We start from the raw sequence: 57,671 nt of genomic DNA on the forward strand, positions 1-57,671 counted from the left end.
TCTGCCTCTTTCACCCGGCCAAGATGCCGCGCGCGAACGCCATGGCTTCTCCTGACGTGCTCGACTTCGAGTCGCTGCTAGCCCCGATTCCAGGCGACAAGCCGACGGGCGAGGACATTCGCAGCGATTGGTCTCCCACCTCGCTCTATTACGCCATCAAGGATGCGCGTTCGACCGCGCGCGGGGTCGAGCGCATGCTGGAGAAGGATCCCGAGCAAGCCGCGCGCGACTATCCCGGTGGCGCGAACTGGACCGAGGTATTGCGACTCGGACCGCAGATCCTCGCGCAGACGTCGAAGGATCTCGAAGTCGCCGCCTGGCTTACCGAGGCGCTGGTACGCAAGCACGGCTACGCCGGATTGCGCGACGGCCTGCGCCTGGCGCGCGAGTTGGTCGAGCGCTATTGGGATGGGCTCTATCCTCTGCCCGACGAGGAAGAGGGCCTGCGCACGCGCGTGGCGCCGTTCACGGGTCTCAATGGCGATGACGCCGAAGGAACGTTGATCGCGCCGATCAAGAACATTCCGATCACCGAGGCCGGATCGTATGCGGCCTTCTCGACGTGGCAGTACGAGCAGGCCGGATCGCTCGACGCCATCGACGATCCCGATCGTCGCGCGGCGCGCATCGAGCAGGGGGCGGTCACGTTGCAGATGTTCGACCGTGCCGTGGCCGAGACGTCCCCCGAGTTCTTCCGCAACCTGTGGGAGGACATCGATGCCGCCGAGCTCGAGTTCGGCAAGTTAAGCGAGCGTTTCGACGAACTGTGCGGATCGAGCATCTCGCCGCCGAGCTCGAACATTCGCAACGCCATCGCCGCGGCCGGCGAGGTGGTCCGCAACATTACGAAAAGTTTATTTTCGACGGGGGACGCCGGCGGCGAAGAGGTTGGCGCAGCGGAAGCGATGGGCGACGAGGCCCCAGGCGGCAACGCGGCCAACCGCAAGATCATGGCCCGCGACGATGCGTTTCGTACGCTGCTGCAGGTGGCGGACTTCTTTCGCCGCACGGAGCCGCATGCCCCGATCTCGTACCTGTTGGAGCAGGCGGTCCGCTGGGGCAAAATGCCCCTGCCCGAGTTGTTAACCGAGTTGATCCCGGACGAGTCTGCCCGCGATCACTTGTTCCGTCTGGTCGGTATTCGTCCCCCCGAGAACCCGTAGCCGCCGGACCGGCTTCGCGCGGCAGATGAGGAGTCGGCGACGAGAGGGAACTTGCGGGTTGTAGCGGTCGTCGAAGTTGGGTAGCGCGCCGGCGTTGCCGGCGGGCATGTCGTCGTCGGTGGTTCGACGGCGATCCCCCCACCGAGGCGCCCGGGGGGGCTGTTCAGGAGGGTTTTCGTAGGCGGTTTCGTGAAAACATGTTAGGCGGGCGCCGGTCTCTTCGTTAGAATCTCAGTCGCGCCATTGGCGGGAGTCGCTGTACAACCGGGGAGAGTTCAAGTCATGAGTTCCAGCAGTATCCACGACAAGCTCGAGCGGGTCCGCAAGCCGCGTGTGCATATTACCTACCAGGTCGAAACGGAAGGAGCCGTTGTCGAGAAGGAATTGCCATTCGTGGTCGGCGTGATGGGAGATTTCTCGGGCAATCCGACCGAGAAGCTGCCGCCGCTGAAGGATCGCAAGTTCACGATGATCGATCGTGACAATTTCAACGAGGTGATGGCCAAGATGACCCCCGGCGTGAGCATGCGTGTCGAGAACACGCTGGCCGGCGACGGCACGGAGATGGCCGTGGAATTGAAGTTCCGTTCGATGGACGATTTCTCGCCCGCGGCGGTGGTGAGCCAGGTCGAGCCGCTCAAGCGGCTGCTCGAGACGCGCAACAAGCTGCGCGATCTGCTGACGAAGGTCGATCGCTCGACCGATTTGGAAAACGTGTTGGAAGACGTGTTGAAGAACACCACCAAGCTGAAAGAGCTTTCGCAGGAGCTGGGGCTCGGCGAAGGGGGCAGCGCACCTGCGGAAGAGGGAGGTAAGGAATGAGCGCCGGCGAACAAGCAGCATCCAGCGGCAAGGCCGAGGCCACGTCGACGAAAGCCGGCGGGTTGCTCGAGGCCGCCATTGCCGCGACCAAGCAGACCGAACGCAATCGCGCCGAGGAGCTGATCAAGACGCTGACCGAGGAAGCGCTGCGCGGAACGGTCACCTGGAACAAGAACGTCACCCGGACGGTGAACGAAGGCATCCAGGCGATCGACGTCGTCATTTCCAAGCAGTTGGCGGCGATCATGCACTCGCCCGAGTTCACCAAGCTCGAGGGGACGTGGCGCGGGCTGCACTACCTGGTGATGAACACCGAGACGAGCGCCCAGCTCAAGTTGAAGGTCTTCAACTGCTCGAAGCGCGATCTGTTCAAGGATCTCGATCGCGCGGTCGAATTCGATCAGAGCCAGACGTTCAAGAAGCTGTACGAGAACGAATTCGGCCAGCCGGGGGGCGAGCCTTACGGCGCGCTGATCGGCGACTACGAGTTCACGAACCATCCGGAAGATGTCGACACGCTGGCCAAGATGTCGAACGTGGCGGCGGCGGCGTTCTGCCCCTTCATCGCGGCCGCGACGCCAAACCTGTTCGGCATGGACAGCTTCACCGAGCTCGCGAATCCGCGCGACTTGGAAAAGATCTTCATGGATCTGGAATACACGAAGTGGAATTCCTACCGCGATTCGGAGGATTCGCGCTTCGTCTGCCTGACGATGCCCAGGGCGCTTGCCCGGCTGCCGTATGGCGCCGCCACGAAGCCGGTCGAAGAGTTCAACTACGAAGAGGGGGAGCTCGACACCAGGGGTAAGCCCAAGGAGCTCAAGCACGACGAATACTGCTGGATGAACGCCTCGTACGTGATGGGCACGAAGCTGACCGACGCCTTTGCGCAAACCGGTTGGTGTACGGCCATTCGCGGTGCGGAGAACGGCGGTAAGGTCGAGGGGCTGCCCGCGCACGTCTTTACGACGGACGAAGGGGACAAGGACCTCAAGTGCCCGACCGAGATCGCGATCACCGATCGTCGCGAAGCGGAGCTCAGCAAGCTCGGGTTCCTGCCGTTGTGCCACTACAAGAACACGGACTACGCGGTGTTCTTCGGCGCTCAGACGACGCAGAAGCCGAAGAAGTACGATCGCCCGAACGCGACGGCGAACGCGGCCATTTCGGCCCGTCTGCCCTACATGATGGCCACGTCGCGGATCGCGCATTACCTGAAGGTGATCGCGCGCGACAAGATCGGCTCGTTCATGGAGGCCAAGGACTGCCAGGATTGGCTGGAGCGCTGGATCATGAACTACGTCAGCGCCGATCCGAACCCGCCGGCCTCGGTGCGGGCGCGCTATCCGCTGCGCGAGGCCAAGATCGAGGTGAAGGAGATTCCGGGCAAGCCGGGCAGCTACCACGCCGTGGCCCATCTGCGCCCCTGGCTGCAGATGGAGGAGTTGACCGCCTCGCTCCGCATGGTGGCCAATATTCCGCAACTGCAGAAGTAAACGCCGGCAGCGGCAGGGCGTGTCGAGCACGCGCCCTGCCGCGCAGCGTGAGGCCATCGGATGAGCGCCGGTTCGAGCGAAACGCGACGCGACGTGACGTCGTACCGCGAGCCCGCCTCCCCGGCTCGTCCGGCGGCGGGCGCTCCGGCTGCGCCCCCGCGGATCGATCTCTTCGACCTGATCGCCGATCCGCAGCAACAAGAGCAGGCCATCAGCCGGCTCGAAGACTTTGTCGGCGAACGTTCGACCGCCGCGGCGCTGTCGGGCTGGTTTCGCCTGATCGGCATTCCCAGTCACGTCACCACGGTCGACCAGTTGAAGCAGTTGCTCAGCCGCGACGTCGCGCGGATCGACGGCCTGCTCAACGCGCAGGTGAACGCCATCTTGCACACGCCCCGTTTTCAGGCGCTCGAGTCGTCTTGGCGGATGCTGCACTACCTGGTCGAGCAGGCGTCGAATGCCGAGAACGTCAAGATCAAGCTGCTCAATGCCAGTTGGGACGATCTCGCCCGCGACGCGGAACGAGCCGTCGATTTCGACCAGAGCCAGATCTTTCGCAAGGTCTACGGCGATGAGTTCGACTCGCCCGGCGGCGAACCGTACGGCCTGCTGATTGGCGATTACACGGTGCGCCACGTGCCCAGTGCCGACCACCCGGTCGATGATCTGAACGTGCTGAGCACGCTGTCGGGCGTGGCGGCAGCCAGCTTCGCCCCCTTCATCGCGGGGGCCGATCCCGCCTTGTTCGGGCTCGACAGCTTCACGCAGCTCGAATGGCCGATCAATCTGCCGCGCACGTTCGAGCAGCTCGAATACATCAAGTGGCGCCGCTTCCGCGATCAGGAGGACTCTCGTTTCGTGGGGCTCGCGCTGCCGCGGGTGCTGGCTCGGTTGCCTTACGAGGACACGACCAGTCGCGTCGATCAGTTCACGTTTCGCGAGGACACGTCCCGTCCCGACCGTAGCCAGTATCTGTGGGGCAACGCGGCGTATGCCTTTGCCTCGGTCGTGGTGCGTGCCTTTGGCGAAAGTGGCTGGCTGGCCGAGATTCGCGGGGTCGAGCGCGGCGTGGAAGGGGGGGGCCTGGTCACGGGGCTGCCGGTGCAGAGCTTCGATACCGACAAACGTGGCGTGGCGATCAAGTCATCGACCGAGGTGATCGTCACCGATCAGCAGGAGAACGAGTTGGGCGATCTCGGCTTTCTGCCGCTATGCGATTGCTCCGACACGGAGTTCGCCGCGTTCTACGGCTGTCCTTCGACGCAAAAGCCGAAGAAATACGACGAGCAGGCGGCAACCAACAATGCCCGCATCTCGTCAATGTTGCAGTACATGCTCTGCGTGTCGCGCTTCGCGCATTATGTGAAGGTGATCGTCCGCGATAAGATTGGCACCCTGGCCGAAGCGGCCGACGTGCAGAACTTTGTCCATAGCTGGCTGCACAAGTACGTCACGCCCGACTCCGAGGCCACCGCCGAGGTGAAAGCGCAGTACCCGCTGCGCGAGGCCAAGGTCGAAGTGCGCGAACGGCCCGGAAAGCCCGGCGCGTACCAGTCGATCGTCCACCTGCGTCCGCATTTCCAACTCGAAGATTTGACCTCCTCGGTGCGACTCGTGACCGATCTGAGCCAGCCGAAACAGACCTGATGTCGTTGCTCGTCCCTGGCGGTGCGAAAGACTCGCTTCATCCAACTGCGGATCCTGGAAACCCCATGAACGCCAAAGAACTCTACCAGCTCGGCGATCTCACCGCGGCCGTCACGGCGGCGCTCGACGAGGTCAAGAAACATCCGACCGATACGGCGCGGCGCGGGTTCCTCTGCGAACTGCTCGCCTTCACCGGAGACATGGAGCGCGTCGACAAGCAACTCGATGCTCTCGGGCATCAAGATCCTCAGGCCCTGATGGGCGTGGCCCTGTTTCGCCAGCTCGTGCGGGGCGAACTGGCGCGGCAGCAGTTCTATCAGGCAGGGGCCGTCCCCGAATTCCTCGATCTGCCCGGCGATGGATTGAAGCTGCACCTGGAGGCGTCGATCCTGCTTCGCGAGGGGAAAGCGGACGAGGCCGTGGCGCTGCTGGCCAAAGCGGAAGAGGAACGCCCCCATCCTTCCGGTACGTGCAACGGCGAACCGTTCGACGATCTTCGCGACTGCGACGACCTGACCGCCAGCTTCTTCGAGGTGCTCACCAGCACGGGCAAATATTATTGGGTGCCGATCGAGGCGGTGCAGTATCTCGAGTTCCGTCCGCCACAGCGTCCGCGCGACCTGCTCTGGCGGCGGGCGCATATGATCGTGCGCGGCGGGCCCGACGGCGAGGTCTACTTGCCGACAATCTACGCCGGCGCCGCGGCCGAGGCCGACGATCCATTGCGCCTGGGGCGCGCCACCGATTGGCGTGGCGGAGACGGCGCTCCGGTGTCCGGCCGGGGTCTGCGCACGTTTCTCGTCGGGGATCGAGATCGCACGATTCTGGAACTGGAAACGCTCACCATCGGCGACCAATCCTGAGAGCAGCGCGTGCGATGGCCAAGATTCGCGAAGACCAGCCTCTGATGCCCTCGGTGCTCGATCGTCTGATCGATCACGATCCTGGCAACCAGCGCGACGCGCCGAACTCGCGGGCGCAGGTCTTGCGCGAGTTGAAGCAATCGGTGCGACGCGATCTGGAAAGCTTGCTGAATACCCGGCGTCGCTGTCTCGAGTGGCCGCCGGTCTTCACCGAACTGGAAACGTCGTTGGTGAACTACGGCATTCCCGATTTCACCGGCACGACCCTCAGCCGCAAGCGGCAGCGCGAGGAGTTTCGCCGCACGGTCGAAAAAGTCATCCGCGTGTTCGAGCCCCGTTTCAAGGTGGTGCAGGTCGAGATGCTGGACAACTCCGAGCCGACCGATCATACGCTTCGCTTTCGCATCAATGCGCTGTTGCACGCCGAGCCGGCGCCGGAGCCAGTGGTGTTCGATTCGTCCCTCGAGCCGATCAGCGGCACCTACGAAGTGAAGGGGGGCGGCCGATGAGCGACGAACTGTTGCCGTACTATCAGAAAGAGCTGGCGTTCATCCGCCGGCTGGGGGCGGAGTTCGCCGAGGCGAATCCCAAGATCGCCGGCCGCCTGCGCATGACGGCCGAGGGGAGCGAGGATCCGCACGTCTCGCGCTTGATCGAGGCCTTCGCCTATCTCAACGCCCGCACGCGACACAAGCTCGAAGACGACTTCCCCGAGATCACCGATGCGATGCTGGGAGTGCTCTATCCGCACTACCAGGTGCCGGTGCCGTCGATGGCGATCGTGCAATGCGTGCTCGATCGCGCCCAGGGGGAACTGACGACAGGCTACCGTATTCCGCGACACACGACGGTCGAGAGCGAGGCGATCGACGGCGAGCCCTGCCGGTTTCAGACGGCGTATCCCGTCGAGCTGTGGCCCATCGAACTCGCGTCGGCCGGACTGCACGGGCGACCCTTCCAGGCGCCGGCCACGCCACTGTCGACCCGGGCGCTGGGCGTGGTGCAGTTGTCGTTGCAGTGCCTCAACAACTCGATCGGATTCCGCGATCTGGAGTTGAATCGCTTGCGGTTCTACCTGCACGGTCAATCGCAGCACGTGCTCGCCTTGTACGAGTTGTTGATGAACAACGTGCTCGAGGTGGCCGTGGCGGGTAGCGCCACCGAGCGCCGTCCCATCGTGCTCGATCGGCAGTGCCTTCAGCCCGTCGGCTTTGCCCGCGACGAAGGCATGTTGCCCTATCCCGCGCGTTCGTTCCTGGGGTATCGCCTGCTGACGGAATATTTCGCCTTTCCGGAGAAGTTTCTCTTCTTCGATCTGACCGGGCTCGATGCCCGCGTCCGCGGAGCGCTGGCCGACCGGATGGAGATCTTCGTCTATCTCAATCGCACGTCGGCCGATCTCGAGCATCATTTGTCGGAAGACACCTTCCGCCTGGGTTGCACGCCGATCGTGAACCTGTTCAAGCAGCGTGCGGAGCCGATCCAGCTCTCGCACACCGAGTTCGAGTATCACGTCGTGCCCGATGCCCGGCGGCCGCTGGCGCACGAGATCTATACGATCGATCGTGTCTCGGCCACGTCGCACGACGGCGAGCAGATTGCCTTTCAGCCCTTCTATTCGTTCAAGCACGCTAGCGCCGCGCGTGGCGAGCGTACGTTCTGGTTTGCGACGCGCCGCCCGGCGAATCGAGCGGAAGGGCAGGTCGATCCCGGCACGGAAATGTTTCTCACGCTGGTCGACCTGGGATTCGATCCCGCGGTGCCGGGGGATTGGACGCTCGACGTCGAGACCACCTGCACGAACCGCGATCTGCCGAGCCGCTTGCCCTTCGGTGGCGATCAGCCGCGGCTGTCGATCGGCGGCGGGGCGCCCCTCTCGCGAATCGCCTGCCTGACGCCTCCCACGCGGGCGCTGCGTCCGAGCCTTAAGCATGGCGCCATGTGGCGCTTGATTTCCCACTTGTCGCTCAATCACCTGTCGCTCGAAGGCGAGGGGGCGGGCGTCGACGCGCTCCGCGAGATACTGAAGCTGTACAATTTTCACGATTCGGCCGAGACGCAGGCCCGCATCGACGGCATCCTGTCGCTCAGCAGCCGTCGCGTGGTGGGGCGCGCGGGGGGCGCCGTGGCGGGTGGTTTCTGCCGTGGGGTGGAGGTGACGCTGCGCTTCGACGAGGCGGCCTATAGCGACCACGGGTTGTATCTGTTTGCCAGCGTGCTCGAGGTCTTTCTGGGGCTCTACTGCTCGATCAATTCATTCACTCGGCTGGTCGCCACGACCAAGCAACGCGAAGGGGTATTGCGACGATGGCCCGCACGAGCAGGCGAAAAGGTCCTGCTGTAGTCGATCGCCTGCAGAAGGAAGCCTATCGCTTCGACTTCTTTCAGGCTGTGCGCCTGCTCGAGCGCTGGTATCAGCGGCGCGCGCCGCAGGAGCCGGGCGCGCGGCGGCATGCCGTGGGGTACGATCGTCCGCCGCTGCGCGAGATCGTGCGCTTTCGCGCGATGGCGTCGCTCAGCTTTCCGGCCGGTTCGATCCGCGGCGTCGAGCGGACGGAAACGGGGGGGCCCCCCGACGAACAGCTCGATCCGCCGTTGTCGATGACCGTGGCCTGTTTCGGGCTTACCGGCCCCAGTGGCGTGTTGCCCACGCATTACTCGCGCCTGTTGCTGGGACGCATTCGCGAGCGCGACTACGCGCTGCGCGACTTTCTCGATCTGTTCAATCACCGCGCGATCTCGCATTTCTATCGCGCCTGGGAGAAATATCGCTTTCCGGTGGCGTACGAGCGCCACCGCCTGGCGGCGAACAGCGATCGGGAAGATCTCTTCACGCAGGCCCTCTACTCGATCCTCGGCCTGGGCACTGGTCATCTGCGCGGGCGCCTGTCGATCGACGACGAGGCCGTGTTGTATTACGGCGGTCACTTTGCGCACGACGGACGCTGCGCGCAATCGCTCGAGCGCCTGTTGTGCGATTACTTCGAGTTGCCGGTCGAGGTGCGCCAGTTCCAGGGACAGTGGCTTTACTTGGGCCCGCAAGATCGTTCGGAGCTTCCCTCGTATGAGCATCCGCGGGGGCTCAATTGCCGCCTGGGGGTCGACCTCGTCATCGGCGAGCGCGTCTGGGACGTGCAGGGCAAGTTTCGCTTGCGAATCGGCCCCCTCTCGTATAAACAGTTTCAGCGGTTTACTCCGACGGGCGACCAGTTGCGCGCGGTGACGGAGATGACGCGGTTGTATGTGGGGCCGGAGTTCGCGTTCGACGTGCAGCCGGTCTTGCAGGCGGCCGAAGTGCCGTGGTGCCAGCTCACGACCGATCCGGCGCAAGCGCCACGTCTCGGTTGGAATACCTGGATTCATTCACGCGAGTTCGATCACGACGCGGACGATGCGGTCTTCACCTTGCCCGGCGCTTGAGCCCGGCGACGACCTTTCCACATCCGGCGCAACGGCCGGCCACCTGCCCGAGGAAAACTGATGGTTGCAGTCAATCTGAAATCGCTCGTCGGCCGGCTCAACGATACCTGCCGTCGCTCGCTCGAAGCCGCGGCCGGGTTGTGCCTCTCGCGCACGAACTACAACGTCGAGATCGAGCACTGGCTGCTCAAGCTGATCGAAATGCCCGGCACGGACCTCGCCGCGCTGTTGCGTTACTTCGAGATTGACGCCTCGCGCCTGACGAGCGATCTGACGAAGGCCATCGACCGTTTGAAGACGGGCAATTCGCGCCCGCCGGCCCTTGCGCCCCACGTGGTCGATCTGGCGCGCGATGCGTGGCTCATCGCGTCGGTCGATTGCAGTGCCCCGCGCATCCGCTCGGGGCATCTCTTGTGTGCCTTGCTCAGCGACGACTCGTTGTCGCTGCTGGCGGCCGAGGCGTCGGCCGAGTTCAAGAAGATCTCGCCCGAGACGTTGCGCCGCGATCTGCGCGACGTCACCAGCTCGACCTCCGAGGCGGAGGGAGAGGCCGCCTACGAGCCGGCGGCCGCGGCGCCGGGCGAACCGGGGCGGCCGGTCGGTCCGGGAGGACCGTCGAAGACTCCCGCGCTCGATCAATTCACGATCGACCTGACGGCCCGGGCGCGGGCCGGCAAGATCGATCCCGTGCTGGGACGCGATAGCGAAGTCCGGCAACTGGTCGATATTCTCACGCGACGGCGGCAGAACAATCCGATCCTCACCGGCGAGGCGGGGGTGGGCAAGACGGCCGTCGTCGAAGGCTTTGCCCTGCGGATTGCAGCGGGCGATGTCCCGCCGCCGCTGCAGAACGTGGCGCTGCGTACGCTCGACTTGGGGCTGTTGCAGGCCGGGGCCGGCATGAAGGGGGAATTCGAGAACCGGCTCAAGTCGGTCATCGACGAGGTGAAGGCCTCGCCGCAGCCGATCATCATCTTCATCGACGAAGCTCACACGATGATCGGCGCCGGTGGTCAGGCGGGGCAGGGGGATGCCGCGAACCTGCTCAAGCCGGCGCTGGCCCGCGGCGAGCTGCGCACCATCGCGGCCACGACCTGGGCCGAATACAAGAAATATTTTGAAAAAGATGCCGCACTCGCGCGGCGCTTCCAGGTCGTGAAGGTCGAAGAACCTGCCGAGGATTCGGCCGTGCAGATGTTGCACGGCCTGACCGCCACGCTCGAGGGGCATCACAACGTCCGCATTCTCGACGAGGCGGTGCAAGACGCCGTGCGCTTGTCGCACCGCTACATCTCGGGACGCCAGCTTCCCGACAAGGCCGTGAGTCTGCTCGATACGACCTGTGCGCGAGTCGCGATCGGCCATTCGGCGATACCGCCTGCCGTCGAGGATTGCCGCCGCCGCATCGAGCAGTTGCACGTGGCGATCGAGATTCTCGAGCGCGAGCAGGTGACGGGGGGCAAGCACGACGAGCGTCTGGCGGAGTTGAAGCAGGCGCGCGAAGCAGCCGAAACGGAACTTGCGACGCTCGAGGAGCGCTGGCGCGAAGAGTCCGAGTTGGTCAAGTCGATCCGGCAGATTCGCGAGCGGCTCGAGGCGAGCGTGCCCCGCACGGTCAAGCCGAAGTCTGGTGCGCGTGCCAAGCCCGCCACAGCGTCCCCCGCTGGGGAGGCTGCTCCGGCGGCCGGCCAGACCGAACCCGCCGCCTCGACGGAGGCCGCCCCGCCGCTGACCGAAGAGGAACGCCTCGAACTGCAAGGCGAGCTGGAAACGCTCTCGACGAAGCTGCGCGAGCTGCAGGGGGAGACGCCGCTCATGCAGGTCTGCGTCGACGGACAGGCCATTGCCGAGACCGTCTCGGCCTGGACGGGCATTCCGGTCGGCCGCATGATGACCGACGAGATCAACACGGTGCTCGCGCTGCAGCAGCGGATGGAGGATCGCATCATCGGCCAGTCGCATGCCCTGGATGCGATCGCCCAGCGGATTCGCACGGCCCGGGCGAACCTGACCGATCCGCGCCGTCCGATCGGCGTCTTCATGCTGGTCGGACCCAGCGGCGTGGGCAAGACGGAAACCGCCATGACCTTGGCCGAATTGCTCTACGGTGGCGATCAGAACATGACCGTGATCAACATGTCGGAGTTTAAAGAGGAGCATAAGGTGTCGCTCCTCATGGGCTCGCCGCCGGGCTACGTCGGTTACGGCGAAGGGGGCGTGTTGACCGAGGCCGTCCGGCGTCGGCCCTACAGTGTCGTGTTGCTCGACGAGATGGAGAAGGCGCACCCCGGCGTGCAGGACATCTTCTACCAGGTGTTCGACAAAGGCATGTTGCGCGACGGTGAAGGACGCGACATCGACTTCAAGAACACGGTCATTCTAATGACCTCGAATGCCGGCACCGACACGATCATGAAGCTTTGCGCCGATCCCGAAACACGCCCCGATCCGGAAGGGCTCGCCGAGGCTTTGCGTCCCGACCTGCTCAAGTGGTTCAAGCCGGCCTTCTTGGGGCGCGTCACCGTGGTGCCCTACTTCGCCCTGACCGACGACGTGATGCGCAGCATCGTCGAGCTGCAGTTGGAGCGGATCGGGCGGCGCATTCAGGAGCACTATCGGGCGAAGTTCAGCTACGCCCCCGAGCTGGTGGCCAGCGTGGCCTCGCGGTGCCACGAGGTCGACAGCGGTGCCCGCAACGTCGACCACATTCTGACGCGCACCATGTTGCCGGAGTTGTCGGCCGAGTTTCTTTCTCGCCTGGGCGAAGGGGAGCCGATTAGCGAGGTGTTCATTGGCGTCACTGCAGACGGCGCGTTCGATTATCGCATTGCCTAAAGCCAGGGTTTTCGCTGTAAGTTGTATCTGATAAATGGCTTGTGGATCGTGTCTGCACCCCTGCTCACAAGGGGCCTGGCGGTTGGTCGGGGGGCGTCTTGGGAACCCCTCGAGGGACGAAAAAGTTTTTCGAAAAGGGACGCAACTTTTTCCAGGCCCTCACGACAACTCTTGGTGTGCGGGGCCCAGTGCGAGCGAGTGAGTCCTACGGGGGCAACGGCCCAGGCGAGCCAACGCCTCGGTCACCCCGCGGCCCAGAAAAACAACGTTCCGAATCAAGTGTGGTAAATCGACCCCAACGCAAGGAGTGACTGACATGGCGAGTGACATTTTCTTGAAGATCTCGACGATCCCCGGCGAAAGCACCGACGACAAGCACAAGGATTGGATCGAGTTGGAATCGTTCTCGGTCGGCGTGAGCCAGCCGATGACGGCGGTCTCCAGCAGCGGCGGTGCCCGCACGGCCGAACGCTGCAACCACTCGGACTTCACCTTTGTGAAGAGCGTGGACAAGGCTACCCCGAAGCTCTTCGCCGCCTGCTGCAAGGGTGAGCATATCCCCGAGGCCACGGTCTCGATCCACCGCAATACCGGCGAGAAGCAGAAGTACCTCGAGTTCAAGATGTACGACGTCGTGGTGAGCCATGTCAGCCCGGCCGCCAGCTCGAAGGGCGAATCGCTGCCGGTCGAATCGGGCGCCTTCAACTACGGCAAGATCGAATGGATCTACACGGCCACCGATCACAAGACGGGCAAGCCGCAAGGCGACGTCAAGGCCGGGTGGGACCTCGTCGGCAACAAGGCCTCGTAGGCCAATTCAGGCGGGGCAACCTGCCTGGCAGGTGTTACGGCAACCAGGGACCGGCGTGGCCAGCGCCGGTCCCTGTCGTTGTTGCCATTGTCCAGGAGCGAGCCGGTTGGATTGCAGTTTCGTTCGGTGTGCGGTTGAATCTCGGCCATGCGTGTCATCCTCGAGCTCATTACAGGGCCCTATGCGGGGCGCAAGACCTGGCTGCAAACGGGCCAGACCCTGCAAGTCGGCAATACCGAAGACGCTGATTTCGCCGTGGCCGATGATCCCGAGATGTCGGCGCTGCACTTTGCCGTACGCGTTGATCGCAACGGTTGCCAGCTTTCGGATTTGCGCAGCGAACGCGGCACGTACGTCAACGGCCAGTCGGTGCAGTCGGCTGCGCTCAGCGACGGCGACGAGATCACCGCGGGGCATTCCGTCCTCCGCGTGAGGATCGATGGCGTGCGTCCCGGTGAAGAAGTCGTCGCGTCGCAGCCGACGATCCGGCACGCGGGCGCCAAAGTCGAGGTAGCGCCGGTCCGGCCTGCCACGCCGGTGCGTGTGACGAGTCCGCCTTCCAGGCCAGCGCCGGCGGCAGCCGACCATCAACGTATCCCCTACACGGCACAGAGTTGCGGATCGGGCCTGTCGCTGTTGGCGGGAGTCGATCCGGCCGAGGATCCCGTCCGCGTGGTGCGCCGCTTGGGACGTGCCGCGGCGTTGTACGCGGTGCTCGATGTGCGCAAAGTCGATGTGACGTTGCCATCGGACGTCGCGGCGCCGCTGTACCTGCTCGAGTGGCTGCCCGAGCTGTCGCAGCCGATGATTTCGCCCGTCGTGCTGCGACCGGGCGAAACGCAGGAGCTGCCGGCCGTCGTCGCCGGCGCCTGGGGCAAGGATGGTTTGGTTTGTTTTCTGACGGGCATGGACCCCGCGGAAGCCGTGCTGCGTCTGCGACGCGCGGCGCGATTCAATCCCACGACGGGAATCGAACAGAAAGACGAAACGGCGCTCTCGTTCTGGTGGCCCGACGTGATGCGTCTGGTGCTGACGCACACGCCGGCGGCCAACGTGCAGTATTTGATCGAAGGTTTTGAAGCCGTGCTGCTGGAAGGACCCGGTGGACAGGGCTGGCAACTGTTTGCCACCCCAGATTTCGCCGGACGCGTCGACGCCCTGGGCTTCGAGCTCGTGGAACCGCCGGCGCCGCAGAATGAACCCAAGGCGGACGAATAGAGAACGTTCGAGCTATTTCGCAAGGGAACACTCGATGCCCCCTGCTTCGCGCGTTGGCGACATGCACGTCTGCCCGATGGTGACGGGCCTGGTGCCGCACATCGGTGGCCCGGTCTTGCCACCTGGCTGCCCGACGGTGCTCATTGGCGGCATGCCGGCGGCGCGCGTGACCGACATGTGCGTCTGCGTGGGGCCGCCGGACATGATCGCCAAGGGATCCCCCACGGTCTTGATCGGCGGACTCATGGCCGCCCGCATCGGGGACATGACCGTGCATGGCGGAGTGCTGGTGATGGGATTTCCCACGGTCATCATTGGCGAGGTCGGCAGCGGCATGAGCCAGGCAAAGAAGGCCGGGGTGCCATTTAAGGAGCTTTGCTAGCCGGCGGTAACCGCAGTATGACCAGCGATGGGAGTGGTGCATGCTCGTACGACGCGATATTTCGATGGACGAGCTCCGTGTGAAATGCACGCAGGCCGAGTCGGGCATGCTCGCCGTGCTCGATGCTTGTGATGAGCCACGCGTGCCCAGCATGTTGCGGCCATTGACGCCGAGCGTAAGCTGCCTCTATCAGGGCGATGCCGAGATCAATTTCGGTCACGAGGCTCCCTATTTAGCTTACGCGACTCCGGCCTTGTTTGATTGGGTATACGAGAATCTGTGGCTAGCCCCCTGGGGAATCTTACTGGCTTCGTCCTCGACATTCAGCGAAGTCCGACAGCATCTGCGACGGTATGTCTTGGTCAAGAACGCGCAAGGAAGTGAGATGTTCTTTCGGTTTTACGACCCACGTGTCCTGCCGATGTTCTTGCCTACCTGTCCGGCCAGTGAGGCAGCAAAGTTCTTCGGTCCGATCGACCAGTTCTACGTGACGCGTCGAGACGGAACGTTGGAATCGTTGGCGTGGGATTCGGCATCCAGATGAGCAGATGCTCAGAAGGCAGGGGGTGTGCCACGATGGAACTCAGCGAACAGCAATCCGCCGCGCTGAAAGTTGAAGCACAAAAAGCCTTTGAAACGCGCGCGGCGTCCGATGTGCGCCAGCATATACCGCCACGAGAGACGGCGCATCTCAGCGAGACGGAGTTGTTGGCACGCGTCAGTCGCGCGGCCCGCCGTGCCAGACAGCACGGGCTGGAAACGCAACGACAGGCCATTGGCTACATCTACACTTCGTTCCTCCTGGGAGAAAACTTCGAATCGCATCCCGACTGTGCGTGGGCAAAGGAGGTATTGGCCAGCACCAACTTGTCTCCTACCGACAAGTCGAATCTGCTCGTGGCGACTTCGTGCAGTGTCTACGCCGAGCGTCAGCCAGACCGGGATGGCTAACTATGGGAAAAATGCTGCAAGGTAGCGTATCGGTTGACGATGTTGGCAGCCTCCACGATGGTCTTGCCGACAGCATGGACGGCTATAGTGACACGGCGAAGACCGACGACTTCTGCCTGGGTTGTTTCCTCAAGGGGTTCGCCGAAGGAGCAGTTATCAGCCTGGTCGCCGTCGCGGCAATCGCGGCGGCGCCTGCCTGGCTTGCCATCACGTTGACCGTGGGACTGGCTGCCTACGGAGCGTACGGTCTCTCGCAAATCGCTGCGAACTGGGATCAATACGATGGCAATCAAAAGAGCGAAATCGCGGGCGGCATGCTGGGGGGATTGGTAGGCCGGTTTGGCCCCCGTATTCCACCCAAGCCCTTGAACATTCCTGGGATCAAGCTGCTGGCGACGCCCGATGGCCAGGTCGTGCCCGTCGTCGTCAGCACGTCTGCCACGGTGCCGTTGCAAGGAGGCGCGAGCATCGTCGGTGCCGGCGCCGGCGCGGGAACCGCCGTCATGATGACCACGGGCGGAGGTGGCAATGGCAACGATGATGATGAGAACAACAGCAATGATTCGAATGCGAACGCATCGAACAATACGGTGCAGCCGAGCGGCGCCCAGGGCGGCAAGCCGAGTGGGAGACCGACGAAAGTCGAGGGAGACGCCGCGACGCAGCGATCGCTGCAGCGCGAAAACGAGGCTGCCAACGCCTTGGCCGATGAGGGCTACAATATTGAACAGAACCCACCCGCGAAGCCCAACGGCAGTCGCCCCGACTATCGCATCGAAGGAGAGTATTTCGATGCGTATTCGCCGGGGGCCACTAAGTCTCCGCGAGGTATTTGGAGCGAAGTCGAGGGCAAAGTGGCCAAGGGCCAAGCGGACCGAATCGTCCTCAATCTCGATGACTGGGGGGGCGATATGGCGGCACTGGAGAAGCAGTTTTCCGATTGGCCGATTGCCGATCTTCAAGAGATCAAGATCGTGCGGGGTGGGAAAGTAACTCAGTTTTTTCCTTAAATGGCAGGCTGACCGATGTCGTTGGATTTCACCCTCTATCTCGCTTCGACTCGTACGCCAGAGCAGGTACTGCTGGCGATCGCCAACGAGAATGGGCTCGTAAGCGCGGCCCAAAACAAAGTCGGGCGAGGAGTTGTCGTCTCGGCCGGCCCCGTTCATCCCGTAACGCGTGCGATGGTGGAAGACTGCTACCAGTTTGCCCCCACGGTTTCCCTCCTGTTTACTGTCGATAAGTTCGAGAAGAGGGATACGGGCATGGAGTTTGTCGTCTTCGGCAGCATTCGACTGGTGGAGCAGGAACGCAGTCTGGCCTTGCTGAATTCCAGTCACGATGGCGTCCTCTTTACCTGGAAGAACGGACTGCGCGCGAATCGCAATTCGCTCTTCTGGACACCGGGTAGAATTGCAAAAATTGATGTGCCGTACGTCCTGGAGTCTCTGCCTGATTTGGAGTAAACAGCCGTCGGGCCACTCACCGCAGTCTAGTTGGCTGTCTGTTTCTAGAGCATCTCAACGAATCAGGAGTATCCATGCCCCCTGCTTCGCGCGTTGGCGACATGCACGTCTGCCCGATGGTGACGGGCCTGGTGCCGCACATCGGTGGCCCGGTCTTGCCACCTGGCTGCCCGACGGTGCTCATTGGCGGCATGCCGGCGGCGCGCGTGACCGACATGTGCGTCTGCGTGGGGCCGCCCGACATGATCGCCAAGGGATCCCCCACGGTGTTAATCGGTGGCTTGATGGCGGCGCGCATCGGGGACATGACCGTGCATGGCGGAGTGCTGGTGATGGGATTTCCCACGGTCATCATTGGCGAGGTCGGCATGGGCGGAGCTGGCTCTCCGAAGTGCGATTGCATGGCCCAAGCCAAGCAGTCTGGGGCGGGCGTGTGCGCTTGATACGCAGGAACCGAAAGTCACGGGCTAAAACACAGTTTGATTCATGAGCGCGATCCTCACCGTTCCGATGACGGTCGAACATTTGTCGCAGATGCTCGCTGCTGCGTCGGAATCGCTCTACGCGGTGATCGATGCCTGCGACGAGCCGACGGTGCCGCCACGGATGTGGTCGCTCGAAGGTCGTGCCGTGAGCCTGTACCGTGGCACGGCCGACGAAGAGCTATGGTCGATCGCCCCCTACCTGGTCCAGGTTGATGGTGAGCTGCTGGCGTGGATCCTCGAGTGTCTGGCCGAACGTCCGTGGGGATTCTTCGCCGAGGCCACCGTGGACTTGCACGAGTTGCGGCAGCATTTTCGCCGCTTTCTTACGGTCGAGGATCCGGAAGGAAAGAGGGTCTACTTCCGCTTTTACGATCCGCGCGTGCTACCACGTTTTCTCTCAGTCTGCACGGCGGAGGAAGCCGCACGGTTCTTTGGACCGATCTCGCGGCTCATCGTGAACGGTGGTGGCCAGTGGCAATCGATCCACCGCGCCGCGGCGACTGCTCGTCCCGCACAATCGCTTTCGAGATAGCAACATGTTTCGACTCCGTCCCGAGCACATGCAGGCGATGTCCCAGGTCGTGCGCGAGCTTTTCGACGAGCGCGTCATGGCCCATTTGCGCGAAGACTTGCCGGAGATCGTCGAAGGGCTCAGCGATGATGAACTACGCCCCCGCATCGAACGCGCTCGCCGGCGCGCCAAGCAACATGGCCTGGAAACGCAGCAGCAGGCGGTGAGCTATATCGATACTTGTTTCTTGCTCGGGGACGATTTCGAGCAGGATCGCCGCCATCTGTGGGCAGCGAGATTGCTGCGCGATGATTCTCGCTCCCCGGCGGAAAAGGCAGACGAATTGCTCCTGCGCGCTGAAAGCTACTACCAGCAGCACGGCGCTACGAAAGGGGGTGCGCCATGAGCGACGGTCAGGGAGGAACCAAGCTTCTCAAGGGCAACCTGCAGAAGAACGTCAAAGAGAAGTTCTCGAACAAGAACAAGCCGGACGACGCCAAGCAGAAGTGCTTCGTATCGTCGGACGAGTTCTTCAAAGACTATCAAGAGGTTCCCAAGAAGAAACCGAACACGTTCAAGGAATTGGCACGCCCCGATTCGATGAAGGGGAGCGTGTGGACTTTATCGCCCGGACGCGCATGCTTCGACTGGCCGGGGCTGCGCACCGGCACGCTGGAGCGGGCTCAAATACCGCTCAATTCGTCCCTTCAGCCCGGCGATGTCGCTTCCTGGGGATTTCCGAACGTGCATTTCGCCGTCTATGAAGGCAAGGGCCTGTTTTCACAGTTGGATGGCACGGATTCGAACGTCGAATTCATCAAGAAGGATGATCTCTACAAGCAGCGTGGCAACCCCCTCAGCATCTTGCGCTGAGGCCAGGCCGAGTTCGAGAAACAACTGGCGGCGATCATCCCTTACCCTAGTCGCAGGTGACGCATGAGCACGGCGTCTCGCCCCCGAATCGATTGCACGCTGGAAACGCCCGCCTCGCCGAGGCGATCTGCCGCGCGATCGCTCAGCAACGCTTCCGCGCACGGATAAACCACCGTCTCGCCATCCTCTTTGTACGTGTAGAGCGGCAGGTCGCCGATTTCTCTTCCCTGCTCCGGCCGCATATTCCAGCCGTCGCGGGCGAAGGCTTCGCCTAGCGCCAACGCGCACAGGAAAGCCGAGTTTGCCCAGAGCAGGTCTTCGTGTGCCGGGCGGCCTGCGATTTCTTCGAACGCGAACGGCTGGATCGGACTGGTGCGCGGGCCGTAGGGCACTCGTACTAAAAAACGCGGCATGGCGAGCGAGACTCGTTTCGCTGCCGGCATGGCACGCAAGGCCTGCCAGGCCTCGGCGGCTTCGCCGGTGGTCTTTTTCCAATCGGCGGGGTCGGGCGTGTCGGCGAATGATTCGCAGCCGACGAGGCGCGAGTGTCCAGCGGCGAGAAACGGCGCGCCGGCTGCTGCGGCGATCTGTGCGAGGCGGCCGAGCAGTTCCGCGTCTTCGACCGTGTGGTCGAACGTGAAATTGCCGACGAGTGCTGCCCAGGGTTGCACGCCCGGCGTGTTGATCGTTTGTTCGACGAGCAGGCGATACAAGCCCGAGTGGCTGAGGTCGTCCTGTGCGGCCAGATCAGCGGCGATCTCGGCGCGCGACAGGTCGAGTACGTAAAGCTGCAACTGCGCGTCGGTATCGAGCCGTCGTACCAGCAGGAACAAGGCTCGCCAGGCCGCTTCGAGTGCTTGAAACGTCGGTGCATGGAGCAATCTCCGCAGCGTTTCGCTCGTCGCGGCATCGACGATGCCGAGGAGTTCTTTCAACTCGGGGTCGGGCTTGGCCAGTGCATAGGGGGCCGCGATACTACGAATCAGCGCGTCCCAAGGGCCCGACGCCTTGGGTGCCGCAGCGCTAGGAGTATTGGCAGCCTGCTCGGTGGCCTCGAGTAGCGAGCCGAGCAGATTGTCTCCCAAGCTCGACGAAGTCGTCCTCTTGTCCGGGGCCGGAGCGGGGGAGTCTGCCGGCCGCGCGGTCGACGGAGAGGCAGCTTTGGCAGGACGCAGTTCGCCTGCGGCTTCAGCGAACGTCTTCGGATCCTGCAGCCGCCGGCGTAGCTGGCGCAACCTCGCGAAGATCTCTGCCTTCGGCACCAGGCGATCGGGATGAAAATCGTCGAGATCGGCGAACTCAAGATGGACACTCGCCGCGCCTTCGTCGGAGACGAGCTCCAGATCGAGTTGCGGCGCCAGCCGGGCCAGCACCTCATCAAAATTGTCGCGATCGATGGCGATCGGCTTGCGCTTGGCAATCTCCGTGCCGCTTTCCTTGACGCCGCGATTCGCTCGACCACTGAAATCGCCGATCACGAGCATGCGAAACGGACGCGAGCTTTGCGGTCGCGGTGCGGGGGCGGGCTCGGCGCCTTCCTCGAACGACGCCGCCAGATCGACACCGATCTTGCCAAACGAAAACTTGGCACTCATGAGTCACCGCGATAAGAACTATGAATTGGTTCACCGCCAAAATACGACCGGATCGTATCGCTCCAGGGTTGTGGCAGCAAGCAACAGGCCGTCAAACATGACTTCACCGCACTTTCCCTTCGCGCTCTTTGCGCCTTTGCGGTAATCTTTTTTTCCCGCGAAGGCGCGAAGAGCGCGAAGGGGAGAGTCGACGAACTATTGACTGGATGTCTGCAAGTTTCGATTTGTGTCGACATATTCTAATAGTGGTGGCAGGGACCACGTCTTGCGGTCATCATCATTTGTCCAAAAATAACGGATTCAGTGAGGACTTGCCGTGAATGAACAGTTGCCGAATCGACCGTTGCGAATCGACTTGCCCGATCAGGTGCGTCGCGTGCGCGAGGCGTTCCGCGAGGCGGACTTTCGGGGCGAGACGGTGCTCGAACGGCTGGGTAAGCGGGCAATGACTGCCTTCACGCCCCTCGAAGCGGCCGTGGTGCTGCATCGCACGGCGGAAGGCTCGGCTCTCGATCTGCTGGTACGGCTTTTCGTCGTGGGCGTGCCGGTCGCAGTCGATCGGCTGGAGAAGACGATTCCCACCGTCTCGCTTGAATCGTGGCAACAGCTTGGTTTGCTTGCGCGGCAAGAGAAAACCGTGTCTGCGGCCGTGCGGATCATGCCCTATCACGAGCTGTTGCTCGTCTGCGACGCAGCGCGCCCGAGTGGCTCGCCCGTCGATCCCGAGTATGTCATGGGGGCGGGCACGAGCACGAACACCCTGGCCCAATTGATGCCGCGCCGCGACTGGCGACAGTCACTCGACCTCGGCACGGGCTGCGGCGTGTTGGCCCTCGTCGCGGCCGGCCACAGCGAACGAACCTGGGCCACCGATCTCAACACCCGAGCGGTGAACTACGCCGCGTTCAACGCCCTGTTCAACGGCTACGAGCACGTGATCGCGCGAGTGGGCAGCCTCTTCGAGCCGGTCGGAGACGAGCGGTTCGACTTGATCGTTTCGAATCCTCCCTTCGTGATCTCGCCCGAGAACCGATTCATCTTTCGCGACGGGGGCGAGGTGGGAGACGAGTTGTGTCACCGCATCGTCGGAGAAGTACCGCGTCATCTGAACGAGGGTGGCTACTGCCTGCTGCTCTGCAATTGGGTACACCCGCGGGGCGAAGATTGGCGGCAACGACTGACCGGTTGGTTTCGTGGCTCGGAGTGCGACGCGTGGGTCCTGCGTTCCGAGACTTCGGACACGGCCAAGTATGCGGCGCTGTGGCTCTCGCACACCGAGGGGGATGCCGCGGAAGATGCCGGCTCGCGGTTTCAAAGTTGGCTCGACTATTACGATCGCGCCGGCGTCGAGGCCATCAGCTACGGCATCATGATCGTGCGGCGTCGCAGCGGCGGCGGAAACTGGATCCGTTTCGACGATGCGCCGGCGCAGTTCGTCGGGCCGTGCGGCGAGGATGTCGAAGCCAGGTTTCGACGCCAGGACTTCCTGCAGCGTTTTGCCAATCCGGGCGAGCTGCTGCGCGAGCCGCTGCATTTATCTCCTCGCGTGCGTCTCGACCAGGAGTGTCAGCCGGGACAGCAACAACCGTGGGACGTGTTGCGCGCCCGGCTCCGCATCGATGGGGGAATCGCCTACGCGGGCGAGGTAGACGCCTTCGTGCTGGGCGTGCTGAGCGCCTGTCGTGGAAATCGCCCCGTGGGCGAGATCGTGACCGAAGGGGCCCGGGCGATGTCCCTTGCGCCTGCCGAATCGTTGCAGCGTGCGGCGCCGGTCCTCTGGGCCCTGGTCGAACGGGGGTTTCTGCTTCCCGGCAGCGAAGTCTCGGCCGGGTGACGCGGCACGAGCGCGTCGACAGCTCTTGGCTCGAGTGACGTTAGCTGCCGCTGCGCCACATCGAGAAGAGCAGGCCTCCCAGGGCGACGACCATGGCGATATCGAGCGCGACGATAACGTTCGCGATTTGCGAGAAACGCTGCTCCTCGACGATCGCCGCCTGGGTCCACTCCAGGTCTTCTTGCTGCTCGGTGAGCTTCTCGAAGACGCTGCGAATGAACGCCTGGCGAGCTTCGGTCTCGCCCAGGGCGCCGAAGTAACAGCCCCCGAACAACAGCGGTTCGACCTGCTGGTCCTCCTGCGCTTCGGGAGCGTAACCCCCTTTGAGGATGCCGGCGATGCGCCCGGCGGCGTCGCGCCGAATCTTGCACAACAGGGCGTAGAGCTTTGTATTGCCGGGCTTTGTCAGCGAGCCACGCTCGCGAAACAGGTTGTAGACCCAATCCTCGAAGGAACCGCAGGCGTGGATGGCCACCGCCTCCATCTGCGTTGCGGTGACCGGGTTCCACAGACCATGTCCCTTGCCGAAACGTTGCGCCCGCGAGCGATCGCGGCCGATGCGCCGGAGCAACTCGCGGAAGCCACTCTCCTGTTCCATGCCACAGACCAGCGCCGTCGTCGGGCAGCGCAGCTTGAGATCGCGGCGGATGATCCAGGTGTCACTCTTCACGGCGCGCTGCAATTGAATCGCTTCGCGCGGGCCCCGTTCGATCAAGTCGTAGGGAAGGAGCGTCAGGATGCCATTCAAGGGGCAGAGTGGCTGGCGCGCACGGCGCAGCAAGCGGCAGACGTATTCCAGCCGCCGACCTTGCAGCACGGCCTCTTCGGGCGAGAGCACGACCGCCTTCTTCTCGACCGAGGAACCGAGGACCAGTTCGTCTCCCTCGGGCATGGCGGTGCCGCCGCCAATCACCATCGTGCCCCGAATGTTGCCACCGCCACCTCCCCCGCCGCCACGATTGCCGTCGGGGATCACGGTGCTGCGGATATCCTCGGACTCGGGAATCACGGTCTGTCGCAGCGACGATTCCTCGAGTTGTCGGGCCACCCGACGCGCGGCGCTGTCGGCTTCGTCGAGCGAGGCCTGGCGTCCCAGGGCGGCCAGCTTGCTCAGCGAGCCCGCCTCGGAGCAGAAGATATAGATCGCATCCGGGTTCGCATAGAAGTGCAGCGCCGCGGGGCCTTGTGGGATATCGCGTACGCGCAAGCTCAACTGCGCCGCCTCGACGAGCAGCTTTTCTTGCAGGTCGTGGGAGGTGCCCAGCACCAAAAAGACGGGAATCTGCGTGATGTCGAGCCCGTTCTTCTTCAGTTCGCCCAGACCGGCTTTCCAGGCATAGTCGATGTCCGGAAAGGGAGAAACTTCTCCCTCGAGCCAGAACCGCAAGGCGTAGTAGAGGACGACCGGAATCAGCAGCACCAGGAACAGAATCACCAGCCAGCGCGGCAGGCTGAACAAGGTGGGACTGTCCCAGAAGCTCGAGGCGCGCAGGGCCTCGGGCGTGTAGACGTAGTTCACGTACGACGTGATGACCGCCACGAGCAGGAAGATCGCCACCAGAATCGCCACCCGCATCGGCAGCGAGACCGATAGCAACTTGCGCGGCAATGTGAAGATCTTGTCGGGCGAATAAAACATCGCCCGAATGGGCCACGTCAACCACGAGAAGAAGTAGCGGAGATAATAGAACATGGCGTTTCGTCGTCGAGATCAAGAAGGAAGGGGACTGCCCGGGGTAACTCACGCAACGCCGAGCCCCTTAAAAGAATTCGAACATTCGAGCGCACAACATGACCAGGATCGCGGCCAGGATCACCCCGGCCAACGACGACCAGATCAGACGCGATTGGCCTTCGAGCGGCGGGGCGCCGAGTCCCGCCTCTTCGGTCTCGACGATCTTGGGACGCCCCTGCTGCAAGCGGATCGCCAGGGCCGTCTGCCGAGCCCAGGATTCCAGATCGGCGGGCAGACCGAGCGACTCCGACAAGTTCGAGGCGATTTCGGGATCGCGATACAGGCCGCGGAAACCGAGTACGACGCACACGTAGTAGACCTCGAGCGCGTCGCGGTTCGACAGGCCGCTCGCCTCGCGCGCCTTGAGATAAAACTCCTCGTGCGCCAGACGCGTGTTGAACAGCTCGACCTCGAGCACGTTCTCGTTCCACCACTCGTGGCCATCCCAGGGCGCTTCGAGCATCACCTCGTCGATCCAGGAAATGAGAGCGTACTTGGCAAGCTGCCAGTCGGGGCGGCCTCCCAGATGCCCTTCGGCCGTGTCGATCCAGCCCCGGATCTTGAGCCGTTCGTTCTGTACCGAGGGATTTTCTCCCTTGCCGATCCGGTCGAGCAGACCGAGCACGTGCAGGAAGATCGGGTCGACCGCTTTGGCAAATTCCGGCGTCATTCGTGGGGCGAGCCGTGCAGGCGCGATTCGTTTACTGTTGGGTCGGAACGGCGAACAAGGCGAATTGCAAGACCGCATGCTTCCCATGCGCGGCCACGATCAGCGTCCGCTGGTCCTGCAATTGATCGCGATTCACGATCAGGATGTCCTTGAGACGCATGGCCAGGGTCTGCGTTTCCTGGACGTCGCGCCAGGCCGCCCCCTGCTTGGCGAGCGAGTAGTAAATCCAGTTCCGCCCCGTCGGCAGCGGACGTGGTGGCCGCTCGACCGGCACCAGCGAGACCCCCTGCGAACGGGTCTTGAACAGGATCTCGACCTTGTTGGCGGCGCCGAGCTTCCAGTCCAACTGGCCCGGCTGGAGCAGCTCGCGGCAGTCTTTCTCGGTCAGATCTCCCTTGGCGACCCCGATGTACCACTGCCAGTCGGAACCGAGCCATTTCTGCTCGAGCGTGACCTGCATGCCCAGGCCGACGCCGACGAAGAACCGCTGCTCGTACTCGTAATCGCGTACGGTGTTGATCAACGCCTCGATTTTTTGCTTCACATCGAGAAAGATCGTGCCCAGGTCGTCGTGGTCGTAGCGCAGCAAGGGGGGCGGCTTGCGTTCCTTGGCAAAGACCGAGAGCTGTCCCACGATGCGGCACAATTCGGTATAGGCCTCGAGCGGATGCACGCCGCGGGCGAAGGCCATCGTGCCCAGCGTGGTGTACGCCGAGTTGAGCTGCGACAGCATGAACAAGCGGTTCAAGTCGCCGGGCTCCTGGCTTTCGAAGGTGATTCCTCGATTGACCACCTGTTCGCCCAGCACCTCGATCTTTTTGCCGATAATGTCGTAGATGGCGCGGACGATATCGCGCCCCAGCGGTGGCCAGGCGTCGATCGCCAGCACGGGCGGAATATATTGCGGGTCGATGCGGGGCGCCGCTTCTTCCTCGCTCGCCCGTTGAATCTGCGCGATGGGAATCAACTCGTAACCGCTCAGATCCTGCGTGGACAAGAGCAGCCGCGCGTTCAGCGCGCGCAATTGGATCTCTTGATCGTTGCCCCCTTGGTTCTCGTCTTGCAGCGAGTGGATCGTCTCGGTGTAGCGGTGCTTGCCTTCGCCCGCCTCGATACCGACATTGACTGCCCCCAGCTTGACCTTGGGAACGGCCAGGTAGACGCGGATCGTGGCCTCTTTGGCAAAGGCATCCGACAAGTCGAGCATGGCCGACTTGAGCTGATCGAGCGGATCTCGCAGATCGGCGCGATCGGGCTCCTGGCCCGATTCGAGCGAGACGAGCGTGCCGTCGCGAAGCCGCGCCTCGCAGACGTTCAGTTGAAAGTGATAGTTGGCGATCGCGTCGGGACTGATCTCGACGTGACGCAGCCCGTAGTTGTACTCGTTGTCCCAGCGTCCCGACGTGGAGAGGGCCTCGTTCCAATGGCGGTCCCAGGCCTGCAAATGGTGCGGCCTGAGAAACATTCCCTCCGACCAATGAACGGGCAGATTCCGCATGCGGGTCCCTCTCTGGAACGAGTCGTGGCGCATCTTGGCACCAAACCGACATGTTACTCTGCGGTGAGGTGGTTTTGCCAGTTCGAGGCTTGTTTCAAGGGCCAGGAAGTGCCGCCATACGCGCGGCGACCCCGGCCGGGGGCGCCGGTTGTTGGATATGTAGGGAACGTACGGCCGGGGCCTTGGCGGAGACCAGGGAGCGGACACGTGTGACGGAGGGTTGCACGTCGAAACTCCCCTCAGTGTAGAATTGCCACCTCGGGGGTGAGGGCGAAAACCTTGCCCGCCTAGCAAGAGGGATCGCTCGACATGGCCAATTCCAACCGTCCTGCCCCGTCGCCCCGTCAACAACGATCCTGGCGGGCCGAAGCCGCGCCCCCCATGACCCCCTTCGCGCGACGCTCGCGCCTGGCGTTCATTGTGCTCGCGGTGTGCCTACTGATCGCGGCGATGATCTACGCACTCTACGTCCCCTACGAGCCGCAGACGCATCTCGTCTATACGACGCTGGTCGAGCACAAGGAGCTCACGGCCCCCCCCTGGGCCAAGACGTTTCTCGCCCCCGAAGAAGTCGACACCCTGAAGAAGCAGACGCACGAGCCCCCCGAGGAGCTCAAGATCGAACAGGCCGAGATCGTCTCCGTGCTGGGGTCTCGCATTCGCGGCCTGGTGCGCGATCCGCAAGATCGACTGCTGACGATGGTGGGTGGGCAAGGGGTCTCACGCGTCGATGCACAAGGTAGCGCGAGCAAGCCTTACTTGCTGTTGGGTACCTTCGATCCCTCGGACCGAGGCGTGGGCTATCTCGCCGTCGAGTCACTATTGGCTGAGGTCAAAAACTGCCAGGCGAGCGTCAAGGTGCTGGTGCTCGACGGGGGCAATATCGTGTGCGATCCGCGCATCGGCATGCTCGCCAACGAATTTCCCCGGCTGGTCGAAGCAGCGGTCCGCGCGACGGGCGATCCTTCGCTGTGGGTGATCCTCTCGAATTGGAACTGGGAGGTCTCGCACCTTTCGTACGAAAAGCAACGCAGCGTCTTCAGCTATTACGTCAGCCAGGGATTGCAGGGAGCGGCCGATCGCTCGCCGGCAGGGAGCGACGGCGAGCGCGTCGTCGATCTGCGCGAACTGTACGATTACGTCTATTACGGTGTTACCAACTGGGTCGAGAAGGCGCATGGCGCGAGCTCATCGCAACATCCCGTGATCCTCCGCGGCAACCAGGGGGTGATTCGCCGGCTGGCCGATGTCGAACCGCTGGCGCTGATCAATTTGCCGCCGGTCGAACCGGCGCCAGCCAGCGAGGAAACGCAGGCCGAAAATTCAGGAACGGCCGCACACCGATCGAACGACAAGCAAAGCGCCGTGGTCTTCTTGGCGGCGGGAATGCCGCTGCTTGTCGCGCAGGCCGAAAGTGCCACGTCCCCCGCGGCTGCGACCTCGGAGACAACACCGCCAGCGGCCCCCGCCGCGGAAAGCCCTCCCGTCTCGGCCGAAGCGCCTGGTTCGGCGACACCCGCGGCCCCGGCTACGCCCTCCTCTGCGACGCCTCCAACTGGCGAGACACCCGGCGCTCCGGCCGCACCAGCAAATTCACCGAGTGCCACGCCAGCGCCGCCGACGTCGGAGAACCCGCCCGCGCCGGCCGCAGAGGCGGCACCAGGTGGGACTGTCACGTCGCCAGCCGCACCGCCGACACCGCGCGATCTAGCGCTGGGCAAGCTGATCGAAGGGTGGACGCTGCGCGATCGTATCGAGCGCGAAGCCCGCGCGAATCGGACGCAGGCGAGCGCGCCGGCCGACTTTGCGCCTCACTTGTGGCGCGAACATCAGGAACGACTGCTCCACTACGAGCGGATGTTCTTGTGTGGCGAAGATGCGGACTACATCGACGAGAAACTGCCCGACAACGTGTTGCTGCTGCGCGACGTGGCCGAGGGAAAGCCGCTCGAGCCGCGGCATCGGCGCTCGCTGGTGGGGCGATTGGCCGAGCAATGGGAGGCCTACCGTCGGCAGCCGGCCCGGCCGAAGTATCGCGAATTCGTCGTGCAGGCCTTGAGCGTGCGCGACGATGCCCTGGCACGCGTGCCCTATTTTCTGCGTTGGTATGCCGTGGCCAGTCTCGTTTCGCCAGGCGATGAGCCCCCGTACGAGACCTTGCGAAGCTGGATCGACAACGTGGCGGCGCTGGCCGAGACGCTCGACGGGCCTCGCCTCGACGCCTCGCGGCGCTACGACGAGACGCAGATCGTCGAGTTGGTCGAGCGCGTCACCTCGGGCGAAGCGCAGCTTCTGGCGGCCGCCCCGCGCCCCGGCGAACGAACCACGATCTCGGCGGTCGAAAGCTATCTTTCGACCCCCTTGCCCCGGGCCACCGAGCGCGCGGCGTTGCTCAAGTGGCTCGAGGCGAACGATCGCGAGCAGTTCTACTTCGACGATCTAGCGAAGGATTTTCCGCGCCGGACCACACGCCTGGACGATCCGATCGGACCGGTCGAAGGGAGCTTCCGCGAGCCCTGGCTCCGCATGCATCGCCTGGCCGAGCTGGAGTTGGCGGCGGCCGAGCTGGTCGATCCCGGGGCCGACCTGTTTCGTAACGATGAAGAGCTGGTCCGCTCGTTGCGCACCTTGCGTACCGAGGTGGAAGCCACGTTGTCGGCCGAGCAGAACGACGCCACGGCTGCGCAAGATGCCGAGTGGAGCTATTGCCGGACGGTCGGCGTGGCGTTAGAGAACTTCTATGCCCAACTGGCCGTGCAGATCGGCAATCTCGAGCGGATCGCGACGCAGCGACGCGAGCAGGAAAATGCTCCGCCAGATCCGCAACTCGTGGCCGGGCTGGAGCGACTCTACCAGTTGCTCGACGCGCGCGATGCCGACCTCCCCATCGTAGGATCGCTGGTGCCTTACCTGGCGGCCAATCCGGACGAACGCATCGAGACCGAGGTGACGTTCGACTTCTCACCCAGCGATCGCTTGATCCTCGACGCGCGGCAGTCGTCGACTCCGCTGCAACTGGTGACGCGCTTGCGCTTGGGGCGCCCCGGCGATGCCTGGGTCACGCTGAATTACGACGCCCAGCTCCTCGAAATCCGCGACCTCGAAGGGACGGCGCTCGTGAATCCCTCGTCGCGCACCTTGGACGATGTTTCGCGCCGGCCGCGTAGCTTTTCATTGAATGGCACTCCACCGCTCGAAAAGGTCATGAGCTTCGATGTCAGCGCGCTGGCCGAAGTGCGTCAACGTCTCGAGCCTGGCACGGTGATACCGCTCAAGGCGGCGCTTTATTACCGCGATTCGGATGGAAGTATTCAGGGGCCGATCGAACGCAGTATCGATGTGCTGCCCGCTCTGCCTGAAGTGGAGCTCGTCGTCGATGGCCCGAAGAACAATCGACCGCGCGCCAACAGCAAAGCGTCGCAGGTGCTACAGCCATTTCCGAACAAGGCGACAAATTACCGACTACAGATATTCAATCGCGGCAGCGAGTCGCAAGAGGTAACGGTCAAGCTGTTCGCCGTTCCCCCCGAATTGGCGCGGCAGATGCCCAAGCGCTGGCCGCTGAGCGACGACGGTCTCGAAGTGCCTGGCGCGGGGCGCCTGAAAGCGCTCGCCACGGGAGTCTGCTCGATTCCGCCCGGTGCCACGGCGCCGGTCAAATTCGACCAGCCGGCGGCTGCCACGACATCCGCCAATGGCGCCGCGCCGGCTCCCGCCTCGCCAGCGTCCAGCGCCAGCGAACCCGAATTGCCGTCGATCGGCGATGGACTCGTCTGCCTGCTCGAAGACAAGCTCGGTCGGCGCTCGGTGGTGAATCTCGAAATCGAGGTCAAACGCCCGGCCGATTTTCTCGACGTCGACGTGGCCTGGGATCGCTCGCGCCCCAGACGCGTACAAGTGCTCGTCCGTCCACGTGGCGGCAACCCCGCGATGATGCCGCCGGGCGAGTGCGACGTGCGTTGGGAGCGGCGCGACGAACCGGTGCCGGGCAAGGCGATGAAGGAGGCCGCCCTGCTCGTTCCGCCCAGTTTTGATCCGGCCGAACTGTTCGCCGATGTTCCCGTGGCGCAATCGGCGCCGGTGCGCGTGCGGCTCGACGTCGATCGTTATCCGCGCGCCTTCGGCTTCGAACTGCCCATCGATCGGGAAGTGAGTATCCCGCTGCGCGATGAGCAGCGCGTGCGCATCAACTGGCCGGACGAAGAGGGTTTCCCGATCAAGGCCCCCACGGCCGAGATTCCCGTGCAGTTTCAGGTGGACGTGCCGGCCGATGCCTTCAAGAAAGAAGACGCCGAGGGAATCGACGATCTGATCGAGATCGGGCTGGTCGATACGACCGATGATCGAACCCCCTTGGGCCCGACGCAGACCTTCCACACCGACCGGCAGGTCACCGCACATCTGGCCGAGACGAAAGAGGATGGCACGCTGACGATCCAATCGAGCGTGCGAGACTTCGAAGTCAGGCTCCCGGCCGAAGGTCGCCGCGATCAGCGCGTGGGCATTCTGGCGACGTTCAAACGCGCGCGGCAACGGATGGCGCAGGACTACCGCGAGATCTTTCTCGATGCCACGCCGCCGCAGGTCGTCTCCGTGGGGCAACGTCCCGCGGGGACCTCGGGCCAGGTGCGCGTCGAAAAAGGGAACGATGCCGAGGTCTTCGCCGTGGTCGACGACGAAGGGGGATTGGAGAAAGTGGAGTTCTTCCTGGTGAAGACGTCGTTCGACGTCGAGGACGATTGGGAAAACGACGAACGGCTCCCCCCCGATTCGGCCGTGCGCGGCATCTTGCGCGACAATCACTGGGAGGCCACCATTCCCACGACCGACGCCAAGGGGGCGAGTTGGCAACTTCTCGTGCGCGCCACCGATCGCGTGGGGCTGCGACACAAGAAGGCCATCCCGGTCGAGATCTTCATGCCCGAGAATCCAGCAGAACCGGGCAAGCCCACCGCCAAGCTGTACGACCTGCGGGCCGTCGTCGTGGGCGATGGTCTCTCCAATATTCGCGTGCGTCTGGAAGAATCGGGGCGGGCCGAACAGCGGCCTCGTGCGAATGAAGAGTTTTCATTCAAGAAATTGCCGGCAGGCGATTACACGCTGACCGTCGAGGCTACCGTGCGGAATATTACCCAACCACCGAAACAGGTGAGTGTTACGCTTCCGCAAGAGCAGCCCCCCGAGCGTATCGATCCGAGCCGCTAGGCGCCGAGTTCTGATGCGCGTGCGTAAGCTGGGGAAAGTTTTCCCCCCTTCCGACTAAGTTTTACGGTAACGACAGCGCCAGTCGATGCCTTATCTAGCATTTGTGCCCACGCGCACAGTCATTGCGCATGGAGCGCCCGCGCGGGTATTGCGCGTGTGTTAGGGATAGTCTCCACCGGAATTGTCGAGCTGCCGCACCTGTTCGTGCGGGGCAGGCGGCCTGTGGTTCATGGAGGTCGGACGCATGGGACGCACGAGACTCGTAGTGTTGCTGGGTGTGGCGGCGTCGTTGACCGTCGCGGCCGAGCACGTGCAAGGGCAGGCGGTGGCCCCGGTCGCCCCGGCGGCTCCGACCACGCTGTGGAACTTCCTGGGCATACCCCAGGGGGTGAACAAGGTCTACGACGCCTCGGTAAACCGCCGCGGCAACTTCCCCGGCCTCGAACGCAAGCCTCCCCTCAAGGGCATCGCCGACCCGGCGAACCTCGAATCGACCAACCCGGCCATCAAGAAGGCCGCCGAGATCAAGCAGCAGGAAGATCTCGCCAAGCAGAAGATCAAGGCGATCAAGTACCTGGCTTCGATCGGCTGCGGTTGCTATCCGGGCGTGAAAGAAGCCCTGATGGCCGCGCTCGACGACTGCACCGAGAAGGTCCGCTACGAGGCGGCCAAGGCGATCGGCGAGGCTGCTTGCAACAACTGTGCTACCTGCAACAAGCAGTGCTGCTGCGACGAGGAACTGTCCCTCAAGCTGGCCGAAGTCGCCTACGAAATGGACGACGAGTGCTGCTATAAGGAGCGGTCGGAACGCGTGCGCGAAGCGGCTCGCCAGGCCCTCATGAACTGCTGCAGCATGAAGGGGGGCCGTGGCGATCAGCCCATCACGGACGGTACCCAGCAGCAACAGATCGAAATTCCGCGTGATACTCCCGAGGTGCCCCGCGAAGGACCGATCGAGTTGCCTCGCGAGCAAGATCCGCTCGATCCGCCGCCGGCTCCCCCCGAGCTTCCGGGCGAGATTCAGCAAGATCCGCGGGCCCTGTTCGGACCGTCGAACGCCCCGATCACCATCATCACCGAAGAACCCGGCGTCGAGCTGGTCGGGCCGACCATCGTGATCGAAGAACGCCCGGGCATGCGTCACCCTGGTACCGTCACGCGTACTCCGCGCCCCACGACCACTCAGCCGGGCACGGTGGCCAGCACGACGCGGCGTCCCAGCTCGCGCCGGACGACACAGCCCACGGCCGAGAGCACGACGGTCGCCACGACTCCGACGAGCACCGGAAACCGCCCCTTGCGATTGGTGCCGATCCAGCCCGATGATCTCGCTTCGCTCCAGCAGGGGCAGCACTTGACGGTTTCGGACCGGGCAAACGATCGCACGGGCAAGGTCTCGCGGGTCGATCTTGCCTCGCACGTCAATGAATTGAGCCAGGTGCTCATCACCGACGTGGCCGCGCAGAAGGAGCAGGCGGGCGTCGCACCGGTGAAGAAGAGCAAGCCGGTGCGCGGCGCCATCGCCCACGTGCGTGCGGAGAAGAACCTCGTCGAGATGACCTTCCAAAACGGTTGGAAACCGGAGGTCGGAAGCTGGGTGCTCGTCTACCACCAGTACCTGCTCGAGCGGGCCTGCCTCGGCGCGCTCGAAGTGGTCGGCACGAACGGCAATCATGTCGTGGCGCGTGCCACGGGCGATGTGAATCTGAAGGATCTCACCAAGGGGGACGAAGTCATCAGTCGCTAAGGGGCGAGCTGCCGGCCCTCGCGTTGCACGTTTTGCCCCGAGCCATCGCTGGTGACCCCGAAGACCAGCGCCGGCGGCGACTCGACGCGGGCCGATCCATCTTTCCCGCGCGACAGACTGCCACCACGCGGACCGCACGACGATATCCCGCTACCGTTCGTGCGGCGCGTTGCGTCCCCCCAGCCAGACCGCGTGAGATCATGCCCAGAGATCTCACGCGGTCTCCTGCCTTTTCTGGGGCAAGAGAATCTGCCCTGCGTCGACACCGCTCAAGCGTTGGCGCGATCTCGCTGCCGATGCGGTCTGGGTTGCAGAGAGGGGCTGGAGCACGAGCAAGTCAGCGGACCTGCGCGGCCTTGCCGTAGAGAAAAATACGCGTGCAGCGATCGCAGCGGTAGGCATTTACCGTGCCGTACATGTCGAAGCGCGCCGTCACGTAGCGTAATTCCATGCCGTCGACCGAGGTGTCTTTGCCGACGCTGTTGCCGAGGCGAATGACCTGCAACGTTCCCTGGCAATCGGGGCAGCAGTCCGGCATTCCTTGCGACATGATGGTTCGAACCTCTGGAGTTCCTGGGGGGCTTTCGCAGGCAGATCGGTCACCAGCTTGGATAGCCCCGCGTGGCAGGCGTGTCAAGCATCTCGGAGTATTGGTTCCAGGCCATCGCGGCGGGAGCAGGACGCGCCAGCAACGGCAATCTCGCCCGGTAGCGGGCCGTGACCATGGCCAGCACGACGATCACCGTTGCCGCCGCCGCGGCCAGCGCCTGCCGGCGACTGCTGTCGCCCAGCGCCACCGTCGCCAGATGGTGCAAGAGACCAATCGCGCCCACGACGGCGACACCAAAGGCGATCGTCGCCCCCAGATCGCCTAAGAGGAGCGCGCCGCTCGAGGCCGCCGGCAGCGTCGTCCACAGCCAGATGCCCACCGGAAACTGCGCCAGTGCCGCGGGGAGCGCCAAGCGTCCGCCCCACGTGGCGATGCGAGACGAGTCTTCACTTCGTGCCGCGCGGCGGGCAAGAGGGCCCGACAGCAGAATGAGATAGGCGCCGGTCACTACGAACGACGCCAGGACATCATGGGCCACATGGGCCAGCACCTGGGGGACTACGATCATCTGGCGAAACTCGATTGGTGCGGCACTCCCGCGCGCATCGGCCGTCACGGTCGAAACGATCGCGAACAGCACGGGAAAGTGATAGGCCAGATTCGTACCGCCGACGAACGCCATCGCGCGGTGCAGCCAACGGCGCGAGGCCAGGCGGTCCCACAAGACCGCATAGGCCGTCAGGCAGGCCAGCGAGAAAAGCCATTCACCGGCCGCGAACCAGTAGCGGCGCGTGGGGACGCGGGCGAGCGATGCGCCATACTCGCTCCCCAGGCTCCACCACAACAGCGCCAGCGAGGCCGCGCCCAGCAACGATCCAACCACCAGGGCCAACGCCGCGTCGCGCGCCAGCCTGCGACCAACGGCGTCGGCCAACGCGTCTCCATGCTTCGTGGCACGCCACTCGAGCCACAAGCAGACAAACGGAGCCGCGATCGCGACGTCAATCGTCAGAAAATGTGCCGTCGAAACCAAAACCTGCAACAGACCCAAGGCAATTCCTTCCGTTGTTCCGTTTTCTCGTCTACCAACGGTGCTCGATCAGGCCGCTGAATCTACCAGGCGGTTGGGAGTTTGCCAGTGGACGCGCGCGAGCAAGGTATCGCCCCGCCAGCCATCGGCCGGGCGACCTTCACCGACCGTGATCCACGATTCGTCCGGCGTGGCGGCGACCGTGTGAAAGTTGCCCATCCGGGCCACGCCCTTCGGATCAGAGCGGGCATCGCCCGACAGCGGCAGCAGAATACGTTCGCTGGCGCGGATCAGGCAGAGCCTTTCGCGGTCCACCTCGGCCACGAAGAGGGGCGCCCGCCAGCGGAACACCTTTTCGTTCGACGCATCTCGCCGCGTGTAGACCAGAAACAGTCCGTCACTGTGCGGCAGCCAGCGTTGTTGCGTCGTCGACATGGCGAGCGGCTCGCCGTCGTCCCAGGTCCAGGGTTTTTGTTCGGTCCAAGCGAGACCATCGTCCGAGGTGGCGACGTGGCCTCGTTCGTCCTCGGCGCGGATCGTCAGGTAATAGCGGCCCTCGAGTCGCGCGAGCGAAGGTTCGAGCAGGCCGCGCTTGAAAGGGTTGGTGAGCGTAGAGCCTGTTTCCCGCACCTCGAGACGCTCGCCGTCAAACGTGCAGCGTACGGTCGTCACCGAGCGTGCTCCCTCGGCTGTGGCGCCAAACGTCAGCGGGACCAGGACCTCACCGTTGGGCAGTTCGAGACGCTGCGCGCAACCGCACGAGTAGATGAAAGCGGCACGCTCGTCGTTCCATTCCAGTCGCGCCGGCGCGGTCCACGTACCATCGGCGCGACGTACGGCATAGACCGGAAACCGGCGCAACTGCGGTCGCGCAAGCACGTTGTCTCGGTAGAAAACGTTGTGGCCCATCACCAGCACCGTGCCCGACGCCACGTGATACTCCGGCACGACATCGCACACGCCTTCCTCATAACCCTGCGTCGCCGCATGGCGGTCGAATCCGGCGATCGGCGTAGGCCGGCTCCAGGCATCCCCGCGGGCGTCGGTTTCGGTCCAATGGACGGGGCCGAACACGTCGGAGCCCGCGATCGACTGCATCGTCATGCCGATCGCGGCACCACCTGACGAGTCCGGTATGCGGCAGGCCCGCGGATGAAACCACGACGTTCCGCCCTGTCGTCCGGCAAAGAGGGTCGTGCGAGTGATCTCGCGAATGAGCGAGTCATCCGGGTCCGCCGCCGGTATTTCATCCGCTAGGGCGAAACGTGGCATCAACAGCAGAGCGGAGAAGGCGCCCGCTCGCTTCAACCAGTCGCGGCGCGTCGCTTGCTGCGTTGCAAACGGGGGACCCAAGGCACGAGAGTGAACGTTATTTCGTCGTTGCGTCATCGGTCGGCGCATCCTGGCGAGCGTGGCACGAATCATCGACACCGTACGGGGGGCTGCCTATGATACTGGAACTCACTGTACCAGGGCCCAGGCCGCCGTGCCCGTGGCAAACCTCGGCGTGCAAGACGTCATGGCTGCAAAAGATCCCGGCATGTCGGCACGCCATTCGGCTGGCGCGGCGCCTTACGGCGGCCGCAAGCTGTGGCTCGTTCCCCTGCTGATCGTCTCGCTCATGCTCGGCGTGGGGGCGTATCTGAATGGCCTCTTCGAGCGGATGTTTCAGAACTCGGTGCAGGCGAATCTGCAATCGATTCTGGCGGCCGAGACGGCGGCGATTCGTCTCTGGCTCGATTCACGGGGAGACTGCGTCGAGATCGCCGCCGCCGACTCGCAGGTCCGTGCCGCGATCGTCGATCTGGCCAGCGTGGCCGAGAAGCCGGGCTCGACGCCCGAGCAGCTCACCAGCGCCCCGGCTCAGAAGGCCCTGCAGCAGGAGCTTCAGCCGATTGTGGAGTTGCGGTTCCAGGGCTTTCTCGTGGTGGATCGGGACAAGCGGGTGCTCGCGGCCGATCGCGGCAGCCAGGCCTTGATCGGCGCGCGCCTCAAGGGGCAGGAAGCGGCCCTCGTCGAACTCGGATTCAAGGACGCCAACGGCAAGGCCGACACCGTCGTCACGCATCCTTTCGCGGGCACGATCATCAAGCCGGTCGATCGCTCGAGCGCCAATCTTACCATGCTTGCCATGACGCCCGTATTGGGCGGGGGACCAGAGAAAACGCCGGTGGCGATCCTGGCGTTGCGAATCGATCCGGCCCGCGAGTTCGATGCCCTCTTGCGAGCAGGACGCCCCGGCAGCACCGGCGAGACTTATGCCTACGATGCGAGTGGAGTGCTGTTGTCCCCCACTCGAGAAATGGGGCCACTCGCCGCGTTGGCGGCCGCCGAGGGGCGCGTCGAGGCCGGCTTCGACGTCACGGGCTACCGCGACCATCGCGGCGCGAACGTCGTGGGGGCATGGGACTGGGTGCATGGCTACGACTTCGGCATCGCCACCGAAATGGATTACACCGAGGCGTACCGTCCCCTGACGATGGTGCGCGGCATCTTCTGGGGGGCGTTTGCGCTGATGAGTCTGGCCGCGGCCTCGATTGTGCCCATCGGTTGGGTGCTCGACCGCCGGGATCTCCGCGCGCAGCGCGCCGTCCTCGAAGCGAGACGGTTGGGGCAATACACGCTGCACGAAAAGATCGGCGAAGGGGGCATGGGGGCCGTCTACAAGGCGCACCATGCCATGCTCCGGCGTCCCACGGCCGTGAAGTTGCTCGATCCCGAGCGTACGAACGACGCCACCATCGCCCGGTTCGAGCGCGAGGTGCGGTTGACCAGCCAGCTCAATCACCCGAACACGATCGCGATCTTCGATTTCGGGCGCACGCCCGAAGGCGTCTTCTATTACGCCATGGAGTATCTCGACGGCGTCGATCTCGAACGCCTGGTCTCGAAGCATGGCCCGCAATGCGAAGGGCGTACGGTCTTCATCTTGAAGCAGATCTGCGCGTCGCTGCGCGAAGCGCACGCCATCGGTTTGATTCACCGCGATATCAAGCCGGCGAACATCATGCTCAACAAGCGCGGCGGCCAGTTCGATGTGGCCAAGGTGCTCGATTTCGGGCTCGTGAAAGCGGCCGGCTCGCAAAATAACTCGGGGGTGACGTTGGCCGGGGCCATTCTGGGCACGGCGAACTACGTCTCGCCCGAAGCGGTCACCGACCCCGACCTGGTCGATTCGCGCAGCGACGTCTACGCCGTGGGGGCCGTGGGGTACTTCCTGCTCACGGGAACGACCGTCTTCCAAGGGGACAACTCGATGGGCATCCTCGTGGCCCATGTGAACAAGCCGGCCGAGCCACCTTCGAAACGCTTGGGTAGACCCGTGTCGACCGAACTCGAGCGGATCATCCTGGCGTGTCTCGAGAAGAGCCCCGCCAAACGTCCGCAGAGCGCCGCCGAGTTGCTCGACGAGTTGGCCGACTGCGCCGTCGATTCCATCTGGACGGTCGAAGACGCGGCAGCCTGGTGGGAGGCGAATCCCGTCCGCTACGGGGGTAGCTCGACCATGCCGCGGACCGACGAGATTCACGTCGCCGAGACGATCATCGAACTGCAAAAGGGGCCGTAATGGCGCGCGGCCCTGGGCATCGCACGAAGGAGGCCGAATGCCTGTGGTTTCCCTTCGGGACCATCCTGGGGGTCTTCACGCTGATCGTCCTGATGCGGCCCGCCGTGAAAGCCCAATTCTTGCAGGCAAGCCGGGATCCCTTCGGCTAAACTGGGCGCGACTTGAGACTGCCCACCTAACGACTTCCTCGATCTCCTCTCTCGGTAAACACTACCTATGCTCTCCCTCCCTCGATGTATCACGCTTGCTGTGGTACTGATTGTCGCTGTGGCGATCTCGGCGAATGCCTCGTCTCGCGCGGTGGCCGGCGGCGCACCGCGCGTCTTCCCGGCAGGAAAGCTGCCCAACGATGCGCGTCTTGGCCCGCTGAAAGATCTCAATGGCTATTTCCCCTTCGCGCCGCCGGCCACGCCCGAGGCCTGGCAAGCCCGCGCCGAGAAGGTGCGCCGCCAGCTTCTCGTTTCGCAGGGGCTTTGGCCGATGCCGGAGCGAACTCCCGCCAACCCGGTGATCCACGGCGAGATCGATCTGGGCGATTACACGGTCGAGAAGGTTTTCTTCGAAAGCTATCCCGGCCACTTCGTGACGGGGAATCTCTATCGTCCCAAAGGGGCGGCGGGCGTAAAGAACGCCGAGGGACGCCGTCCGGCGGTGCTTTCGCCGCACGGCCACTGGTTGAATGGCCGCTTCTACGATCAAGGCGCGAAAGAGATCCGCAAGGCGATCGTCAACGGTGAGGAACGCTTTGAAGATTCCGGTCGCAGTCCGTTGCAGGCGCGTTGCGCGCAACTGGCGCGGATGGGCTGCGTCGTCTTTCACTACGACATGCTCGGTATGGCCGATAGCCGTCAGATCGTTCACAACCCCGGCGTCCGCGAGGCGATGAATACCACCGAGAACTGGGGGTTCTTCAGCCCGCAGGCCGAGTTGCGTTTGCAGAACATGATGGGGCTGCAAACGTACAATTCGATCCGCGCGCTCGACTTTCTGAGCGAGTTGCCCGACGTCGATCCCGCCCGTATCGCGGTCACCGGCGCGAGTGGTGGCGGCACGCAGACGTTCATGCTCGGGGCGCTCGATCCGCGGCCGAAGGTGGCCTTTCCCGCGGTGATGGTCTCCACCGCCATGCAAGGGGGCTGCACCTGCGAGAACGCCTGCGGGTTGCGCGTCGACACCGGCAATGTCGAAATCGCCGCGCTCTTCGCCCCCAAACCATTGGGCATGACCGCCGCCGACGACTGGACGCGCGAGATCGCCACCAAGGGGCTGCCCGAACTGCAAACGCTCTACGAGATGCTGGGCGTGCGCGACCACGTCATGGCGCGTCCCTTGCTGCAGTTCGGCCACAACTACAACTACGTCAGCCGCGCCGTGATGTACTCGTGGCTCAACCAGCACCTGGGGCTCGGGCTCGAAGAGCCGGTTGTCGAGGAAGACTACCAGCGCCTCTCGCGCGAGCAGTTGACGGTCTGGGACGACGAGCATCCACTGCCCCCCACGGGCGATGAATACGAACGTTCCTTGTTGCGTTATCTCACCGAAACGTCGAATCAGCAACTCGCCGCGCTCGAGCCGCGCGACGCTGAGGGGCTCGAGCGGTATCGCGGTGTGGTCGGCGCGGCATTCGACGTCCTCATCGGTCGCGACTTGCCGGCCGCGGGCGAGGTCACGCATGAACTGGCGAGCGAAGAAGACCGCGGCGACTATCTCGAGTTTACCGGCACGATCGACTACGCGAAGGCCGGAGAGTCGCTGCCCGCGCTGATGCTGCAGCCGAAGAAGTGGAATCGCCACGTCGCGATCTGGCTCGACGGCGAGGGGAAGCAGGGGCTGTACGACAGCAGCGGCGAGTTGAGTTCTGCGATCAAGAAGTTGCTCGCCGAGGGGACGGCCATCGTGGGCGCCGACCTGCTCTATCAGGGGGAGTTTCTCGACGAGGGCAAGCCACTCGAACGGCAGCGCATGGTGGGTGATGGCAAACGCCCGAACTACGCGGGCTATACCTTCGGATACAATCCCACGCTGTTCGCCCGGCGCGTGCATGACGTTTTGTCGCTAGTCAGCTTCGCCGCGCATCACGAGACGGCGCCGGCCCGCATCGATCTCGTGGGAGTGAACGGCGCCGGTCCTATCGCTGCCGTGGCGGCGCTCCAGGTGGGCGATAAGCTCGGACGGCTGGCGATCGACACTCGTGGCTTTCGCTTCGCGAGCGCGAACCAGCTCGACGACGTCAATCTGTGGCCGGGTTCCGTGAAATATGGCGATTTGCCAGCGATCTTGGCGCTGATCGCGCCGCGACCAATTTGGGTGGCGGGGGAGCAGGAAAAAGACCTGCCATTGGTACAAGCGGCCTACCAGGCCGCCGCCAGCCGAGAGAATCTGCAAATCGATGCTGCCCCGTCTGCTGAGCGGGGCGAGACCGCCGCGACCTGGCTGCTCAAAGAATAAGGCCGTGAATTTCACGGCCTTAGGGGGAAAACGAGATTCAGTTCGTTCGGCGTTAGCGCAGATTGCGTCCGCGCCCGCCGAGGTTCGTCATGCGCCGGGGGGCCTTGCCGGCCAGGATGCAGCACGCTTCGAGCTCGAGCAGTTGCGCTTCGAGCGACTTGCCGAACTCGGCGAAGGGCTCGACCAGCATGGTGGTCGCCGTCAGGCTCTCGGCGTTCATTTCGGGCGCCGGAGCCGATTCTCGATCGGTCTGATCGTGATGCTTATGCTCGTTCGACATGGTAGTCCGCCTTCCTCTCTGGGGTGCCGATCCGTCGATGGTTCCCACACGATTTGCGGCCATCGGTCCCGCCGCACCTACGCGTACTAGTTACGTGCCTTACTGCTCGAATGTTCAGTCAGCCGATTGTGCGGGTGGCAGCGCGCCACATCAGGTTCTTCGCCGTTTCGGCCTGTTTGTTTCCTACCTTCGCTGCCTCCAGAAGTACGACCAATCAGGCAGCTAGCAGGTTCGCGCCTAGGTATTGCAAGTTCGATGCCGAAACTGGTGCGAGCGATTTTTCGACTCGGCGTGTTTCAGCGAAAGGGCCGTTTTTTGCGGCGTTTCGGCCGTGCCTTCTCCCCATAAGAGCGTGATTCCCTTGAAAATGTAACGCCGCCAAAATGTGCAATTCGGGAGATCAATTGGCGGCCCCATGGGCAAAAAAAAGAACGCCGCCCCTGGCCGCATTCGGTCAAGGACGGCGCCTTTGGGTGAATCAGCTTCCCGGTCGGCGATCGTCTTGGCGTTAGTCGTCGTTCGACTGGCGCTGCTTTCCGTCCTTTTTCTTCGCCTGGGCGGGCTTGCCGGCGTTGTCCGCGGCGCTCGCCGAGGCATCGTCATTTTCGCGCATCCGGCGCTGCAACCGTTCGGCGGCGTTCTTCAACTCGTCGGCATCGAGGGCCCCGTCGCCGTTCGCGTCCATGCGATCGAAACGCTGCCGCATGCGCTCGGGCAGTTCCTCTTTCTGGAGCTTGCCGTCGCCATTCTTGTCGCCGTTCATCAACCGCCGCACGAGTTGCTCGGGATTGCCAGGCGCGTCGGGCCCGCGGTCGCGGCTGAACGTACGCCCCGCGCCGGGGGGTGGCGGCATCAGTTCGTTCCGCGTGAGCCGGCCATCGCCGTTCTTGTCGAGTCGCTGGAGCGCGCTGCTGGCGTTCTCGATTTCCTGAGCCGAAAGCGTCCCGTCACCATCCGCGTCGAGCGCTACGAGCAAAGGTGGCGGCCCAGGAGGACCATCGGAGCCGGGACCAGCACCGGCAGGGCCGGGGCCACCAGCAGGGCCGCGACCACCCGCCTGGCCGAACTCGCGCGCCGCCTCGGCGATCTCGTTCAGGTCCATCGCGTCGTCGTCGTTCTTGTCAAAGCGATCGAGCACCATCTCGAACATCTGTTGGCGCTCTTCCGGCACCTCGTCGAGCTCGATCTTGCCGTCGCCGTTCTTGTCGAATTCGCGCAGCCGCTCGGCAATCTGGCCAAACCGGCCGCCGCCACGGCGCCCTTCTGGTGGCCCATCCGGTCGGTCCCCTCGCTCGCGTCGCGGACGATTCCCCGGCGGACCGTCGGGCCGGTCTCCCCGTCCTGGCCCCCCCGCCTTCAACCCCGCGACAAACTCCTCCTGACTCAGCTTGCCGTCGGCGTTCTGGTCGGCATTGCGCATCAAGCGGTCGAACAGCCGGCGATGCTCCTGGCCTGCTTCGTCGGCGGTGAGCTGGCCATCCTGGTCGGCATCGAGCTTGGCGAACAGGCCGGCGTGGTCGGGGCCGCCACCAGTCGGTTTATCGTCATCGGCCCGAGTGGACGTCCCGAGGAAGAGCGTGGCCGACGAGGCCAACACGGCGATCCAGATACGCATGGCAAGTCTCCCTGTTCACAATGGCAGCCGGGCGCCAGATGGCAGCCCTCCGGCACTGGGAGATCAAACCATGCCCATCGAACGAAGTTCCGGTCAACGTCGGCAGCCAGACTCGAATGCCGTCGCCTGAGTATCCCTCGCTCACGCTCTTGAAAGTGGTGCTTCTTGAACAACACCAGGAAATACTCACCGCGGAGGGTAGCACCGATCATCATGCGGAAAAAGTTCTCCCTCTGAAACGAGGCCCCAGTCGCAAGATGGTCGGTGTCGCGCAGCGACCAGAGGAACGGGCAATGTCTTGATCGAGAACGTTCGACGGGGGGCCTTCCACCCAGCCTCTTGTCGCTGCGCGACACGGACGATTTTCCGAATCGGGCCCAGCACGCTGGCAACGCCGCTCCGGAAAATCGTTCGTGCTACCCCCCACCGCTTGACCGCAACATCAAGGGTTAACGGCGTAGGGTGGCACCCGATCCATGCGCCACTTCAAAACTCACGCCTCGGGTTGGGATAGGGCGCAATCGCAATCCGAAACGTCAGCGAGAGAAGCACTGGGACAGCGCCGCTTCCAAACTATGGCAAATGTCGAATCCGCAAATTCCGGAACTCGACGGGCGAGCCTTCCGATTCGAGGCACAGGTAGCCGTGGTCAGGCGTGCAGCCGTTGCCCCCAGAGACCTCTTCGCCGTTGACCCACAGCCGCACCTCGCCGTTGATCGCGCGGACGTAGTAGTGGTTCCACTGGTCGACGCCACGGGTCAGCTCCTTGGTGGGAAAGCTGCGCGTGCCATCGGGCGAGATGGGCGGGAAGGGCTTCATCTTCGAGCTCCCCACCGAAAAGACGTCGCCGTGCGTGGTAAACCAATCGGCCTTGCGACCACCCTTCTCGTACTGCTCTTTGTAGCCCAGGTCGAGCACCTGCACCTCGATGCCGTGCGGCAGCTTGCCCGGCGCCAGATCCTTGAGCGACGCGGGAGGCGTCCAGACGAAGATGCCCGAGTTGCCCGCTGCCTTGCGATGGCGCCATTCGGCGACCAACTCGAAGTTCTTCACCTCCTCCTTCGAGCGAATCACGCCGACCGGCTCGCCGGTGCAGTAGGCGACGCCATTCTCCCAACGCCACGTGTCGGGCTTGCAGTTTACGTTGACGAAGTCGGCCTCACCGAGCGCGACCCAGCCCGGGCCGGCGCCGTCGATGGTGGCTTTTGGTAGGGAAGGGGAGTCGTCGGCGTAAGTCGTCTGTGCAAGCAGCAACACGAGCAGGAGGGACAGCGAGCGCGACATGGTTGATTCCGTCAGGTGGCAGATGAGTGGTGTGGAGCAGGAACGTGGAAACTAATCGCCCCGGATGGCCGGGGCAAGCATGTGCCCCACAGGGGCAGTCTAAGGTAACCCCGGGCAACGCCCGGGGTACCGGATCGCCACCGAACCCTCAATCGAAAAGCCCTGTAAGGGCGCAATAAACCTACGGCAACTCGCCAAACATCCGCCGCAAACGCCAGTGCCGCCACGCGAAGGCCAATCCGAACGGCAGGGGATAAAGCGGCCCCAGCCATGCGACGCGCGGCCGGTACTCGACGTGGTCCGTGATCGTGCATCCGCCCGGGCATGACTCGACGGTCCGCTCGTGTTGCCACACCGCCTGGGTCAGCATCGGCGAGCGTTCGAGGAACCGTTCCCCCGGCTCGAACTCGACGAGCGTGATCTCGTCATAGTCGATCGGCAGGACCCCGAACAGATAGATCCAGCTACGAAACAGCGGCCGGCCGAGCTTGTCTCCGCTGAGCGTCAGCGTGGCCGCTTCGCGCGGAAAGCTCATCCGCACCAGCGGCCACAGCTCATCATTCACCCCGCGCATGGTGATGGCGTGCGCCCAGACACGCTCGGCCGGCGCCGCCAGATTCGAACGACGGACGATCGTGTAGCTGCGCGTCATACATCAAGGCGACGGAGAGTCACCTGCCCCGAAACTATTTGGCCTTCAGCTTCGAGATCAAAAACTCAGCCACCGATCCGTACTGCTTGTCTTCGTGCCCCGGGTAGGACAGGATCCCTTCGACCCCCGCGGTCTTCAACTTTTCTTCCAGCTTGATGCCATAGATGGCCGAGTGGGTCGGATCGGGACCCGCTTCGCCAATGACCGGCGTCGTCTTCTGGTTCGGGTAATCGAGATAAATCGGTGGATCATCCGTCGTCACCAGCTCGATGGGCGAATACTCCTTGATCCAGGGCAGCACCTTCTCGCGGTTCTCGATCAGCAGCTCGAATTCCTCGGGCCGCGTGCGTCCCTTTTGGGCAAAGCCGAAGGCGTGCCCACCGTAGATCGAGTTGGGCATCCACTCGCGCAGTTCCTTCGGATCCAGCGACGTCTGCGCCCCGACCACGGCGGCACATTGCAGCTTCGACGACTGCCGAGCGATCGGGTCCTCGTGGTTCGGATCGGCCAGATCATCGGCGAGCGCCAGCCACAGGCTGGTGCAGGCGCCGGCCGAGCCCCCCGTCGCGCCGACGCGCGTGGGATCGAGGTTCCACTCCTTCGACTTGGCGCGCAACGTCTGCAGCGCGCGAGCCGCGTCGTGCAGACAGCCCTTCACGGGAGGCTCCACGCCATCCTCCATCGCCTGTAAGATGAAGCGGTAATTCACCGCGGCTACCGAGATGCCCTCGTCTAGATAGGGTTGGATGACGCTGGCGCCGTAGCCGGTCTTGTCGCCCCCCATCCAGCCACCGCCATGAATCAACAGCACGAGCGGCGTGGGCTGTTCGGACTTTGCCAGCCAGAGATCGAACTTTTGCCGCTCCGAGTCGGTCCCGTAGGCGTAGTCGGCCACCGTCGGTTCGGGACGTGCCGGCTTCTCGCGCTGGCGCTGGGCCCAAACGGGCGAGGCAAGCAAGGCGATCAGCGAAAGCGCCAGCAGGGAAGCACGCAGTTTCATGGAATTGTCTCCTGGCAAGAAGCGTGTGCTTTTGACCGTTCGGTAAGAACGCCCACAGCATAACGAGTTTCCAGGCCAGGGACTCGCATCGGCCCCACTCCGTCGTTAAATTTAACCCGAAGCGTGAGTTTTAAAGTGGCCCGATTTGATCCGGGGCTGGCGCCGCGCGAAAATCCACAGCCAGCGCGGTGGCCGAAAATCGACGGCGCAACAAGCCGCGCACCCGTGTACAGTGTAGGCACATCGAATGTTGTCCGATTTTGTAGGTCAGGTACGCGCGTACCTGACACTGGTTCGACTTGGCCACGTCGAATGTTGTCTAGTCTGACAAGTGCTCGAGCATGCCATGTGCAAAGTGGCACAGGCTGTCTAGTCTGTGCAGGCGCTGCGAGTGGTGCGCGTACCAGCGTCCCCTACGAGGCCACCAATACCCGGTTGAGAAGCACGAGCGCCCAGCATGGTCTTCGATATGCAAGTGCCCACCACAGCACCCCTTGCAACGAATCCGCTGCTCCTGGGACGACCGAGTGGTGCGCGATGGTGCGCATGGTGCGCGAACCAACACAATTTCAAAACGCACGCTTCACGCTTGGGATTGCCATCCACGAGCAGAGACCTTGAACTAGCAATCACCCGAGCAGGCGCGAAGCTATGATCACTTCCAAGCTTTTCGATCTCACCGGCCGCGTGGCCCTGGTCACGGGCGCTGCGCGCGGCATGGGGCGCGCCATTGCCCAGGCGGTCGCCGAGCATGGCGCCGATGTGATGCTCGTCGATTGGAACGCCGAGGGCCTGGCCGAGACCGCGGCGCAGATCCGCGCCCAGGGACGTCGCGTTGCCATGTCGTGCCGCGATATGTCGCAGGTCGAAGAGGTGGAGCGGCTGTTCGAGGAGTTCGATCGCGAGTTCGACCGCATCGATTTCCAGGCCAACGTGGCGGGGGGCGATGTCGTGCTCGAGCGGCCCGAGGAGGCCTCGGCCGCCAACGTCGAGCGCGCCTGGCGGGGGCTGGTGCTGGGACGCTTCTGCATGTGCCAGCAGGCCGGGCGGCGAATGATCCGGCAGGGCACGGGCAGCATCGTCAACATCGGCTCGCTGGCCAGCATCACGGCGCTCGGTCGCGGGCATATCTCGTACAGCATGGCCATGGGGGCGGTCGCGCAGATGACGCGCGAGCTGAGCACCGAATGGGCCGCGCACGGCGTGCGCGTCAACGCTATTCTGCCGGCACAAGTGGTGAACCCGAGCCTCGTCGAACGGATGGACGCCGACCCGGGGCTGAAAGATCGCTGGCTGAAGGGGATTCCGCGGGGACGACTCGGCCAGCCCGAGGATGTTCAAGGGTTGGCCGTGCTGTTGGCCTCCGATGCTTCGAGTTGGATTACCGGCGCGCTCATTCCCATGGATGGGGGCAATCTGGCGATGAACGCCGGCGGCACGCGACGCTACGTGGATTAGAAGCCATCAATCCGTGCCAGGGAGCATGCACGTGTCCGAGATACTCGTGACGCCACGCAAGTACGAAGGGACGAAAGGGCCCTCGACGGCCGAATTGCTCGCGCTGTTTCGCACGATGCAACTCATTCGTCAGACCGAGGAAGAGCTGGCCCGTTGCCATCAGCGCGGCCTGATCCAGGGCGCCTGCCATACCTACGTCGGTCAGGAGGCGATCGCCGCGGGAGTGTGCGCGCACCTGCAAACGGTTGACGTCGTCTTCAGTACTCACCGCGGCCACGGACACGCCCTGGCCAAGGGAGCCGCGGCGCGCGAGTTGATAGCGGAACTCTTCGGCCGACAGACCGGTTTGTCGCGCGGCCGGGGGGGCAGCATGCACCTCTTTTCGCCCGAGATCGGACTTTTAGGCACGAGCGGCATCGTCGGCCCCTGCATCCTGCAGGCGGCGGGCGCCGGCTACAGCTTCAAACTGCTCGAGAAATCGCACGTCGGCGTCGCCTTCTTCGGGGATGGCGCGGTCAACAACGGAGCGTTTCATGAAGGGTTGAATCTCGCCAGCATCTGGAAGCTGCCGGTGCTGTTCGTCTGCGAGAACAACCAGTTTGCCACCGAGGTCCCTTTCTCCTACTCGAGCGGCAATCCCTCGGTCGCCGCACGCGGCGCCGCGTATGGCATGCCGGGCATCGAGGTGGATGGAAACGACGTCCGGGCGGTGTTCGCCGCCGCCGGCGAGGCCATCGCCCGCGCGCGTACCGGCGCGGGGCCGACGCTCTTGGAATGCAAGACGTATCGCACGCGGCCGCATGCCGAGGGGATGGGCGATTTTTCTTGCCGCACGCGCGAAGACGTGGAGGATTGGAAGACACGCTGCCCCATCGTGCGGCTGCGCAAGGCGATGCTCGCCACCGACCCGCTGTTGGAAGAAAAGCTCGACGGTATTGCCTCCGACGTGGCTGCCACGGTGCGCGAGGCCCGCGAGTTCGCCGAGAGCAGCACCTGGCCCGATCCCATCTCGGCAACCAGGTATGTCTATGCGACGGAAACAGCGACCAAGGGGGTCGCCTCGACCGTGAGGCAAGTGAGCGCGGGCACGCGCGAGATCACCTACGCGCAGGCCACGCACGAGGCGCTGGCCGAAGAGATGGCCCGCGACGAGCGCATCTTCGTCTTCGGCGAAGGAATCGGAAAGCGCGGTGGCAATTTTAATACCACCGCTGGGCTGTACGACCTCTATGGACCGGTGCGGCTTTGCGATACGCCGATCGCCGAGCGGGGATTCGTCGGCGTGGCGTGCGGCGCGGCGATGTCGGGCACGCGGCCAGTGGTCGACTTCATGTTCGCCGATTTCGTGCTCGACTCGATCGGCGAGATCATCAATCAGATCGCCAAGATGCAGTACATGAGCAGCGGCCGGTTGAAGATGCCGATCGTATTGCGCGGCTGCGTCGGCATCGGGCACTCGGCGGCGACGCACCACTCGGGCAACTACTATGCGCTGTATGCCCAGGTGCCCGGTCTGCGCGTGGTACTTCCTGCGACTCCCTACGATGCCAAGGGGCTCTTCAAACGTGCCCTGCGGGGAGACGATCCGGTGGTCTTCCTCGAGCATCGCGAGCTGTTGACGCTCAAGGGGCCGGTGCCGACCGACGATTACGAACTGGAGTTCGGGCGGGCGGCCATCGTGCGCGAGGGACGTGACGTGACCGTGGTCGCCCTGGCGCGCATGGTTCAGCAGACCCTGGCCCTGTGCGATGAATTGGAACGCGAGGGCATTTCGGTCGAGCTGGTGGATCCCCGCACGGTGTTGCCGCTCGACATCGAAACGATCACCGCGTCGGTGCATAAGACGGGGCGGCTGCTCATCGCCGACGAGGGGTATGGTCCCTGCGGCGTTGGAGCGGAGATTGCGGCGCAGATCGTGGATCGTGCGTTCGACGATCTCGACGCGCCCATCCGCCGCGTGAATGGCGCCTTCGCGCCAACGCCCTACAGTCCGCCGCTCGAAGCGGCCGTCGTCCCACAAGCGGCCGACCTGGCGCGTGCCATTCGCGAACTAGCCGCCGAGTAAACTCCCGCTCCACCGTCAGCTTGCCATGCACTACGAAGTCACGGTCCCGCGTCTCGGCTGGTCGATGGACGAAGGGACCTTCGTCGGTTGGCTGAAGCGCGACGGCGAAATGGTTCAGCCGGGGGAACCCCTGTTTGAACTCGAGAGCGACAAGGCGACGCAGCCGATCGAAGCGCTCGACCCGGGTGTGCTGCGCATTCCGCCCGATGCTCCCCAGCCGGGCGACGTCGTGCCGGTGGGTAAGGTGCTGGCCTATCTGGTCGATGCGGTGAGCGCGGCAGGTTTCGTGTTTCCCGGTTCGCAAGTCGTAACGGCGAGTGTCACTGCCGATGCGGCTCCCGTCTCGGCGCGTTCGGCTCCGGCGGCGGCTCCATCCGTCCGGCGTCTAGCCCGCTCGTTGGGCGTCTCGTTGGCCGACGTAGGGTCGGAGCAAAATTCGCCCCGCGTGACCGCCGACGACGTGCGCGCGGCGGCCACGGTGGTCCCTGCTCCGAAAGCACTGCCACATGACGAGTCCTCTGCAGGGTCCGCGTTCGCCAGTCCTCGCGCGCGCCGCGTGGCGCAGGAGCTGGGGGTCGACTGGCGCAAGCTGCGCGGAACGGGACGCCAAGGCCGCGTGCGCGAGCGCGACGTACGGCAGGCGACCGAGGCGGACGCTCGAAACGCAGCAGCGGCGGCGTCGAGCCTCGCCGCGCCAACGCCCGCACCGGCGCCTGTTCTCGGTATCTCCCCCGCGCCATTGCCCACGACTGGGCTCAGTCCGCGCCGGCGGACGATTGCCGCACGCATGTTGGCCAGCAGTCAGCAGACGGCTCCGGTCACGCTCACGACGCGCGCCGACGCGACCAATCTCGTCGCCTTGCGCGAGCAGTTTCGCGCCGCCGGGCAAGATCGCATTCCCTCGTTTACGGTGATTATCGCGCGACTGTCGGCGAGCGTCTTGCGGCAACACCCGCCATTGGCCTCGCGCTGGGACGAGCAGGGAATCACCGTGGCCACCGACATGCACTTGGGGTTGGCCGTCGATACCGACGCCGGGCTGCTCGTGCCCGTGTTGCGCGACGTCGATCGCCGTTCGCTGCTCGACTTGGCTCTCGAATCGCAGCAGCTTTTCGAGGCGGCCCGCGCCGGGCGGCTGACAGCCGAGCAAATGCAGGGGGGAGTCTTCACGATCAGCAACCTGGGGGCGTACGGCATCGACGCCTTTACGCCGATCATCCATCAGCCGCAGGCGGCGATCTTGGGGTTAGGGGCGATCCGTGACGAGCCGACGGTGCGGTCGGGGCAAGTCGTCGTGCGCGCACAGATGACGTTGAGCCTGACGTTCGACCATCGCCTTCTCGACGGCGCCCCCGCGGCGCGAGCACTGCAGACGCTCGTCTCCGCGATCGAGAATCCGGCGGCCTGGCTCTTGAGCTGAGCAGCCGTTGAAGCGCAGGCCGCCATGTCTCTTCTCGGCGCGATACCACTCTGCCAATAAGCCACCTTTGCGCATCGCGGGGCGCTGAGTATGCTCGTGCCATGTCACGAACCGTGCTCAATTTCTTGGTCGATCTGGCCCTGCTGCTGATCACGACGACCTTGCTCTGGACGGCCGTAGTGGTGCATTTCGTGTTTCCCCCCGGCACGGACGCGGCCGGATGGACGCTGTGGGGCTTGGGCTACGACGATTGGACGACGCTCCAGTTCTCGCTGTTGTGCGTGGTTGCGTTGACGATCTTGCTCCACGTGATGCTGCACTGGAGCTGGGTCTGCGGCGTGGTCATCACGCGGATTCTCAAACGCAAGAAGGCGGGGGGTACTGACGATGGTTCGCAGACGATCTACGGCGTGGCCACGCTGATCGTGCTGCTCAACGTCATCGGGGGCATGGTGGCGCTGGCCAGTCTCATGATTCGTCCGCCAGCGTGACGAGTTGGTTGGACACTTGCCGGCCCCGCGCAGGAAGTCGCCTCGCGACACGGATTTCCGCGCCTTCCGAGGCTCCGGTCGAACTTCTGCTTGCCAGCCGGAGCCGGGCGGATGAGAATCGGAGGGTCCGCTGTCACGCACGAAGGGTCAGGCATGCGCGCTGTATTTGTCCCATCGGTCTGCCTTGTCTTGTGGCTTGGTTTCACGGGCAAGTCTTCTCTGGGCGCTGACGATACGCCCGCCGCGGCCGGCGAGAGTGAGGCGGCCGGCAAGGCGATCGAAGCGGAACTGGGCCAGAAGGGGCTGCGTCGGCAGGGCGCTTCGCTCGTGCTCGTCGAAGAGGCCGAACTCTCGAAGCTGCTGGCCGACGAAAAGAAATTCAAACGCGAAGTGCTGAAGGCCGCCAAGGCGATGAACGAAGCGCTGGCGTTCGACTACGAGGCGCAATTGCTGTTGGCGCAGTACCGGCAGCAACGCCGGCAATTGAACGCTGAACTGCCCAATGCCAGCAGCGTCGCTCGCCATAATCGAATCGTCGTGATGATGAACGAGCTGGCCGAGCGGATCACCGATCTACAGAACAACAAGGAACTGGCCGATCGCGTCCGCGTGGCGCGGCAGGAGTTCTCGAAGGTTCGCGAGCAGTACATCGAGCGGCTGCTGGCCGCGCGCCGGCTGGCCGACAAGCTGCGCGAAGACTGGGCCGATCTCGTCGAAGACGCGGATGTTAAGGAAATCGTGGCACGCCTGAGCGAGGCCACCGGCCGAGAGTTGGCACTGGCCGAGTCGAAATCCCTGCAGGCGATGATCAAGCAAATCGAGAAGCTGGAAGAAACCGTCCTCTCCGAATCGATCGATCTGCGCAACGACGGCAGCAATACCTACCAGGTGAGCGTGACCGTCAACGGCGAGCACACGAAAGAAATGGCGGTCGATTCCGGCTCGAGCATCGTGGTCTTTCCTTATCGCGAGGCCGAGGCGATGGGCGTGGCCCCCAGCGAAGGGGCCGAGACGATCATCCTGGTGCTGGCCGACGGGCGCCAGGTGCCCGCCAAACGCATCACGATCGAAAGCGTCCGCGTGGGCAAGTTCGTGGTGGAGAACGTCGAGGGGGCGGTGTTGCCGGCCGAGCTTACCCGGGCGCCGCTCATCCTGGGGATGAGCTACCTGGGCAACTTCAAGTTCGATATCGATCCAGGCACGATGAAGCTCACCATGACCCGGCTCGACGGGGATGATCTCGAGCCGCAACGCCCCGGCGCGAAGGCCAAGCCGGGGGCGAAGACCAAGAAGAAAGAAGCGGACGGTACGAGTAAGGAAGATTGATTTGCCGTTCCCTTACCGCGTCAAGCCACGCGTCAGCTTGGCTTGGACGGAATATTAACGCGGGCCGCTCGAGTCTTCCATACCCTGGATGTAGCGCCGCAGGCGTTCGACCTCGTCGGTCACCGAGTGTAGTTTGAGCATGTTCTCGACGCGCTTGATGAGCTCGACCTTGTTGACCGGCTTGCTGAGAAAATCGTCCGTGCCGGCATTCACGGCCCGCTCGATATCGCCCAACTCGTTCAGGGCCGTCACCATGAGGATCATGATGCCTTTGGTGGCCGCATCCCCCTTCAGCTTCTGGCAGACCTCGAAGCCCGACAGTTTCGGCATCATGATGTCGAGCAGGATCAGGTCCGGTTGGAACGAGGCGACCTTGTCGAGCGTGTCGCGCCCATCGACCGCCACGGCGATCTCGCACTCGACGTTCGCCAGATAGGCCTCGAGCAACTCGACGTTCGTCTGATTGTCGTCGGCGATCAGAATGCGACTCTTCGCAGCGGCCATAGCGGCTTCCTACTCCGTTCGGTCCTTGATCCTGTCCGCTCAGACGGTGGCGAGACGGGCGGCGGGCACGGGAAACTCGGTGCATAGATCCGACACCTCGCCGCGAATACGCTTGAGCGTGGCTTCGTCCTGCGGATGCTTCAGAGCCTCGAGCATCCAGGCGCCGATCTTGCGCATCTCGTCGGTGCCCATGCCGCGCGTGGTGAGGGCGGGCGTGCCGATGCGAATGCCCGACGGATCGAGCGGCTTCCGCTCGTCGTAGGGAATCATGTTCTTGTTCACGGTGATGCCGCAGTGGCCGAGCGTCGCTTCGGCCAGCTTGCCGGTGAGGCCGATCGTCGTGACGTCAGCCAGCATCAGGTGGTTGTCGGTGCCGCCCGAGGCGAGCTTGATGCCGCCGGCCAGCAGCACCTCGGCCAGCGCCTGGGCATTGTCGATCACCTGCCGGCCGTACTGCTTGAATTCGGGCCGCAGAGCCTCGCTGAAGCAGACCGCCTTGGCCGCCACGATGTGCATCAGCGGGCCACCCTGGATGCCCGGGAAGACCTGCCGATCGACATCTTTGGCGTATTCCTCGCGGCACATGATCATGCCGGCCCGCGGACCGCGCAGCGTCTTGTGGGTGGTCGTTGTGACGAAGTCGGCCAAGGGCACCGGGCTGTTGTGCAGGCCCGCGGCCACGAGCCCCGCGTAGTGGGCCATGTCGACAAAGAGCTTGGCCCCCACCTCGCGGGCGATCTCGGCGAACCTAGCGTGAGGGATCTCACGGGGATAGGCGCTGGCGCCCGCCACGATCAACTTCGGCTTGTGCTCGCGCGCCAGCCGAGCGACCTGGTCGAAGTCGATGCGGTTCGTATCGCGCGTGACGCCGTAGCTGTGGAAGTGGTAAAGCTGGCCCGAGATGTTCAACTTCATGCCGTGCGTCAGGTGGCCGCCGTGGGCCAGGTCGAGCCCGAGCACGGAGTCGCCCGGCTGCAGTACGGAGAGATACACGGCCAGGTTGGCCTGACTGCCCGAGTGGGGCTGCACGTTGACGTGCTGAGCGCCAAAGAGCTGCTTCGCCCGATCGCGGGCCAGATCTTCGACGATGTCGACATATTCGCAGCCGCCGTAATAACGCCGGCCAGGGTAGCCCTCGGCGTACTTGTTCGTCAGCACGCTCCCCGCCGCCTGCATGACGGCCGGGCTGACGTAGTTTTCGCTGGCGATCATCTCGAGGCCGTCTTCCTGACGCTCGATCTCCGAGGCGATCGCGGACCAAACCTCCGGGTCTTCTTTTTCGAGCCAATTCATCGGGGTTCGGACCTCGCGGGAAAGAGTTCGACCTGGCATTCGGCACGGCGGCAGGGGGCCATGCCTTGGGGGCAAAGGGGCTATTGTCGAGATCGCCCCGCCGGTCGTCAATCACGCGGCCGGCAGATGGTTAGCGAACTTTCACCTTACTACGTATCTCGACCTCGATCGTCCCCACATTGTCGGACAATTCCGCGGGGGAATCGTTCACGCGCAGGTAAAGCGTGCCGACGACGGGCGTTGTGACCGTTGCTCCCAGCCCAATCGGAATCGGATGATCGAGTCCGAGTTGGTTCATTTGCTCCGAACTGCCTGGATTCACTGGATCGGGTACAATCGCTCCCTGGAGCATGCCCAGGGGGGCTCCACGGTGATAGCGGATCGTCACGCCACCTGACTCACACCACCACACCGGCGGTCCGGCGGAGATCTGGTATCTCCCCTTGGCACGCAGGGCGTACGTCGAGCCCGGCTCGAGCTGCACGCCGGTCGACTGCCAGCCACGATCGGTGGCCAGTGTCACGACTTTGCCCGCCTCGGCGAGGGGCTTGCCAGTCGCCATGTCGACGGCGGTCCGCGCGAGATCGCGCCCGTAGTCGAGTTCCGTGGCGAACGATGCCCATTCGAGATCGATGTCGTCCAGGTCGTCGCGAAACGCTGCCACGAAGCGATCGTTGAAATCCTTCTCGCCCACTCGTGGGATCAGGGCGCGAAAGCGTTCGCGGTAACGCGGGTGGCTGTCGAGATAGCAAGCCCAGGCCCAGGCCCAGGCGTAGCCGCTATTGTCGCGCGGGCTGAGATTCAGCAATTGTTCGGTCTGCGGCAGGCGCCCCGACTGGATATCGTCACGTACCAGTTTGATACGTCCCAACATCGGCACTTCGTCGCGCGAGCGGGGGAAATAGCCCAGCTCGACTTCCGTGCCGCCGCCACGATGCGTGCCCAACCGTTCGGCGATGCCTTCGGCATACCACGCCGGGCCGGTACTGCCCAAACGCGTGAGCATGAAGCTGTGCGTCCCTTCGTGCAGCATCAGGTGGCGGCGGTAGTATTCGCTTGGCTGCTCGTCGAACCAAAAGCGATCGTTGTAGGTGTAGCCGTGCAGGAATTCGGGCAACTCGGCCGGCAACAGACCCGCGCGGCGGAAACGCTCTCGGTCGAGCATCAGACAGCCCGTGACGTGCCAGGTGGGTGAAGTCTCGACCGGTACGTGGAAATACCGGCACCATTGCGGGTAGGCAGCGTCGAAGGTGGCCAGTAGCGACTCGCACGCCGTGTCATCGCCCAGATCGGTGTAGAGCGTCAGTCGCTGGCCTTCGTGCCGGCGGATGCCCGCGGCCCGCGCGGCGTCTTCGTCGACCTCAACCACCAATCGCTTGGGGGGCTGGCCGGCTCGGCCCTGCGCGCGCACCGGCTGCGGCGAGAGAGCGTTCGCCAGTACGAATAGGAACGTCGCGAGTGGAAGAAGAGGGGTCGTCGGCCGCATTACTCCAGGGTAGCATGGCGGCCGCGCCATTCACCAGCAATGCCGGGCCTGCCGGTCGGAACGTTCGTCGAGCGAGGCGGACGGCGGAATGCCTGCCACCGTGCGATCCGGAAGGTCGGCACACACGACCTGCGCTAACCCCATGCGTTCGTAGGGCAACCAACACCATGCAGCGACATGCCATCAAGCGACTTCCGGCCGCACATTTGGCGCTCGTGGGAGTTTGCCTGGCGGGGGTGGTTGCCATGACCTGGTCGTTCGTAGAGCATCGCCCGGCGACGAGCCTGCCCGCGATTTTTGCACGCGCCGTGACGGTGGAAGCGGCCGCCGCGGCGGTCTACCTGTTGGCGGTGGGGCTGTTCGCAAGCTTACGTCTGGCACGCGTCCCTGGAACGGCGGCCTTGGCTCAGCGGTTGCTCAAGCCGACGGTCGCGGTCGAGGCGATGTTAGTGCTTGCATGCACGTCCGTTTTGATTCGAGGCTACTCGTCGCGTGGCTTGCTCGCTGGGCTCGACGTGTTGCTCCCCACGGTGATCGTCGTAGCGGTCATGTCGATCGCCGTGACCATGGCCACTCGACACGAAGCAGCGGACGATCTCTTGCCGGAGTGGCCGCGTGGAGCATGGCTCTGGGCGACGAGCCTGGTGCGCATCGCCGCTTGCCTCGTGTTGCTAGGGGCACTCGGATTTCTCGAAGGGCAATCGCTGCCGAACTCGCTCGTCCACTAAGTGTGCGGTCAAGCGGCATGGACGAGCGCGATCAGCCGCCGGTCGAGGCTTGGGCCGAGACCACTTCCTCGCCCGGGTGATAGACCTGCTTGGCGCCGGCCTTCACGTCGTCCCAGTAGTACAACTGCGGCTTCATGCGCTTCTCCGACATGAGCTTGGCCTGGTCCATGAAGTGGGGCGACTTCGGATCGCTGCTGATGCCGTATTGCAACACGCTGCGGCCTTCGACGCGGTCGCCGAACTCGACGACCGACATGTAGCTGTTGCCCACGACGCCGTAACGCAGCTTCGTGCGTCCGATGAGGGGCACGATGGGGGTGAAGTACATGTTGTAGACGATGCCCAGCGGTCCGTGCATGCCGTCGCTCGGCAGGCTGTCTTCCTTGTCGCTGAAGGGGATCTTGAAGAAGTCGGCCACGTCGGCATGACGCTGCATGCGATGCACCTTGCCGTAGGGGGTTTTCCAGTCGCCGTAGAGCTTCTGGATGCTGTCGGCCGCGGTGATGAGGGCGCGGAACTTTTCGGCGTCGTTGCCGATGAACTTCTGCTCCATCCGCTCCGAGGTAAATCCCTCGTTGCCATAGAGCTGCTTGTACCAGTTCAGGCAGAGCGTGGCCTGCGTCGAGTCGTGCGAGCAGCGGGCATCCCAGTCGAGCAGGTGCTCGAAGTAGGGCTGCACCTTGGCGGCCAACTCGGGATCGGTCTTCTGCAGACGCTCGAAGGCCACCTTGTACTGCGGGATTTCGGTCAACGCCCAGTAGACCGTGGTGTCGAAGGCCATCTCATGCAACTTGTCGAACGTCAGATCGTGGACGTCACGGAGCAGCATGCGCGAGACCTTGGCCCGGCGCTTGTCGTCGTGCTTCTCCTTGACCATGTAGTTGGGAAAGTCCTGCATGGCCGGCGCCCCATCGTCGGTGACCGTGAAGGGGCTTTGGTTGCAGCTTTGAATGAAGCCCGACAGCGGGTTCAACACCTGGGGCAGATCTTCGATCGGGTGGACCCCCTGCCAGTCGCTGCGGGGATCGCTGCCGTCGAGCATGTGGCTCCAGTCGAGGGCCGGATCGCGCTTGGGGACGATGCCGTTGTAGAGGTAATAGATGTTGCCTGCCTTGTCGGCATAGACCGTGTTGAAGATGTGGAAGTCGAGCATCCCCATCGCCGCGCGGAATTCGTCGAGGTTCTTGGCTCGGACCATCTGCAGATTCTGCCGCGAAAGCAGGGCGTCGTTGAACTTGCCGATGTT

Annotated in this window: 48 protein-coding genes (1 of these 48 only partly in view); 32 read left to right on the top strand and 16 right to left on the bottom strand. The window is 63.9% G+C overall.

Features of this window, described 5'->3' with window-relative positions; translation table 11 throughout:
• The first annotated feature begins 41 nt into the window (after positions 1-41).
• The 20 genes from tssA (at position 42) to KF708_00810 (ending at position 18,943) form a co-directional block, all read left to right on the top strand.
• The gene (tssA, locus tag KF708_00715; protein ID MBX3411207.1) at positions 42-1,163 is read left to right on the top strand and encodes a type VI secretion system protein TssA; all 1,122 of its coding nucleotides are present in this window, start codon (positions 42-44) and stop codon (positions 1,161-1,163) included.
• A gap of 282 nt (positions 1,164-1,445) precedes the next feature.
• Positions 1,446-1,985: a type VI secretion system contractile sheath small subunit gene (gene tssB / locus KF708_00720; GenBank protein MBX3411208.1), complete on the top strand. Its 540-nt coding sequence runs from the start codon at positions 1,446-1,448 to the stop codon at positions 1,983-1,985.
• Positions 1,982-3,481 (top strand): type VI secretion system contractile sheath large subunit, encoded by a 1,500-nt coding sequence (gene tssC, locus KF708_00725; GenBank protein MBX3411209.1) that lies wholly within the window; start codon positions 1,982-1,984, stop codon positions 3,479-3,481. Before tssB ends, tssC (KF708_00725) begins: the two co-directional genes overlap by 4 nt.
• Before the next feature lie 60 nt (positions 3,482-3,541).
• Positions 3,542-5,128 carry a type VI secretion system contractile sheath large subunit gene (tssC, locus tag KF708_00730; protein ID MBX3411210.1) on the top strand — a complete coding sequence of 529 codons (1,587 nt, stop codon included), beginning with the start codon at positions 3,542-3,544 and terminating at the stop codon, positions 5,126-5,128.
• A 65-nt stretch (positions 5,129-5,193) separates the two neighbouring features.
• Positions 5,194-5,991 (top strand): hypothetical protein, encoded by a 798-nt coding sequence (locus KF708_00735; protein MBX3411211.1) that lies wholly within the window; start codon positions 5,194-5,196, stop codon positions 5,989-5,991.
• A 14-nt stretch (positions 5,992-6,005) separates the two neighbouring features.
• Positions 6,006-6,500, top strand: a complete 495-nt coding sequence (tssE, locus tag KF708_00740) for a type VI secretion system baseplate subunit TssE (GenBank protein MBX3411212.1) — start codon at positions 6,006-6,008, stop codon at positions 6,498-6,500.
• Entirely contained in the window at positions 6,497-8,335 is a 1,839-nt protein-coding gene (gene tssF / locus KF708_00745) for a type VI secretion system baseplate subunit TssF (protein MBX3411213.1), read from the top strand. The genes tssE and tssF overlap by 4 nt, the downstream gene beginning before the upstream one ends.
• On the top strand, positions 8,299-9,411 hold the full coding sequence (gene tssG / locus KF708_00750) for a type VI secretion system baseplate subunit TssG (protein ID MBX3411214.1): 1,113 nt from the start codon (positions 8,299-8,301) through the stop codon (positions 9,409-9,411). The genes tssF and tssG overlap by 37 nt, the downstream gene beginning before the upstream one ends.
• Positions 9,412-9,471: 60 nt before the next feature.
• Complete coding sequence (gene tssH, locus KF708_00755; protein MBX3411215.1) at positions 9,472-12,246, top strand: type VI secretion system ATPase TssH; 2,775 nt, start codon at positions 9,472-9,474, stop codon at positions 12,244-12,246.
• A gap of 316 nt (positions 12,247-12,562) precedes the next feature.
• The gene (locus KF708_00760) at positions 12,563-13,057 is read left to right on the top strand and encodes a type VI secretion system tube protein Hcp (protein MBX3411216.1); all 495 of its coding nucleotides are present in this window, start codon (positions 12,563-12,565) and stop codon (positions 13,055-13,057) included.
• A 147-nt stretch (positions 13,058-13,204) separates the two neighbouring features.
• A complete protein-coding gene (locus KF708_00765; protein ID MBX3411217.1) occupies positions 13,205-14,275 on the top strand; it encodes an FHA domain-containing protein in 1,071 nt (356 codons plus the stop codon).
• A 34-nt stretch (positions 14,276-14,309) separates the two neighbouring features.
• The gene (locus tag KF708_00770) at positions 14,310-14,657 is read left to right on the top strand and encodes a PAAR domain-containing protein (GenBank protein ID MBX3411218.1); all 348 of its coding nucleotides are present in this window, start codon (positions 14,310-14,312) and stop codon (positions 14,655-14,657) included.
• Between the two features lie 40 nt (positions 14,658-14,697).
• Positions 14,698-15,201 (top strand): DUF4123 domain-containing protein, encoded by a 504-nt coding sequence (locus KF708_00775; GenBank protein MBX3411219.1) that lies wholly within the window; start codon positions 14,698-14,700, stop codon positions 15,199-15,201.
• Positions 15,202-15,233: 32 nt separating this feature from the next.
• Entirely contained in the window at positions 15,234-15,608 is a 375-nt protein-coding gene (locus tag KF708_00780; protein ID MBX3411220.1) for a hypothetical protein, read from the top strand.
• Between the two features lie 2 nt (positions 15,609-15,610).
• Positions 15,611-16,618 (top strand): hypothetical protein, encoded by a 1,008-nt coding sequence (locus KF708_00785; GenBank protein MBX3411221.1) that lies wholly within the window; start codon positions 15,611-15,613, stop codon positions 16,616-16,618.
• 15 nt (positions 16,619-16,633) lie between these two features.
• On the top strand, positions 16,634-17,074 hold the full coding sequence (locus KF708_00790; protein MBX3411222.1) for a hypothetical protein: 441 nt from the start codon (positions 16,634-16,636) through the stop codon (positions 17,072-17,074).
• Between the two features lie 74 nt (positions 17,075-17,148).
• A complete protein-coding gene (locus tag KF708_00795) occupies positions 17,149-17,517 on the top strand; it encodes a PAAR domain-containing protein (protein MBX3411223.1) in 369 nt (122 codons plus the stop codon).
• Between the two features lie 43 nt (positions 17,518-17,560).
• Complete coding sequence (locus KF708_00800) at positions 17,561-18,091, top strand: DUF4123 domain-containing protein (GenBank protein ID MBX3411224.1); 531 nt, start codon at positions 17,561-17,563, stop codon at positions 18,089-18,091.
• A gap of 4 nt (positions 18,092-18,095) precedes the next feature.
• Positions 18,096-18,476: a hypothetical protein gene (locus tag KF708_00805; GenBank protein MBX3411225.1), complete on the top strand. Its 381-nt coding sequence runs from the start codon at positions 18,096-18,098 to the stop codon at positions 18,474-18,476.
• Positions 18,473-18,943 (top strand): hypothetical protein, encoded by a 471-nt coding sequence (locus tag KF708_00810; protein MBX3411226.1) that lies wholly within the window; start codon positions 18,473-18,475, stop codon positions 18,941-18,943. The genes KF708_00805 and KF708_00810 overlap by 4 nt, the downstream gene beginning before the upstream one ends.
• 41 nt (positions 18,944-18,984) lie before the next feature.
• On the opposite strand, the gene KF708_00815 is transcribed toward KF708_00810, so the two are convergent.
• Entirely contained in the window at positions 18,985-20,538 is a 1,554-nt protein-coding gene (locus KF708_00815) for a type VI secretion system contractile sheath large subunit (protein MBX3411227.1), read from the bottom strand.
• Between the two features lie 316 nt (positions 20,539-20,854).
• Here KF708_00815 and KF708_00820 point away from each other — a divergent pair, with 316 nt between their 5' ends.
• Entirely contained in the window at positions 20,855-22,372 is a 1,518-nt protein-coding gene (locus KF708_00820) for a class I SAM-dependent methyltransferase (protein MBX3411228.1), read from the top strand.
• Positions 22,373-22,412: 40 nt separating this feature from the next.
• On the opposite strand, the gene KF708_00825 is transcribed toward KF708_00820, so the two are convergent.
• The 3 genes from KF708_00825 to tssK form a co-directional block, all read right to left on the bottom strand.
• Positions 22,413-24,065 carry a hypothetical protein gene (locus tag KF708_00825; GenBank protein MBX3411229.1) on the bottom strand — a complete coding sequence of 551 codons (1,653 nt, stop codon included), beginning with the start codon at positions 24,063-24,065 and terminating at the stop codon, positions 22,413-22,415.
• A 67-nt stretch (positions 24,066-24,132) separates the two neighbouring features.
• Positions 24,133-24,777 (bottom strand): DotU family type IV/VI secretion system protein, encoded by a 645-nt coding sequence (locus KF708_00830; protein ID MBX3411230.1) that lies wholly within the window; start codon positions 24,775-24,777, stop codon positions 24,133-24,135.
• 31 nt (positions 24,778-24,808) lie between these two features.
• Positions 24,809-26,275 (bottom strand): type VI secretion system baseplate subunit TssK, encoded by a 1,467-nt coding sequence (tssK, locus tag KF708_00835; GenBank protein MBX3411231.1) that lies wholly within the window; start codon positions 26,273-26,275, stop codon positions 24,809-24,811.
• A gap of 309 nt (positions 26,276-26,584) precedes the next feature.
• Between tssK and KF708_00840 the strand changes: the two genes are divergently transcribed.
• Together KF708_00840 and KF708_00845 are read left to right on the top strand one after the other, a co-directional pair.
• Positions 26,585-31,480, top strand: coding sequence for a hypothetical protein (locus KF708_00840; GenBank protein ID MBX3411232.1), 4,896 nt, complete (start codon positions 26,585-26,587; stop codon positions 31,478-31,480).
• 244 nt (positions 31,481-31,724) lie between these two features.
• Positions 31,725-33,227 carry a hypothetical protein gene (locus tag KF708_00845; protein MBX3411233.1) on the top strand — a complete coding sequence of 501 codons (1,503 nt, stop codon included), beginning with the start codon at positions 31,725-31,727 and terminating at the stop codon, positions 33,225-33,227.
• Between the two features lie 337 nt (positions 33,228-33,564).
• Here KF708_00845 and KF708_00850 read toward each other — a convergent pair whose 3' ends face one another.
• Genes KF708_00850 through KF708_00860 form a run of 3 tightly spaced genes read right to left on the bottom strand, consistent with a single transcriptional unit; the run spans position 33,565 to position 36,196 of the window.
• Positions 33,565-33,777, bottom strand: coding sequence for a hypothetical protein (locus KF708_00850; GenBank protein MBX3411234.1), 213 nt, complete (start codon positions 33,775-33,777; stop codon positions 33,565-33,567).
• A 49-nt stretch (positions 33,778-33,826) separates the two neighbouring features.
• Complete coding sequence (locus tag KF708_00855) at positions 33,827-34,828, bottom strand: hypothetical protein (protein ID MBX3411235.1); 1,002 nt, start codon at positions 34,826-34,828, stop codon at positions 33,827-33,829.
• Between the two features lie 48 nt (positions 34,829-34,876).
• A complete protein-coding gene (locus KF708_00860; GenBank protein MBX3411236.1) occupies positions 34,877-36,196 on the bottom strand; it encodes an exo-alpha-sialidase in 1,320 nt (439 codons plus the stop codon).
• 151 nt (positions 36,197-36,347) lie between these two features.
• On the opposite strand from KF708_00860, the gene KF708_00865 reads away from it, so the two are divergent.
• From KF708_00865 to KF708_00875, 3 genes are all read left to right on the top strand, one after another.
• Positions 36,348-38,375 (top strand): serine/threonine protein kinase, encoded by a 2,028-nt coding sequence (locus tag KF708_00865; protein ID MBX3411237.1) that lies wholly within the window; start codon positions 36,348-36,350, stop codon positions 38,373-38,375.
• Complete coding sequence (locus tag KF708_00870; protein ID MBX3411238.1) at positions 38,375-38,524, top strand: hypothetical protein; 150 nt, start codon at positions 38,375-38,377, stop codon at positions 38,522-38,524. Before KF708_00865 ends, KF708_00870 begins: the two co-directional genes overlap by 1 nt.
• A gap of 118 nt (positions 38,525-38,642) precedes the next feature.
• On the top strand, positions 38,643-40,823 hold the full coding sequence (locus KF708_00875) for an acetylxylan esterase (GenBank protein ID MBX3411239.1): 2,181 nt from the start codon (positions 38,643-38,645) through the stop codon (positions 40,821-40,823).
• Positions 40,824-40,875: 52 nt separating this feature from the next.
• Here KF708_00875 and KF708_00880 read toward each other — a convergent pair whose 3' ends face one another.
• The 5 genes from KF708_00880 to KF708_00900 form a co-directional block, all read right to left on the bottom strand.
• Complete coding sequence (locus KF708_00880) at positions 40,876-41,103, bottom strand: hypothetical protein (GenBank protein ID MBX3411240.1); 228 nt, start codon at positions 41,101-41,103, stop codon at positions 40,876-40,878.
• A 508-nt stretch (positions 41,104-41,611) separates the two neighbouring features.
• On the bottom strand, positions 41,612-42,718 hold the full coding sequence (locus tag KF708_00885; protein MBX3411241.1) for an EF-hand domain-containing protein: 1,107 nt from the start codon (positions 42,716-42,718) through the stop codon (positions 41,612-41,614).
• Positions 42,719-43,291: 573 nt separating this feature from the next.
• Positions 43,292-44,002, bottom strand: coding sequence for a DUF1080 domain-containing protein (locus tag KF708_00890; protein ID MBX3411242.1), 711 nt, complete (start codon positions 44,000-44,002; stop codon positions 43,292-43,294).
• Between the two features lie 181 nt (positions 44,003-44,183).
• A complete protein-coding gene (locus KF708_00895; GenBank protein MBX3411243.1) occupies positions 44,184-44,654 on the bottom strand; it encodes a hypothetical protein in 471 nt (156 codons plus the stop codon).
• 34 nt (positions 44,655-44,688) lie between these two features.
• Complete coding sequence (locus KF708_00900) at positions 44,689-45,654, bottom strand: alpha/beta hydrolase (GenBank protein ID MBX3411244.1); 966 nt, start codon at positions 45,652-45,654, stop codon at positions 44,689-44,691.
• Between the two features lie 651 nt (positions 45,655-46,305).
• Between KF708_00900 and KF708_00905 the strand changes: the two genes are divergently transcribed.
• From KF708_00905 to KF708_00925, 5 genes are all read left to right on the top strand, one after another.
• Entirely contained in the window at positions 46,306-47,112 is an 807-nt protein-coding gene (locus KF708_00905) for an SDR family oxidoreductase (protein MBX3411245.1), read from the top strand.
• Positions 47,113-47,143: 31 nt separating this feature from the next.
• Positions 47,144-49,177: a dehydrogenase E1 component subunit alpha/beta gene (locus tag KF708_00910; GenBank protein ID MBX3411246.1), complete on the top strand. Its 2,034-nt coding sequence runs from the start codon at positions 47,144-47,146 to the stop codon at positions 49,175-49,177.
• Positions 49,178-49,202: 25 nt separating this feature from the next.
• Positions 49,203-50,597, top strand: coding sequence for a 2-oxo acid dehydrogenase subunit E2 (locus tag KF708_00915; protein MBX3411247.1), 1,395 nt, complete (start codon positions 49,203-49,205; stop codon positions 50,595-50,597).
• A 101-nt stretch (positions 50,598-50,698) separates the two neighbouring features.
• Entirely contained in the window at positions 50,699-51,088 is a 390-nt protein-coding gene (locus KF708_00920; protein ID MBX3411248.1) for a DUF4405 domain-containing protein, read from the top strand.
• A 153-nt stretch (positions 51,089-51,241) separates the two neighbouring features.
• Entirely contained in the window at positions 51,242-52,414 is a 1,173-nt protein-coding gene (locus KF708_00925; protein ID MBX3411249.1) for a TIGR02281 family clan AA aspartic protease, read from the top strand.
• A 54-nt stretch (positions 52,415-52,468) separates the two neighbouring features.
• Here KF708_00925 and KF708_00930 read toward each other — a convergent pair whose 3' ends face one another.
• From KF708_00930 to KF708_00940, 3 genes are all read right to left on the bottom strand, one after another.
• Complete coding sequence (locus KF708_00930) at positions 52,469-52,918, bottom strand: response regulator (GenBank protein MBX3411250.1); 450 nt, start codon at positions 52,916-52,918, stop codon at positions 52,469-52,471.
• A 39-nt stretch (positions 52,919-52,957) separates the two neighbouring features.
• Positions 52,958-54,211 carry a serine hydroxymethyltransferase gene (locus KF708_00935; GenBank protein ID MBX3411251.1) on the bottom strand — a complete coding sequence of 418 codons (1,254 nt, stop codon included), beginning with the start codon at positions 54,209-54,211 and terminating at the stop codon, positions 52,958-52,960.
• Positions 54,212-54,341: 130 nt separating this feature from the next.
• A complete protein-coding gene (locus tag KF708_00940) occupies positions 54,342-55,580 on the bottom strand; it encodes a hypothetical protein (GenBank protein ID MBX3411252.1) in 1,239 nt (412 codons plus the stop codon).
• 284 nt (positions 55,581-55,864) lie between these two features.
• Here KF708_00940 and KF708_00945 point away from each other — a divergent pair, with 284 nt between their 5' ends.
• Positions 55,865-56,425 carry a hypothetical protein gene (locus KF708_00945; protein MBX3411253.1) on the top strand — a complete coding sequence of 187 codons (561 nt, stop codon included), beginning with the start codon at positions 55,865-55,867 and terminating at the stop codon, positions 56,423-56,425.
• A 31-nt stretch (positions 56,426-56,456) separates the two neighbouring features.
• Here the strand turns inward: KF708_00945 and KF708_00950 are convergent, their stop codons facing one another.
• Positions 56,457-57,671 carry the 3' portion of a penicillin acylase family protein gene (locus tag KF708_00950; protein MBX3411254.1) on the bottom strand. Its footprint extends 1,047 nt past the window's final position, so the window shows 1,215 of its 2,262 coding nt (coding positions 1,048-2,262); its start codon lies off the right edge, out of view — the gene reads right to left on this strand; its stop codon occupies positions 56,457-56,459.

This window comes from Pirellulales bacterium, assembly GCA_019636335.1.
In the GTDB taxonomy this organism is placed as follows: domain Bacteria; phylum Planctomycetota; class Planctomycetia; order Pirellulales; family JAEUIK01; genus JAHBXR01.

Bases quoted from the DNA above. Each gene is read 5' to 3' on its own strand.
- tssA (MBX3411207.1), top strand. From the start codon at position 42: ATGGCTTCTCCTGACGTGCTCGACTTCGAGTCGCTGCTAGCCCCGATT.
- tssB (MBX3411208.1), top strand. From the start codon at position 1,446: ATGAGTTCCAGCAGTATCCACGACAAGCTCGAGCGGGTCCGCAAGCCG.
- tssC (MBX3411209.1), top strand. From the start codon at position 1,982: ATGAGCGCCGGCGAACAAGCAGCATCCAGCGGCAAGGCCGAGGCCACG.
- tssC (MBX3411210.1), top strand. From the start codon at position 3,542: ATGAGCGCCGGTTCGAGCGAAACGCGACGCGACGTGACGTCGTACCGC.
- KF708_00735 (MBX3411211.1), top strand. From the start codon at position 5,194: ATGAACGCCAAAGAACTCTACCAGCTCGGCGATCTCACCGCGGCCGTC.
- tssE (MBX3411212.1), top strand. From the start codon at position 6,006: ATGGCCAAGATTCGCGAAGACCAGCCTCTGATGCCCTCGGTGCTCGAT.
- tssF (MBX3411213.1), top strand. From the start codon at position 6,497: ATGAGCGACGAACTGTTGCCGTACTATCAGAAAGAGCTGGCGTTCATC.
- tssG (MBX3411214.1), top strand. From the start codon at position 8,299: ATGGCCCGCACGAGCAGGCGAAAAGGTCCTGCTGTAGTCGATCGCCTG.
- tssH (MBX3411215.1), top strand. From the start codon at position 9,472: ATGGTTGCAGTCAATCTGAAATCGCTCGTCGGCCGGCTCAACGATACC.
- KF708_00760 (MBX3411216.1), top strand. From the start codon at position 12,563: ATGGCGAGTGACATTTTCTTGAAGATCTCGACGATCCCCGGCGAAAGC.
- KF708_00765 (MBX3411217.1), top strand. From the start codon at position 13,205: ATGCGTGTCATCCTCGAGCTCATTACAGGGCCCTATGCGGGGCGCAAG.
- KF708_00770 (MBX3411218.1), top strand. From the start codon at position 14,310: ATGCCCCCTGCTTCGCGCGTTGGCGACATGCACGTCTGCCCGATGGTG.
- KF708_00775 (MBX3411219.1), top strand. From the start codon at position 14,698: ATGCTCGTACGACGCGATATTTCGATGGACGAGCTCCGTGTGAAATGC.
- KF708_00780 (MBX3411220.1), top strand. From the start codon at position 15,234: ATGGAACTCAGCGAACAGCAATCCGCCGCGCTGAAAGTTGAAGCACAA.
- KF708_00785 (MBX3411221.1), top strand. From the start codon at position 15,611: ATGGGAAAAATGCTGCAAGGTAGCGTATCGGTTGACGATGTTGGCAGC.
- KF708_00790 (MBX3411222.1), top strand. From the start codon at position 16,634: ATGTCGTTGGATTTCACCCTCTATCTCGCTTCGACTCGTACGCCAGAG.
- KF708_00795 (MBX3411223.1), top strand. From the start codon at position 17,149: ATGCCCCCTGCTTCGCGCGTTGGCGACATGCACGTCTGCCCGATGGTG.
- KF708_00800 (MBX3411224.1), top strand. From the start codon at position 17,561: ATGAGCGCGATCCTCACCGTTCCGATGACGGTCGAACATTTGTCGCAG.
- KF708_00805 (MBX3411225.1), top strand. From the start codon at position 18,096: ATGTTTCGACTCCGTCCCGAGCACATGCAGGCGATGTCCCAGGTCGTG.
- KF708_00810 (MBX3411226.1), top strand. From the start codon at position 18,473: ATGAGCGACGGTCAGGGAGGAACCAAGCTTCTCAAGGGCAACCTGCAG.
- KF708_00815 (MBX3411227.1), bottom strand. From the start codon at position 20,538: ATGAGTGCCAAGTTTTCGTTTGGCAAGATCGGTGTCGATCTGGCGGCG.
- KF708_00825 (MBX3411229.1), bottom strand. From the start codon at position 24,065: ATGTTCTATTATCTCCGCTACTTCTTCTCGTGGTTGACGTGGCCCATT.
- KF708_00830 (MBX3411230.1), bottom strand. From the start codon at position 24,777: ATGACGCCGGAATTTGCCAAAGCGGTCGACCCGATCTTCCTGCACGTG.
- tssK (MBX3411231.1), bottom strand. From the start codon at position 26,275: ATGCGGAATCTGCCCGTTCATTGGTCGGAGGGAATGTTTCTCAGGCCG.
- KF708_00840 (MBX3411232.1), top strand. From the start codon at position 26,585: ATGGCCAATTCCAACCGTCCTGCCCCGTCGCCCCGTCAACAACGATCC.
- KF708_00845 (MBX3411233.1), top strand. From the start codon at position 31,725: ATGGGACGCACGAGACTCGTAGTGTTGCTGGGTGTGGCGGCGTCGTTG.
- KF708_00850 (MBX3411234.1), bottom strand. From the start codon at position 33,777: ATGTCGCAAGGAATGCCGGACTGCTGCCCCGATTGCCAGGGAACGTTG.
- KF708_00860 (MBX3411236.1), bottom strand. From the start codon at position 36,196: ATGACGCAACGACGAAATAACGTTCACTCTCGTGCCTTGGGTCCCCCG.
- KF708_00865 (MBX3411237.1), top strand. From the start codon at position 36,348: ATGTCGGCACGCCATTCGGCTGGCGCGGCGCCTTACGGCGGCCGCAAG.
- KF708_00870 (MBX3411238.1), top strand. From the start codon at position 38,375: ATGGCGCGCGGCCCTGGGCATCGCACGAAGGAGGCCGAATGCCTGTGG.
- KF708_00880 (MBX3411240.1), bottom strand. From the start codon at position 41,103: ATGTCGAACGAGCATAAGCATCACGATCAGACCGATCGAGAATCGGCT.
- KF708_00885 (MBX3411241.1), bottom strand. From the start codon at position 42,718: ATGCGTATCTGGATCGCCGTGTTGGCCTCGTCGGCCACGCTCTTCCTC.
- KF708_00890 (MBX3411242.1), bottom strand. From the start codon at position 44,002: ATGTCGCGCTCGCTGTCCCTCCTGCTCGTGTTGCTGCTTGCACAGACG.
- KF708_00895 (MBX3411243.1), bottom strand. From the start codon at position 44,654: ATGACGCGCAGCTACACGATCGTCCGTCGTTCGAATCTGGCGGCGCCG.
- KF708_00900 (MBX3411244.1), bottom strand. From the start codon at position 45,654: ATGAAACTGCGTGCTTCCCTGCTGGCGCTTTCGCTGATCGCCTTGCTT.
- KF708_00905 (MBX3411245.1), top strand. From the start codon at position 46,306: ATGATCACTTCCAAGCTTTTCGATCTCACCGGCCGCGTGGCCCTGGTC.
- KF708_00915 (MBX3411247.1), top strand. From the start codon at position 49,203: ATGCACTACGAAGTCACGGTCCCGCGTCTCGGCTGGTCGATGGACGAA.
- KF708_00920 (MBX3411248.1), top strand. From the start codon at position 50,699: ATGTCACGAACCGTGCTCAATTTCTTGGTCGATCTGGCCCTGCTGCTG.
- KF708_00925 (MBX3411249.1), top strand. From the start codon at position 51,242: ATGCGCGCTGTATTTGTCCCATCGGTCTGCCTTGTCTTGTGGCTTGGT.
- KF708_00930 (MBX3411250.1), bottom strand. From the start codon at position 52,918: ATGGCCGCTGCGAAGAGTCGCATTCTGATCGCCGACGACAATCAGACG.
- KF708_00935 (MBX3411251.1), bottom strand. From the start codon at position 54,211: ATGAATTGGCTCGAAAAAGAAGACCCGGAGGTTTGGTCCGCGATCGCC.
- KF708_00945 (MBX3411253.1), top strand. From the start codon at position 55,865: ATGCAGCGACATGCCATCAAGCGACTTCCGGCCGCACATTTGGCGCTC.